The sequence below is a fragment of the Streptomyces sp. NPDC028910 genome (assembly GCF_055564955.1).
The window spans coordinates 339379-395804 of sequence record NZ_JBVHVF010000003.1 but is presented as its reverse complement, the minus strand read 5'-3'; the positions used below and the strand labels follow the sequence as shown (position 1 = coordinate 395804).

General features: G+C 72.6%; 48 protein-coding genes and 2 pseudogenes (1 of these 50 running past the window's edge). 23 read left to right on the top strand and 27 right to left on the bottom strand.

What is annotated here, in order from left to right:
- Nucleotides 1-401: 401 nt before the first annotated feature.
- Entirely contained in the window at nt 402-2465 is a 2064-nt protein-coding gene (locus ACZ4TV_RS06650; protein ID WP_468131364.1) for a PIG-L family deacetylase, read from the top strand.
- Nucleotides 2466-2523: 58 nt separating this feature from the next.
- On the opposite strand, the gene ACZ4TV_RS06645 is transcribed toward ACZ4TV_RS06650, so the two are convergent.
- Together ACZ4TV_RS06645 and ACZ4TV_RS06640 are read right to left on the bottom strand one after the other, a co-directional pair.
- Nucleotides 2524-3537: an SRA domain-containing endonuclease gene (locus tag ACZ4TV_RS06645; protein WP_468131362.1), complete on the bottom strand. Its 1014-nt coding sequence runs from the start codon at nt 3535-3537 to the stop codon at nt 2524-2526.
- A gap of 181 nt (nt 3538-3718) precedes the next feature.
- Nucleotides 3719-5080 (bottom strand): glutamine synthetase family protein, encoded by a 1362-nt coding sequence (locus ACZ4TV_RS06640; protein ID WP_365479648.1) that lies wholly within the window; start codon nt 5078-5080, stop codon nt 3719-3721.
- A gap of 172 nt (nt 5081-5252) precedes the next feature.
- On the opposite strand from ACZ4TV_RS06640, the gene ACZ4TV_RS06635 reads away from it, so the two are divergent.
- The 4 genes from ACZ4TV_RS06635 to ACZ4TV_RS06620 all read left to right on the top strand — a co-directional run bounded on the left by ACZ4TV_RS06635 (nt 5253) and on the right by ACZ4TV_RS06620 (nt 7765).
- Entirely contained in the window at nt 5253-5711 is a 459-nt protein-coding gene (locus ACZ4TV_RS06635; RefSeq protein WP_468131360.1) for a hypothetical protein, read from the top strand.
- A 53-nt stretch (nt 5712-5764) separates the two neighbouring features.
- On the top strand, nt 5765-6466 hold the full coding sequence (locus tag ACZ4TV_RS06630) for a DUF3105 domain-containing protein (protein WP_468131358.1): 702 nt from the start codon (nt 5765-5767) through the stop codon (nt 6464-6466).
- A complete protein-coding gene (locus ACZ4TV_RS06625; RefSeq protein WP_468131356.1) occupies nt 6463-7167 on the top strand; it encodes a DUF305 domain-containing protein in 705 nt (234 codons plus the stop codon). The genes ACZ4TV_RS06630 and ACZ4TV_RS06625 overlap by 4 nt, the downstream gene beginning before the upstream one ends.
- 178 nt (nt 7168-7345) lie before the next feature.
- Nucleotides 7346-7765, top strand: a complete 420-nt coding sequence (locus tag ACZ4TV_RS06620) for a CBS domain-containing protein (RefSeq protein ID WP_468131354.1) — start codon at nt 7346-7348, stop codon at nt 7763-7765.
- Here ACZ4TV_RS06620 and ACZ4TV_RS06615 read toward each other — a convergent pair.
- Complete coding sequence (locus ACZ4TV_RS06615) at nt 7750-8628, bottom strand: alpha/beta fold hydrolase (protein ID WP_468131471.1); 879 nt, start codon at nt 8626-8628, stop codon at nt 7750-7752. The genes ACZ4TV_RS06620 and ACZ4TV_RS06615 overlap by 16 nt on opposite strands.
- A gap of 68 nt (nt 8629-8696) precedes the next feature.
- Nucleotides 8697-9398, bottom strand: coding sequence for a DUF998 domain-containing protein (locus ACZ4TV_RS06610; RefSeq protein ID WP_468131352.1), 702 nt, complete (start codon nt 9396-9398; stop codon nt 8697-8699).
- A gap of 72 nt (nt 9399-9470) precedes the next feature.
- Between ACZ4TV_RS06610 and ACZ4TV_RS06605 the strand changes: the two genes are divergently transcribed.
- The 4 genes and pseudogenes from ACZ4TV_RS06605 (at nt 9471) to ACZ4TV_RS06590 (ending at nt 13562) form a co-directional block, all read left to right on the top strand.
- A complete protein-coding gene (locus tag ACZ4TV_RS06605; protein ID WP_468131350.1) occupies nt 9471-9926 on the top strand; it encodes a hypothetical protein in 456 nt (151 codons plus the stop codon).
- A 29-nt stretch (nt 9927-9955) separates the two neighbouring features.
- Nucleotides 9956-10273 (top strand): annotated as a pseudogene (locus ACZ4TV_RS06600) (multicopper oxidase domain-containing protein); the annotation flags it as partial.
- 152 nt (nt 10274-10425) lie between these two features.
- Complete coding sequence (locus ACZ4TV_RS06595) at nt 10426-11736, top strand: DUF4352 domain-containing protein (RefSeq protein ID WP_468131348.1); 1311 nt, start codon at nt 10426-10428, stop codon at nt 11734-11736.
- Nucleotides 11737-11807: 71 nt separating this feature from the next.
- Nucleotides 11808-13562 carry an NAD+ synthase gene (locus ACZ4TV_RS06590; RefSeq protein WP_468131346.1) on the top strand — a complete coding sequence of 585 codons (1755 nt, stop codon included), beginning with the start codon at nt 11808-11810 and terminating at the stop codon, nt 13560-13562.
- A gap of 31 nt (nt 13563-13593) precedes the next feature.
- Here ACZ4TV_RS06590 and ACZ4TV_RS06585 read toward each other — a convergent pair whose 3' ends face one another.
- Nucleotides 13594-14622, bottom strand: a complete 1029-nt coding sequence (locus ACZ4TV_RS06585; RefSeq protein WP_468131344.1) for an endonuclease/exonuclease/phosphatase family protein — start codon at nt 14620-14622, stop codon at nt 13594-13596.
- A 288-nt stretch (nt 14623-14910) separates the two neighbouring features.
- On the opposite strand from ACZ4TV_RS06585, the gene panB reads away from it, so the two are divergent.
- The 3 genes from panB (at nt 14911) to ACZ4TV_RS06570 (ending at nt 17773) form a co-directional block, all read left to right on the top strand.
- Entirely contained in the window at nt 14911-15789 is an 879-nt protein-coding gene (panB, locus tag ACZ4TV_RS06580) for a 3-methyl-2-oxobutanoate hydroxymethyltransferase (protein ID WP_468131342.1), read from the top strand.
- A 113-nt stretch (nt 15790-15902) separates the two neighbouring features.
- Complete coding sequence (locus ACZ4TV_RS06575) at nt 15903-16925, top strand: ATP-binding cassette domain-containing protein (protein ID WP_468131340.1); 1023 nt, start codon at nt 15903-15905, stop codon at nt 16923-16925.
- Nucleotides 16922-17773 (top strand): ABC transporter permease, encoded by an 852-nt coding sequence (locus ACZ4TV_RS06570; protein ID WP_468131338.1) that lies wholly within the window; start codon nt 16922-16924, stop codon nt 17771-17773. The genes ACZ4TV_RS06575 and ACZ4TV_RS06570 overlap by 4 nt, the downstream gene beginning before the upstream one ends.
- Nucleotides 17774-17830: 57 nt before the next feature.
- Here the strand turns inward: ACZ4TV_RS06570 and ACZ4TV_RS06565 are convergent, their stop codons facing one another.
- Nucleotides 17831-21253 (bottom strand): AfsR/SARP family transcriptional regulator, encoded by a 3423-nt coding sequence (locus tag ACZ4TV_RS06565; protein WP_468131336.1) that lies wholly within the window; start codon nt 21251-21253, stop codon nt 17831-17833.
- A gap of 73 nt (nt 21254-21326) precedes the next feature.
- On the opposite strand from ACZ4TV_RS06565, the gene ACZ4TV_RS06560 reads away from it, so the two are divergent.
- The gene (locus ACZ4TV_RS06560; protein WP_468131334.1) at nt 21327-22124 is read left to right on the top strand and encodes a site-2 protease family protein; all 798 of its coding nucleotides are present in this window, start codon (nt 21327-21329) and stop codon (nt 22122-22124) included.
- Here ACZ4TV_RS06560 and ACZ4TV_RS06555 read toward each other — a convergent pair whose 3' ends face one another.
- Both ACZ4TV_RS06555 and npdG read right to left on the bottom strand, forming a co-directional pair.
- Nucleotides 22125-22307: a hypothetical protein gene (locus ACZ4TV_RS06555; RefSeq protein ID WP_468131332.1), complete on the bottom strand. Its 183-nt coding sequence runs from the start codon at nt 22305-22307 to the stop codon at nt 22125-22127.
- Between the two features lie 108 nt (nt 22308-22415).
- Nucleotides 22416-23120 (bottom strand): NADPH-dependent F420 reductase, encoded by a 705-nt coding sequence (npdG, locus tag ACZ4TV_RS06550; RefSeq protein ID WP_468131330.1) that lies wholly within the window; start codon nt 23118-23120, stop codon nt 22416-22418.
- 108 nt (nt 23121-23228) lie between these two features.
- Here npdG and ACZ4TV_RS06545 point away from each other — a divergent pair, with 108 nt between their 5' ends.
- A complete protein-coding gene (locus tag ACZ4TV_RS06545; RefSeq protein WP_468131328.1) occupies nt 23229-23834 on the top strand; it encodes a hypothetical protein in 606 nt (201 codons plus the stop codon).
- 13 nt (nt 23835-23847) lie between these two features.
- On the opposite strand, the gene ACZ4TV_RS06540 is transcribed toward ACZ4TV_RS06545, so the two are convergent.
- The gene (locus ACZ4TV_RS06540) at nt 23848-24081 is read right to left on the bottom strand and encodes a hypothetical protein (RefSeq protein ID WP_468131326.1); all 234 of its coding nucleotides are present in this window, start codon (nt 24079-24081) and stop codon (nt 23848-23850) included.
- A gap of 72 nt (nt 24082-24153) precedes the next feature.
- Between ACZ4TV_RS06540 and map the strand changes: the two genes are divergently transcribed.
- Together map and ACZ4TV_RS06530 are read left to right on the top strand one after the other, a co-directional pair.
- Nucleotides 24154-25011, top strand: coding sequence for a type I methionyl aminopeptidase (map, locus tag ACZ4TV_RS06535; RefSeq protein ID WP_360897889.1), 858 nt, complete (start codon nt 24154-24156; stop codon nt 25009-25011).
- A gap of 116 nt (nt 25012-25127) precedes the next feature.
- Nucleotides 25128-25775, top strand: a complete 648-nt coding sequence (locus tag ACZ4TV_RS06530; RefSeq protein ID WP_468131323.1) for a biliverdin-producing heme oxygenase — start codon at nt 25128-25130, stop codon at nt 25773-25775.
- A gap of 336 nt (nt 25776-26111) precedes the next feature.
- Here ACZ4TV_RS06530 and ACZ4TV_RS06525 read toward each other — a convergent pair whose 3' ends face one another.
- Nucleotides 26112-27425: an MFS transporter gene (locus ACZ4TV_RS06525; RefSeq protein ID WP_468131321.1), complete on the bottom strand. Its 1314-nt coding sequence runs from the start codon at nt 27423-27425 to the stop codon at nt 26112-26114.
- On the bottom strand, nt 27422-28072 hold the full coding sequence (locus tag ACZ4TV_RS06520) for a GntR family transcriptional regulator (protein ID WP_468131319.1): 651 nt from the start codon (nt 28070-28072) through the stop codon (nt 27422-27424). The genes ACZ4TV_RS06525 and ACZ4TV_RS06520 overlap by 4 nt, the downstream gene beginning before the upstream one ends.
- A gap of 193 nt (nt 28073-28265) precedes the next feature.
- On the opposite strand from ACZ4TV_RS06520, the pseudogene ACZ4TV_RS06515 reads away from it, so the two are divergent.
- Nucleotides 28266-29458 (top strand): annotated as a pseudogene (locus tag ACZ4TV_RS06515) (DUF418 domain-containing protein).
- Here the strand turns inward: ACZ4TV_RS06515 and ACZ4TV_RS06510 are convergent.
- From ACZ4TV_RS06510 to ACZ4TV_RS06485, 6 genes are all read right to left on the bottom strand, one after another.
- Nucleotides 29442-29843 (bottom strand): hypothetical protein, encoded by a 402-nt coding sequence (locus ACZ4TV_RS06510; protein WP_468131317.1) that lies wholly within the window; start codon nt 29841-29843, stop codon nt 29442-29444. The pseudogene ACZ4TV_RS06515 and the gene ACZ4TV_RS06510 sit on opposite strands and share 17 nt — an antisense overlap.
- A 15-nt stretch (nt 29844-29858) precedes the next feature.
- Nucleotides 29859-31748: a C1 family peptidase gene (locus tag ACZ4TV_RS06505; RefSeq protein WP_468131315.1), complete on the bottom strand. Its 1890-nt coding sequence runs from the start codon at nt 31746-31748 to the stop codon at nt 29859-29861.
- A gap of 164 nt (nt 31749-31912) precedes the next feature.
- Nucleotides 31913-33154: an acyltransferase domain-containing protein gene (locus tag ACZ4TV_RS06500; protein ID WP_468131313.1), complete on the bottom strand. Its 1242-nt coding sequence runs from the start codon at nt 33152-33154 to the stop codon at nt 31913-31915.
- 32 nt (nt 33155-33186) lie between these two features.
- Nucleotides 33187-33957 (bottom strand): 3-oxoacyl-ACP reductase family protein, encoded by a 771-nt coding sequence (locus tag ACZ4TV_RS06495; protein WP_468131311.1) that lies wholly within the window; start codon nt 33955-33957, stop codon nt 33187-33189.
- On the bottom strand, nt 33954-34973 hold the full coding sequence (locus ACZ4TV_RS06490) for a 3-oxoacyl-ACP synthase III family protein (RefSeq protein WP_468131309.1): 1020 nt from the start codon (nt 34971-34973) through the stop codon (nt 33954-33956). Before ACZ4TV_RS06490 ends, ACZ4TV_RS06495 begins: the two co-directional genes overlap by 4 nt.
- Nucleotides 34970-35242 (bottom strand): phosphopantetheine-binding protein, encoded by a 273-nt coding sequence (locus ACZ4TV_RS06485; protein ID WP_468131307.1) that lies wholly within the window; start codon nt 35240-35242, stop codon nt 34970-34972. The genes ACZ4TV_RS06490 and ACZ4TV_RS06485 overlap by 4 nt, the downstream gene beginning before the upstream one ends.
- 249 nt (nt 35243-35491) lie before the next feature.
- Here ACZ4TV_RS06485 and ACZ4TV_RS06480 point away from each other — a divergent pair, with 249 nt between their 5' ends.
- Entirely contained in the window at nt 35492-37498 is a 2007-nt protein-coding gene (locus tag ACZ4TV_RS06480) for an AAA family ATPase (RefSeq protein ID WP_468131305.1), read from the top strand.
- Nucleotides 37499-40578: 3080 nt separating this feature from the next.
- Here the strand turns inward: ACZ4TV_RS06480 and ACZ4TV_RS06475 are convergent.
- The 10 genes from ACZ4TV_RS06475 to ACZ4TV_RS06430 form a co-directional block, all read right to left on the bottom strand.
- A complete protein-coding gene (locus ACZ4TV_RS06475; protein ID WP_468131303.1) occupies nt 40579-41295 on the bottom strand; it encodes a beta/alpha barrel domain-containing protein in 717 nt (238 codons plus the stop codon).
- On the bottom strand, nt 41295-42005 hold the full coding sequence (locus tag ACZ4TV_RS06470) for a phosphoribosylanthranilate isomerase (protein ID WP_468131301.1): 711 nt from the start codon (nt 42003-42005) through the stop codon (nt 41295-41297). The genes ACZ4TV_RS06475 and ACZ4TV_RS06470 overlap by 1 nt, the downstream gene beginning before the upstream one ends.
- Entirely contained in the window at nt 42002-43141 is a 1140-nt protein-coding gene (locus ACZ4TV_RS06465) for an acyl-CoA dehydrogenase family protein (protein ID WP_468131299.1), read from the bottom strand. The genes ACZ4TV_RS06470 and ACZ4TV_RS06465 overlap by 4 nt, the downstream gene beginning before the upstream one ends.
- An 11-nt stretch (nt 43142-43152) precedes the next feature.
- Nucleotides 43153-43527, bottom strand: coding sequence for an ectoine synthase (locus ACZ4TV_RS06460; RefSeq protein WP_468131297.1), 375 nt, complete (start codon nt 43525-43527; stop codon nt 43153-43155).
- A 45-nt stretch (nt 43528-43572) separates the two neighbouring features.
- Nucleotides 43573-44370, bottom strand: a complete 798-nt coding sequence (trpA, locus tag ACZ4TV_RS06455) for a tryptophan synthase subunit alpha (RefSeq protein WP_468131295.1) — start codon at nt 44368-44370, stop codon at nt 43573-43575.
- Nucleotides 44363-45412, bottom strand: a complete 1050-nt coding sequence (locus ACZ4TV_RS06450) for an anthranilate phosphoribosyltransferase (protein WP_468131293.1) — start codon at nt 45410-45412, stop codon at nt 44363-44365. Before ACZ4TV_RS06450 ends, trpA begins: the two co-directional genes overlap by 8 nt.
- 4 nt (nt 45413-45416) lie before the next feature.
- Entirely contained in the window at nt 45417-45677 is a 261-nt protein-coding gene (locus ACZ4TV_RS06445) for a phosphopantetheine-binding protein (protein WP_468131291.1), read from the bottom strand.
- On the bottom strand, nt 45674-47257 hold the full coding sequence (locus tag ACZ4TV_RS06440; RefSeq protein WP_468131289.1) for an AMP-binding protein: 1584 nt from the start codon (nt 47255-47257) through the stop codon (nt 45674-45676). Before ACZ4TV_RS06440 ends, ACZ4TV_RS06445 begins: the two co-directional genes overlap by 4 nt.
- Nucleotides 47258-47340: 83 nt before the next feature.
- Entirely contained in the window at nt 47341-47907 is a 567-nt protein-coding gene (locus ACZ4TV_RS06435) for an anthrone oxygenase family protein (RefSeq protein WP_468131287.1), read from the bottom strand.
- Between the two features lie 170 nt (nt 47908-48077).
- A complete protein-coding gene (locus ACZ4TV_RS06430; RefSeq protein WP_468131285.1) occupies nt 48078-48911 on the bottom strand; it encodes a Rossmann-fold NAD(P)-binding domain-containing protein in 834 nt (277 codons plus the stop codon).
- An 82-nt stretch (nt 48912-48993) separates the two neighbouring features.
- Here ACZ4TV_RS06430 and ACZ4TV_RS06425 point away from each other — a divergent pair, with 82 nt between their 5' ends.
- The 5 genes from ACZ4TV_RS06425 to ACZ4TV_RS06405 form a co-directional block, all read left to right on the top strand.
- Nucleotides 48994-49935: an AraC family transcriptional regulator gene (locus tag ACZ4TV_RS06425; protein WP_468131283.1), complete on the top strand. Its 942-nt coding sequence runs from the start codon at nt 48994-48996 to the stop codon at nt 49933-49935.
- A 112-nt stretch (nt 49936-50047) separates the two neighbouring features.
- Nucleotides 50048-51541 (top strand): FAD-binding protein, encoded by a 1494-nt coding sequence (locus tag ACZ4TV_RS06420; RefSeq protein WP_468131281.1) that lies wholly within the window; start codon nt 50048-50050, stop codon nt 51539-51541.
- A 43-nt stretch (nt 51542-51584) separates the two neighbouring features.
- A complete protein-coding gene (locus ACZ4TV_RS06415) occupies nt 51585-51959 on the top strand; it encodes a YybH family protein (RefSeq protein ID WP_468131279.1) in 375 nt (124 codons plus the stop codon).
- Entirely contained in the window at nt 51956-52444 is a 489-nt protein-coding gene (locus tag ACZ4TV_RS06410) for an acyl-CoA thioesterase (RefSeq protein WP_468131277.1), read from the top strand. Before ACZ4TV_RS06415 ends, ACZ4TV_RS06410 begins: the two co-directional genes overlap by 4 nt.
- Before the next feature lie 181 nt (nt 52445-52625).
- Nucleotides 52626-56426 carry the 5' portion of an amino acid adenylation domain-containing protein gene (locus ACZ4TV_RS06405; protein ID WP_468131275.1) on the top strand. 48 nt of this gene lie beyond the right edge of the window, so the window shows 3801 of its 3849 coding nt (coding positions 1-3801); the start codon lies at nt 52626-52628; its stop codon lies beyond the right edge, outside the window.

Below are 56426 nucleotides of genomic sequence, written 5' to 3'. Positions count from 1 at the left end.
CCTCCTGCGGTTGTCGCTGCCACTGCTGCTACTGCCTGCACTACTGCCACTACTGCCACTACTGGCGTGCCTGGGGTGAGCGTAGCCGGATCAGGCGTTCGACTCACCGACACGTACCACGGCGGGGCTTATCGGATGATCCGAATGCTGTGCGTGTGAGGGGGACCGCTCCCCGCCGACCGGACCCGCGCAACTCGGCTCCGTAGCAAGGCCCTTCCCGGGGACGTCGGTTGACCCGAGAGGCGGACGAACGGCGTCCAACAGCGCCCACACGCCCGGTTCTTTCGGAAAGCAGGAGTGAATCATCGGCGGAATCGGTGAACCGAGGTCCCGCATTCGGCCTCTCTCTGACTGCTCAGCGGTTTCTCCCGCCCGGAACGAACGAACCCAAGGCGTGACCGATGCCCGTGACCCGTCGCCGCTTCGCGGCTCTGCTCACCGTGCTGACAGCCGGCGCCACCGGCGTGCTTTCCGTGGCCACCGGCCGGCAGACCGCGGCCGAGGCCGGGGCCGGGGCCGGGGCCGCTCAGGAGAACAACGCGACCGTCCGCCCCGCGAGCGTCACCGCCGGGTCGGTCGTCCACGTCGTCGCGCACCCCGATGACGACCTGTTCTTCATGAACCCCGACCTCAGCCGATCGCTGCTGTCCGGCGCCCGGGTCACCACCGCGTACCTCACCTCCGGCGAGGCCGACGGCCGCAACGAGGCCCGCGGCGGCGCGGCCAGGGACCCCGAGCAGCCCGCCGACCACGCCCACTACGCGGAGGCCCGGCAGAACGGCATCCGCTCCGCGTACGCCCAGATAGCCACCGGGGACCGCACCAGCGCGTGGAAGCGCACGGTCATGGCCACCGCCGGCGGCGGCCGGGCCGAAGTCGACGTCCTGATGGCGAAGCCGCAGGTCAACCTGGTGTGGCTGATGCTGCGCGAGGCCCGCAGCACGGGCGCGGACACCCCCGAGAGCCTGCGCGGCCTGTGGAACGGCCGGATACCGGCGCTGGAGGCCCAGCTGACCTCCGGCACCCCGGTCAAGCAGCCGTTCACGTACACGAAGGACCAGCTGGTACAGGCCATAGCCGGGGTCCTGGAGCGGTACCGGCCGACGACGATACGGATGCAGGACCCGACCCCCGGCCGCTACGGGGACAACGGCAGGTACACCGACCACCAGGACCACATGTACGGCGCGCGCTTCGTGCAGGCGGCCACCGCCGCCTACGCCGCCCAGGTCCGCAGCCGCCCGCACTTCTCGGTCCAGAGCTACCTCGGCTACCACAACGGCACCCTCCCCCACTCGCTGGACCCGCAGACGGCCGAGACGAAGACCGGCTACCTGAGGACCTACGCCTGGCAGGACCACCGGGACTACTGCGGCAGCCCCTCGGGCTGCGGCGACCGGAAGGTCGCGGGCAACCCGACCGGGCGCAACTGGGCCCAGTCGCTGCGCTACACCCGCGCCGACAGCACCTCCTGGCTGACGGAGGGAACGCCCGGCCGCCTGTGGGCGTTCGCCACGCTGGACGGCCGGACCGCGTACTGGACGCGGAGCCCCGGCGGCGACTGGGCGGGCCCGGTCCTCCTCCCGGGCACGGGCATCGACCCGGGGGCGACGACCGCCCGCCTCCCCGGCGGCCGCGTCGCCGCCCTCACCACCCGCACCGTCTTCGGGCCCGCGCCCTGGGACTACCGGCGCGAGGTCGTGTACGCCGCCCAGTCGGCGCCCGACGGCCCGTTCGGCCCGTGGCAGTCGCTCGGCACCCCCGAGCAGGGCGACGAGGACGGCACCTCGGCGATCAGCGCCCCCGCGGCGGCCGTGGACGCGGAGGGCCGCCTCACCGTCTACCTGCGCGACTCCCGCCGCACCCTGCGCGCGACCACCCAGCAGCCGGACGGCGGGTTCTCCGCCTGGCAGCGGCTGGGCGGCGAGGACCTGCAGAGCGACCTGGTGACGGCGGTCGACGCCGCCGGGCGGCGCTACGTGTACGCCACGACCACGAAGTCGGTCCTGGCCTGGACCCAGTCCACCCCGGGCTCCCCGCTGCTCGGACCGTCCCCGACGGGCCTGCCCGCCACGACGGTCCCCCTCTCGGCGTCCCCGGACGGCGCGGGCGTCCGCCTGTACTTTCGCCGGCCGAACTCGGGGGTCGTCCGCACCGCCCTGGTCACGGCCGGCCGCACGGCCGGGCCCCGGGTCTCCAGCATCACGGAGGCGGGCGGCCGGGCCGGCTACGGCGCGGTCGGCGCGGCGGGCCGCGTCGTGGCGGGCCGCGCGCACAGCGGCACCATCAGCACGACGACCCTCGGCGGCCCACCCGCCTGGACGGAATCCCGCATGATCTTCACCGGCGCCCCATCAGCCACCCTCGACCCCACCGGCACCACCACAACAGTCCTAGGCCTAGACGCCAACCTCCACACAACCACCACCCCCACCCACCCCACCTGGCACCCCGCAGTCCACTGACCCGGCAGCACAACGGCGAAGGGGGCTGGACCACCACGAGGCCCAGTGCGAGCTGGTGCTAGATGGTGGCGGGCAGCGGAAAACCGTCGAATCCGTCCTCGGTCTGGTAGACCAAGGCAATCCGCTGAGCAGCGAGCAGGTCCCTGACGTCAGGCGTCGGCTCGCTCGGCAGGAGCACCGCAACGCGGAGCTTTTCGACGTTGCCGATGTGCCGGCGATAGTCCGCCAGCTGCCCAATTGCCATCCGTACGTTGTTACGGGTGGTCTGCCCCTTCGCCTCGTACAGCACGTGGTCGGTTTCGTCGTACACATCGGGGGTGAGAGCGCCCGGCTCGCCTTCGATGGTGATCTGGAAGCTCTTGAAGGAGTGACCAGCCCCTTCCAGGTAGGACTCGAAGGCCTTGACGAGCTGGCCTTCACGGCGGAGCACCTTGCGGGTGCCACCGGTTATGTTCGCGGTCGTCTCCGGTGTGCTGTGCTGCTCCGTCTTCTTGTCCTTCGTTCCAGACTGGGTCGGCAGCTTCGCGAGCTTCTGCTCCAGAGAAAGCTCAATGACGGTGGTCTGAGCAGCAGGCTTCAGCGCGTCCTGCTCCAGCAGCAACAGTTCGGCACCTTCAGCGGGCCGCAGCCTGAACACGATGATGCGGCGCAGCGTGCCGTCACCCACGGGGCTCCACCGGATCTCGTAGGGCTCTATCGGGTCGAGGACCACCTGTCCGACGTAACGCTGCAGGACTTCCTTCTTGCCAGGCACTCTGCTGTGAGCAACGAACAGGTGCACTTCTTGCCCGTTCGTCGCCGTCTCGAGCAGTGACTTGTTACCGCGAACGAATTCCTGGTCTCCTTCTCCCCCAGCCCCGGTGTACAGGTACAACGTTCCGAACTCGTCGTCCTCGGCTTGCCCATCGAAGGTGTAGCCGAACTTCTCACCGACGGCCGGATCGGAGTAGATGAACACCATCTTCGACTTCTTGGCCGGGACGATCCCACCGCTGTAGATCGAACCGCCGTAGGCCTCCACGATCTTCTCGCGGGTCGTGATCAGGCCGGGAACAAGATCAAGAATCGTCATGTCGTGAAGATAACCGGCCCCACTGACAAGCCGGAAGGGCGTGGACGGGCTGTACGAGGCCTCGGATTCTGCGTCGGACGGCCACCAGTCGGCCCAGGGTGGGTGAGACGGCTCCGGGCCGGCGGTCGGTGACCGGCGGCCCGGAGGGGTGGAGCGTGCGCGGTGAGACTTTGAACTGCGGTTACAGCACCGGGAGGTTCTTGCGGAGTTCGAAGGCCGTGACCTCGCTGCGGTATTCCTCCCACTCCTGCTTCTTGTTGCGCAGGAAGAAGTCGAAGACGTGTTCGCCGAGGGTTTCGGCGACCAGTTCGCTGCGTTCCATCAGGGAGATGGCCTCGCCGAGGTTTTGCGGGAGGGGTTCGATGCCCATCGCGCGGCGTTCGGCGTCGGAGAGGGCCCAGACGTCGTCGTCGGCGCCTGCCGGGAGTTCGTAGCCCTCCTCGATGCCCTTGAGGCCTGCCGCGAGGAGGACGGCGTAGGTGAGGTAGGGGTTGGCGCCGGAGTCGATCGAGCGGACCTCGACGCGGGAGGAGCCCGTCTTGCCCGGCTTGTACATCGGGACGCGGATCAGGGCCGAGCGGTTGTTGTGGCCCCAGCAGATGTACGAGGGGGCCTCGCCGCCGGAGCCAGCGGTGCGGGAGGAGCCGCCCCAGATGCGCTTGTAGGAGTTGACCCACTGGTTGGTCACGGCCGCGGTCTCGGCGGCGTGCTTGAGGAGGCCCGCGATGAAGGAGCGGCCGACCTTGGAGAGCTGGTACTCGGCGCCCGACTCGTAGAAGGCGTTGCGGTCGCCCTCGAAGAGGGAGAGGTGGGTGTGCATGCCCGAGCCCGGGTACTCCGAGAACGGCTTCGGCATGAACGTCGCCTGGACGCCCTGTTCCAGGGCGACCTGCTTCATCACCAGGCGGAAGGTCATGATGTTGTCGGCCGTGGAGAGCGCGTCGGCGTAGCGGAGGTCGATCTCCTGCTGACCCGGGGCGCCCTCGTGGTGGCTGAACTCCACCGAGATGCCCATCGATTCGAGCATGGTGATCGCCTGGCGGCGGAAGTCCATGCCCACGTTCTGCGGCGTGTGGTCGAAGTAGCCGGAGTTGTCGGCGGGGACCGGCCGGGTGCCGTCCAGCGGCTTGTCCTTCAGCAGGAAGAACTCGATCTCCGGGTGGGTGTAGAAGGTGAAGCCCAGGTCGGAGGTCTTGGCCAGGATGCGCTTGAGGACGTAGCGCGGGTCCGCGAAGGACGGGGAGCCGTCCGGCATCAGGATGTCGCAGAACATCCGGGCGGTCCCGGGGGCCTCGGCGCGCCACGGCAGTATCTGGAAGGTGCTCGGGTCCGGCTTGGCGATCATGTCGGACTCGTAGACCCGCGCGAAGCCCTCGATCGCGGAGCCGTCGAAACCGATGCCCTCGTCGAAGGCCTGTTCCAGCTCCGCGGGGGCGACCGCGACGGACTTGAGGAAGCCCAGTACGTCGGTGAACCACAGGCGCACGAAGCGGATGTCGCGCTCCTCAAGCGTCCGGAGGACGAATTCCTGCTGCTTGTCCATGCCTTCATCCTCGCAGTTCAGACGGCCTGTGCACCACCGCCTGGACGGTCGGGGCACAGTCGGGCCGACCTAGTATCGCCAGCGGTGGTTTCCGCCACATTACGCACCCGGGAAAGCTCGCGGCACCCCCGCACTGACCTCGGACGCGTCATGAGCATTACCATCTGCGCCCATGGGGGGCCGGCAGTACACGCAGCGGGGGCGTCGCGGACGCCGCGGGCTTCGGCGTGCCGTCCTCCTGACGGTCTTCGGGGTGCTGGCCGGCGTGGTGTTCCTCTGTGCGCGCGCCGGCGAGCCGCACGTCGCACCGGGCGTGTACGCGGGCGTGTACGCGGGCGCGCACGCCGGCCTGCGCCAGGGCGTACAGGCGGGCGCACAGGCAGGCGCGCAGGAGGGCGTAGAGGCGCACGGCGCCGCGCGCGCCGTCTGCGTGTCCCCGTACGACCTGCCCGGCTGCTCGCCCCTCCCGCACGTGACCCCGGGCGTGCTGCCCGTGCCGCCGCCCGCCGTGGCCGTGGCGGGCGGCGCCCCGTCGCCCGCCGCCGGGGCCGCCGGGGCGGGGCGGATACGGCCGCCCGAGCCGCTGGCGCGCGCCCCCGACCTGCATGCCCTCCAGGTGCTGCGGACCTGACAGCTCCTGTTTCGCGTTCCATCCACCCCCCTCAGCAGAAGGAACCAGGGCACATGGCCAGCAAGTCCGGCAGGACCCCCCAGAACACCGACCCGCACTCCCGCCAGGCGCGCATAGCCGAGATGCGCCGCGCCGAGAAGGCACGGGAGCGGCGCAACAAGGCCATCGCGATCACCACCTCCGCCGTCATCGTGACCGGCCTGGTCGGTTTCGGAGCCTGGGTGCTGATCGACCAGAAGCAGACCGAGCAGCGCAAGAAGGAGGCCGCCGAGCAGCTCCGCAGGGAGGCCGAGGAGATCCGCAAGAAGCCGGTCGACGGCGAGAAGCTCTGGGACGCGAAGAACCTGGGCCGCAATCACGTCGAGACCCCGGTGAAGTACGAGATGAACCCCCCGGTCGGCGGTGACCACCACCCCCGCTGGATGAACTGCAACGGCGACGTCTACAAGAACCCGGTGCCCGAGGTGAACGCCGTGCACTCGCTCGAGCACGGCGCCGTCTGGGTGACCTACAACGAGAAGGCCCCCGCGGCCGACGTGGACAAGCTCGCCGCGACCGTCGGCAAGACCCCGTACACGCTGATGAGCCCGGTCAAGGAACAGGCCGGCGCGATCATGCTCAGCGCCTGGGGCAAGCAGCTGACCGTGGACACGGCGGACGACCCCCGGGTGGCGCAGTTCTTCACCAAGTACGTGCAGGGCGAGCAGACGCCGGAGCCGGGCGCGGCCTGCACGAGCGGGCTGGCCGGCAAGTGAGCCGCCGTACCCCCCGTACGTACTGGGCCGCGGGCACGGCCGTCCTGCTGGCGCTGCTGTTCGCGGCGGCGGCCACGGTCGCCGCCGCGACCGGCGATTCCGGCACGCCGCCGCGGCCCCGTACGCCGGGGCTCCACTCCCCGGACGCGGGCTTCGCCCGGGACATGGCGGTGCATCACCAGCAGGCGGTCGAGATGTCCTTCGTCGTACGGGACCGCACCCAGGACGAGGCGGTGCGCACCCTCGCCTACGACATCGCCAACACCCAGGCCAACCAGCGCGGCATGCTGCTCGGCTGGCTGGACCTGTGGGGCCTGCCGAAGGTGGTGGCCGGCGAGCCCCCGATGTCCTGGATGGGATCCGCCGGCGGGAGCACGGGCCACGGCGGGGCCGCGGGGCACGGCGGGAGCGCGGGGCACGCCGGGCACGCCGCCAAGCCCGGCGCGCTGATGCCCGGCATGGCCACCAAGGAGGAGCTGGCCCAGCTGGGCTCCGCCGGGGGCCGGGACGCGGAGGTGCTCTTCCTCCAGCTGATGACCGACCACCACAAGGGCGGCGTCGCGATGGCCGAGGGCTGTGCGCGGCAGTGCGAGACCCCCGTCGAGCGGGCGCTGGCCCAGGGCATGGTCGACGCGCAGCTCTCGGAGCTCACTCTGATGGCGGACATGCTGAAGCAGCGCGGGGCCGCGCCGCGCGGTTGACCGGACACGCTCGTACGGTGGTGAGGGGCGCCCTCTCACCCGTACGGGCGTGTGCTCCGCCGTGTGGAGTCGTCCACCGTGTGGAGTCGCGTAACCCGGACGGCCGAATGACGATGGGGGCGCCGAGGCGGGCGCACCCGCGCCCTGCCGCAACGACGCGCGCTCAGGAGGTTACGCAATGACCACCGCCGCAGAGATCATGCACCCCGGGGCCCAGTGGATCCCCGCCACCGAGACCCTGGACCGGGCCGCCGAACTGATGGCCCGGCTCAATGTGGGCGCGCTGCCCATCAGCGACGCCAACGAACGGCTGTGCGGCATCATCACCGACCGTGACATCGTCGTGAAGTGCGTGGCCAAGGGGCACGACCCGTCGAAGGTCACGTGCGGCGACATGGCCGAGGGCACCCCGCGCTGGATCGACGCCAACGCCGACATCTCCGAGGTGCTGGAGGAAATGGGCAGCCACCAGATCAAGCGGCTGCCCGTGATCCAGGACAAGCAGCTGGTCGGCATGATCAGCGAGGCCGATGTGGCCCAGCACCTCTCCGAGGACCAGATCGCCACCTTCGTGGAGAAGGTCTACGCCCGGAACTGATCCTCCGACGCGGCGTCCAGGACCGCCCGGGCCACCTGGTCCGGGCGGTCCATCATGACCAGGTGTCCGGCGGGCTCGGCGACCTCGAAGCGGGCCCCGAGCAGGTCCGCGAGGTCCGCCTGGCGGCCCAGCCAGCGCAGTGCGCCGGAGCGCGCCGAGCCGTCGTGGCCGGCCAGAACGGTCGCGGGGGCGGCCAGCGGGTGCCCGGCCCCGGCCGCCCGCAGGGCGAGCAGCTCGGCGGCCATGTCCGGGTAGCGGGAGTTCTCCAGCAGGGCTCCGCGCCAGACGCGGCCGGTGCGGTAGCAGCGGCGTACGAGGTCCCGCGCGGCCGGGTCGGGGCCGCCGGCGCGGGAGGCCCGTACGGTGGCTCGCCGGGCCAGGGGCCCCAGCGCGGCCGGCAGGCCGGCGGCGGTCACCGCCCGGCCGAGGGCGCGGGCGGCGCCGGTGCGCAGCGCGGCGGGCAGCGCCGTACGGGGCGCCTCCTCGACGCTGCCGTCGACCAGGACCAGGGCGGCGGTGCGCTCCGGGTACAGGCGGGCGAAGGCCTCGGCGTGGAACCCGGCGATGGAGTGCCCGACGACGGTGACCGGACCGGTGAGCCCCAGCGCGTCCAGCAGGCCGGCGATCCGGTGGGCCTCCCCGGCGGTGGTCGGCGGCGCGGTGGCCGGGCCGCTGAGGCCGTGTCCCGGGCGGTCGAAGCGGACGACGGTGCGGCCCGCGGCGGCGAGCCGCACGGCGACCGGGTCCCAGTCGAACCAGGCCATGGCGAGCCCGGCGCTGAGCACGCACACGGGTCCCCGGCCCTCGACGACCACGTGCAGGGGGATCCCGTCGACCCGGACGAAGTGGTCGCGGCAGTCCATGGGGTCGATGCGGTCGATGCGGTCGATGCCGCACGCGTACGGCACCTGCGTCGGCGGCGTGCGCGGTGTCACGTACGGCCTTCCTTGTGGACGGAGTAGGCGAGCAGGCCCAGCCAGAGCGCGACGAACAGTACCTGGAGCCGCTGCCCGGCGCCGAGGGCCCAGGTCCCGCGCCCCGCCGTGAACATCGCGATGGCGGACAGGGTCCAGACGGTGGCGAGCAGTTCGAGGACGACGAGGGCGGGGCCGAAGCGGGCGAGCGGGGCGAACCAGCCGTACCGGCGGGCTGCCACGGTCAGGGCCACCACCCCCACGAGGGCCCCGGCCATGGCGAGGGTGCTGCTCACGGCATGCGCCTGATGGGTGGCGGGGACCAGCCCCGCGGTCTCCCGGGCGGCGCACTCGGGGTCCACGGTGGGCGTGCAGCTCAGCGGCAGCCAGGCGTCGGCGGCGGTGGCCGCGCCGAAGAGGGTGACCGCGGCCCAGCCGACGACCGCCCAGAGGCGGCGGGACTCGGCGTACTTCAGCAGCCGGACCAGCGCCAGCAGCCCTCCGGTGAAGGCGAGCAGACCAGCGGTGAAGTCGGTGGCCCGGAACAGGCCGCCGAGCGGCTGGCCCTGGGCGGCGAGCTCGCTGACGTACGTCTGGATGGGGTTGAGGCCCGTGGAGAGGACGACTTCGAGTACCCACGCGGTGTAGGCGGCGCCGGCGAGGCCGATCAGGGTGGCGACCGGCCAGGCGGTCCGCGGAGAGAGGCCATGTGGGGACATAGTGTGACTAATCCTAAGCACGCCCGGGGTCGGTCCTGTGATCGGATACCCACCCCGGGTAGGGTTCCGCTCATGACGCACGGTGTTCAGCGAGCCGCGCCGGGACCCCGGTCGCTGCTGCTCGCCGCGCTGTTGCTGGGCATCGTCACCATGCACACCTTGGGTCATCCGGCTGAGTCCCACGCCTTGGAAGACGCGCCCGCGGCCCACTCCGTTGCTTCGGCGGGGGCACCCGGCCCGCCCGCGCACGGTGGCACGCACCACACTCCGGCGCTCCCGGGGCAGGAACAGTCCCGGGCCGTCGTCGCGGCGACCGTGCCCGCGCCGGGGACCGGCATGGACCCCATGTCCGTCTGCCTCGCCGTGCTCACGGGGCTCGTCCTGCTCTTCCTCGGCGCCGGACCGGCCGGCTCCCGCCGCGCCGCGCCGCTCGGGGGCGCGGCCCGCGTACCGGGCCGGTCCGGCGGCGGCCCGGACCCGCCCTCACCCCGCGAACTCCTCACCCGGCTGGCGGTCCTGCGGATCTAGGGGTGCCCCGCCGTCGCCCCCGCATGCCCGCACTGGCCCCGCGCGAGCCGGACCGTACGGTGCGGATCCGGCTGACCGGTTCCGTGGCCACGTACGACTGGGCCTTCGACGGCAAGCCGTACACGCCGGACCAGCGGCACCCGGTGCACCTGCACGGGCACACCTTCGCCCTGGGCGGCCGGGCCGGCGGGGCCGCCGGGGCGCGCAAGGACACCGCGGTCGTCCTGCCGGGCGGGACACTGACGGCGGACTTCGACGCGGACAACCCCGGCCTGTGGATGATCCATTGCCGCAACGTCTACCACTCGGAATCCGGAATGATGACGGTGCTCGGCTACCGGCGGTAGGGGCGGGCGGGTCGTACGGTCCCGGGGCGGCTGCGCCCGAGGCCGCCCCGGGACCGGGCGGTGGGCACCGAAATTGAGGGTGGGCGCCGGCCGTTGGCATGGCACCCTTGCGGTGATCACGACAGCTGCGACAAAAGGACGACCCCGCCGGTATGAGCACCCCGCCGAACCCGCCCAGCACTCCCACCGGCCCACCGGCGGAGCCGACGGGCACCCCCGTCCCCGAGACGGCCTCCATACCGGCGTCGCCCGCGCAGCCGCTGTCGCTCGAAAAGACCCCGGCCGCGGCGACCCCCGCGATTCCCCCGGCGCCTGACGCTCCCTCGGACCCTGACGCTCCGTCGACCTCCGAGGCCCCGTCGGCTACGACGGCCCCAGACGCCCCGGCGGCTGCCGAAGCTCACGCAGTCCCGGCTACCCCCGACGCTCCGGCGGCCCCCGAGGCCCCCGAGGCCCCCGCAGCCTCCGGAACCCCCGCGGCCCCCGCTCCGGATCCGGCCGCCGCCCCGGCCCCCGGCACCTCGCAGTTCGCCCCGCCCGCCCCCACCCCGGCGCCGCAGGCGCAGCCGATCGGCGCACCCGGGGCTCCCCTCAACGCGTGGGCCCCGCCCGGCCCCGGCGTCGGCGGGGTCCCGTACGCCGCGAACCCGCAGGCCACCCCGACCACCAACGGCCTGGCCATCGCCGCCCTGATCGTCGCCTGCTTCTCCCTGCTCATCGGCATCGTCCCCTTCATGTTCTGGGCCGGTGCCCTGCTCGCCGCAGTCGCCGTCGGCCTGGGCATCGGCGCCCTCGTCCGCTGCTCCAACGGCGCCCCGCACAAGACGATGTCCATCGTGGGCACGGTCCTCGGCGTGGCGGGCCTCGGTGTCTCGGTCCTCGGCTTCTTCCTCACCGCCGACATCGCCGACCGCATGGGGCGCGAGATCGACCGGGAGCAGCAGGAGCAGCGGGAGGAACTGGCGGACGGGGAAAGCCTCTACCCCAGCGGTGAGCCCTGGCCCTCCAAGTCCGCGTCGCCCTCCAAGTCCCCGTCGCCCTCCCAGGTCCCGGGCCTGACCAGCGCGCTGCCGTTCGGCGAGACCTTCACGTACCCGAACGGCGTCAAGGTGAGCCTCTCGGCGCCGAAGAAGTACGAGCCGAAGGGCATCATCGCCCGCGAGCAGGTCGAGAACGCGATCCAGATCACGATCACCATCACCAACGGCTCGACCGCCCCGCACGAGGTGATCTACGCCGTGCCCAACGTCCGCGACGACCAGGGCATGACCGCCGAGATGGTCTTCGACAGCGGCGGCAGCGGCGGCGGCGTTCCGAAGATGGTCAGGGGCTCCATCCTGCCGGGCGAATCCGCCAGCGGGGTCGTGGCGTTCGAGGTCCCGAAGGGCACGAAGAGCATCAGCGCGGACATCGCCGCGGGGACCCTGCTCGACGACGTGAAGTACGCCGGCCCCATCGGCTGACACGGCGTTCCGGCATCGGGAACGGGCGGGGCCCAGGACATCGCGTCAGAAAGACGATTAGACTGGGCCCCGTGCCTCAACTTCGCCTCGCTCTGAATCAGATCGACTCGCACGTCGGCAATATCGCCGCCAACGCCGACTCGGTCGTCCACTGGACCCGGCACTCCGCCGAGCAGGGCGCCCACCTGGTGGCGTTCCCGGAGATGATGCTGACCGGGTACCCCGTCGAGGACCTCGCCCTGCGCGGTTCCTTCGTCGAGGCCTCCCGCAGCGCGCTGCGCGAGCTCGCGCGGCGGCTGGCGGCCGAGGGTCTCGGCGAACTGCCGGTCGTCGTCGGCTACCTCGACCGCACGGAGAAGGCCGCGCCCCGGCTCGGCCGCCCGGCCGGCTCCCCGGCGAACGCGGCCGCCGTGCTGCACCGCGGGCAGGTCGTGCTGCGCTTCGCCAAGCACCACCTCCCCAACTACGGCGTGTTCGACGAGTTCCGGTACTTCGTGCCGGGCGACACCCAGCCGGTGATCCGGGTGGGCGGCGTCGACGTGGCCCTGGCCATCTGCGAGGACCTGTGGCAGGAGGGCGGCCGGGTCCCGGCCACCCGAGCCGCCGGGGCCGGACTGCTGATCTCGATCAACGCCTCTCCGTACGAGCGCAACAAGGACGACCTGCGCCTCGAACTGGTGCAGAAGCGGGCCCAGGAGGCCGGCTGCACCCTCGCCTACCTGGCGATGATCGGCGGCCAGGACGAGCTGGTCTTCGACGGCGACTCGATCGTCGTCGACGCCGACGGCGAGGTCATCGCCCGCGCCCCGCAGTTCTCCGAGGGCTGCGTCCTGGTCGACCTCGACCTGCCCGCCGCGCGGGCCGACGCCCCCGAGGGCGTGGTGGACGACGGACTGCGCATCGACCGGGTGATCCTTTCCGAGGAGCCGGTGGCCCCGTACGAGCCGGTCGTCCCGGGCGGCTACGCCGACCGGCTGGACGACGACGAGGAGATCTACGACGCGCTGGTCGTGGGCCTGCGCGCGTACGTCAAGAAGAACGGCTTCCGCTCCGTCCTGATCGGGCTCTCCGGAGGCATCGACTCCGCGCTCGTCGCCGCCATCGCCTGCGACGCGATCGGCGCGCAGAACGTGTACGGCATCTCGATGCCCTCGAAGTACTCCTCGGAGCACTCCAGGGGTGACGCGGCCGACCTGGCCGAGCGCACCGGACTGAACTTCCGTACCGTGCCGATCGAGCCGATGTTCGACGCGTACATGGGTTCGCTGGGCCTGACCGGCCTGGCCGAGGAGAACCTGCAGTCCCGGCTGCGCGGCACCCTGTTGATGGCGGTCTCCAACCAGGAGGGCCACATCGTGCTGGCCCCGGGCAACAAGTCGGAGCTGGCCGTCGGCTACTCCACCCTGTACGGCGACTCGGTGGGCGCGTACGGCCCGATCAAGGACGTCTACAAGACGGACGTCTTCCGGCTCGCCACCTACCGCAACCGGGCCGCGGCCGAGCGCGGCGAGATCCCGCCGATCCCGGAGAACTCGATCGTGAAGCCGCCGAGCGCCGAGCTGCGCCCGGGCCAGGTGGACACGGACTCGCTGCCGGACTACCCGGTGCTCGACGCGATCCTGGCCCTGTACGTGGACCGCGACCAGGGCTTCGAGGCGATCGTCGAGGGCGGCTTCGACCGTGAGCTGGTCGCCAGGACCCTGCGGATGGTGGACGCGGCGGAGTACAAGCGCCGCCAGTACCCGCCGGGCACGAAGATCTCCGCGAAGGGCTTCGGCAAGGACCGCCGGCTGCCCATCACGAACGGCTGGCGCGAGCACACGTAGCGACCGGGGCCCCGGCGTGTGCCCGCGTCCCTCAGGGTTTGACGGTGACCCGGGCCGCGACCGGGAGGTGGTCGCTGCCCGTGCGGGGCAGGGTCCAGGAGGCCTCCGGCCGGATCCCGCGGACCATGATCTGGTCGATCCGGGCCATCGGGAACTGCGCCGGCCAGCTGAAGCCGAAGCCGTCGCCCGCCGCGCCCTGGGTGGAGCGCATCTGCGAGGTGACCTCCGACAGGGCGCGGTCGTTCATGGTGCCGTTGAGGTCGCCCAGCAGGATGACCTTCTTCAGCGGTTCGGCGGCGAGCGCGGCGCCCAGCGCGTCGGCGCTGTCGTCGCGCTGGTTCGCGGTGAAGCCGGCGTTCAGCTTGACCCGGACGGAGGGGAGGTGGGCGACGAAGGCGGCGACCTTCCCGTGCGGGGTGTCGACGGTGGCGCGCATGGCCCGGGTCCAGCCCATTCTGATGTCGACCGGCGCGCTGGCGCTCAGCGGGTACTTGCTCCACAGGCCGACCGTGCCCTCGACCGAGTGGTACTTGTACGTGCCCGCCAGGGCCTTCTCGTAGACGGGGACGGCGCTGCCCTTGAGCTCGGTCAGGGCCAGGACGTCGGCCCCGGACCCGGCGACCGATTCGGCGGTGCCGCGCGGGTCGGCGTTGTCGGCGTCGACGTTGTGCGTGGCGACCACGAGGTTGCCGCCGGAGCCGGACTTGTCGCTGACCAGGCCGCCGAAGAGGTTCGCCCAGACGGCGGCCGTCAGCAGTATCGCGATGAGCGCGGTCGCGGACTTGCGGAACACGGCGCCGGCCAGCAGGACCGGGACGGCCAGGCCCAGCCAGGGCAGGAAGGTCTCGGTGAGGCTGCCGAGGTTGCCCACGTCGTTGGGCAGCTCCGCGTGGAAGACCATGACCAGCGAGATGAGTACGGCGATCGCGGCCAGGACCCATCCGCGCCGCCAGATTCCGGGATCGCGGCCCAGTTCGGCCAGCCGGCGCCGGAAACGGGATGCGGAGGGCTCGGGGTCCGAGCCGCCGTTCCCCGACTCCGTCATGTACGCCTGTGCCATGCCACTGCCCTCACTGCCGTGCTCGCGCTCCGTCCCCGCCCCTTGACCCTAGGCGATGACCGGAGCCTTCCGTGCCGTACGTCACGACCGCCTGTCACGGTCGTACGTCCGGGAGGACGAACGGCCGTGCGCCAGGGGTTCCGCTTGTCACGAAACGCGCACATTGAATGCCGCGGGCCCGGCGCGCTCCTCGCAGCACTTCCGCCTCCGGCCACACGGATGCCACCATGGTGGGTGAGTCCGGGGACGCCGTGAGGGCGCCTCGAGATGACACAAGGAGCAGTTGCAATGACGCATGCCGTTTCGCCTGCCCGCGAACCCGCAGCAGCATCTCCGTCGGACCCCCGCACCCTGTACGGAGGCACGGGCACCCGGCGCATCACCGTCCGCGACCTCACCCTCGCCAAGGAACGCGGCGAGAAGTGGCCCATGCTCACCGCCTACGACGCGATGACCGCGTCCGTCTTCGACGAGGCCGGCATCCCGGTCATCCTCGTCGGCGACTCGATGGGCAATTGCCACCTCGGCTACGACTCCACCGTGCCGGTGACGATGGATCAGATGACCATGCTGTCGGCGGCCGTCGTGCGCGGTACGAGCCGCGCGCTGGTCATCGGTGACATGCCGTTCGGCTCGTACCAGGAAGGCGCCGTGCAGGCGCTGCGCAGCGCCACCCGCCTCGTCAAGGAGGCCGGGGTCGGAGCGGTGAAGCTGGAGGGCGGCGCGCGTTCGCTGCACCAGACCGAGCTGATCGTGCAGTCCGGCATCCCCGTCATGTCCCACCTGGGCCTGACCCCGCAGTCCGTCAACGCCATGGGGTACCGGGTGCAGGGCCGCGGCGACGAGGCCGCGCACCAGCTGCTGCGCGACGCGAAGGCGGCGCAGGACGCGGGCGCCTTCGCGGTGGTGCTGGAGCTCGTTCCGGCCGAGCTGGCCGCCGAGGTCACCCGGTCCCTGCACATCCCGACGGTCGGCATCGGCGCGGGCGCGCAGTGCGACGCGCAGGTTCTGGTGTGGACCGACATGATGGGCCTGACCGCCGGGAAGCTGCCGCGGTTCGTGAAGCAGTACGCGAAGCTGCGCGAGACCATGGGCGACGCGGCGAAGGCCTTCGCCGAGGACGTGGTCGGCGGAACGTTCCCGCAGGAAGAGCACGCCTTCCACTGATGGGGTGAGCGGCTGCGACGGCCCGCCGGCGACCCGTACGCCGGCGGGCCGTCGGCTGCCCGTCGGTCGGCTGTCGGCCGGCTGTCGGTGCTTTGTCAGTGGCGGCTGGTCCCATGGTGGACATGACGCGAAACGACAAGAGCCCCAACGCCGTGGAAGTACGGGGGCTGGTCAAGCACTACGGCGAGACCAAAGCCCTCGACGGTGTCGACCTCGAGGTCCGCGAGGGCACGGTCCTCGGGGTCCTGGGGCCCAACGGGGCCGGCAAGACGACGCTGGTCCGCTGCCTCTCCACCCTGATCGTCCCGGACGCCGGAACGGCGACCGTCGCGGGCTACGACGTGGTCCGCCAGCCGCGGCAGCTGCGCCGCACCATAGGCCTGACCGGCCAGTACGCCTCGGTCGACGAGAAGCTCTCCGGCTGGGAGAACCTCTACATGATCGGGCGGCTGCTCGACCTCTCCCGCAAGGACGCCCGCCGTCGCGCGGACGAGATGCTGGAGCGCTTCTCCCTGACCGAGGCGGCCAGGAAAGCCGCCATGAACTACTCCGGCGGCATGCGCCGCCGGCTCGACCTCGCCGCCTCGCTGGTCGGCAACCCGGCCGTGCTCTACCTCGACGAGCCGACGACCGGTCTCGACCCGCGCACCCGCAACGAGGTGTGGGACGAGGTCCAGCGGCTGGTCGCCGAGGGCGCCACCGTCCTGCTCACCACCCAGTACATGGAGGAGGCCGAGCAGCTCGCCAGCGAGCTGACGGTCATCGACCGCGGCAAGGTCATCGCCAAGGGCAAGGTCGACGAGCTGAAGGCCCGCGTCGGCGGCCGCACCCTGAAGATCCGCCCCGTGGCCTCCTCGGACCTGCCGGGCATGGCCCGTTCGCTGGCCGAGGCCGGACTGGACGGCGTGGCCGGCACCCAGGCCGTACCGGACGAGGGCGTGCTGCTGGTTCCGATCCTGAGCGACGAGCAGCTGACCGCCGTGGTCGGTCTGCTGGCCGCCCGCGGGTACGCCATCGCCGACCTCGGCACCTACCTGCCCAGCCTCGACGAGGTGTTCCTGTCCATCACCGGCCAGAAGCCGAGCCTCGTCGCGGACTCCGTCCCCACCGAGAAGACCGAGGAGGTCGCGGCATGAGCACCGTAACCACGACGAAGCCCGCTCCGGCCGTGCCTGGTCCGGCCTCGGTGGCCGGCCACCCCGACGAGGGCCGGATCGGCCTGCGGTCCAACCTGCGGCACATCGGCGCCCTGGTGCGCCGCAACGTCCTGCAGATCAAGCAGGACCCGGAGTCGATGTTCGACGTCCTGTTCATGCCGATCATCTTCACGCTGCTGTTCGTCTTCGTCTTCGGTGGCGCCATCTCCGGCAAGGGCAACCAGGGTGACTACGTCAACTACGTGGTCCCGGGCCTCATGGCCATGATGGGCATGAACATCGCGATGGGAGTGGGCACCGGGGTCAACGACGACTTCAAGAAGGGTGTGATGGACCGGTTCCGGTCCATGCCCATCGCCCGGTCCTCGGTCCTCATCGCCAAGATCGTCGTCGAGGTCGGCCGGATGATGGTCGCCATCGCGATCCTGCTCTGCGTGGGCTTCATGCTCGGCCTGTCGATCAAGGGCTCGGTGCTGGGGCTGTTCCTCGCCATCGGTCTGGCGGCCGTCTTCGGCGCCTCACTGATGTGGATCTTCGTGCTGCTCGGTCTCACCCTGAAGACCGCGCAGGCCGTCCAGGGCATGGCGATGATCGTCCTGATGCCGCTGCAGTTCGGCAGCTCGATCTTCGCCCCGCCGTCCACGATGCCCGGCTGGCTGCAGTCCTTCACCGACTACAACCCGCTGTCCAACTTGGCCGACGCCGCCCGCGCGCTGATCAACGGCACTCCGGTCGGCGACTCGGTGTGGATGACCCTGGCCTGGTCGCTCGTCCTCACGGCGGCCACCATGCCGCTCGCGGTCCGCAGGTTCCGCCAGAAGACCTGACCCGCGGACCGGTCCACTCCGGATCGCGTCCCGGACGGACACCGGCCGGGGGCCGGGTCAGATGAGGGCGGTGGCCCCCTCCTGGGTGAGCCCGCCGCCTTCGGCGTACGCCGTCTCGTAGGCGGCGTCACCGAGCGCCGCCCGCGCCAGCTTCTCGGCGTGGGCGGCATCCTCGCGTTCGGTGGTGATGGGGAAGTGCCCGGGCGGCAGGTGGGCCCGGTACGCGCCGAGCAGGCGGGCGGCGTCGTACGCCCCCCGCGGTCCGCCGCGCGAGACGAGGGAGACGGCGCCCGTCAGCAGGTACACGGCGGGCAGCTGCGGGGCGACCATCAGCACGAGCGGGTCCTGGACCCTGGCCCCGGCCTCGCGGACCCGCAGGAGCGCGTCCTCGTACTTGCCCTCCTGGTTGTCCAGCCAGGCCAACGTGGCGAGGAGGAACACGTCGAAGACGGCGTACGCACCGAGCGCGAAGTCCTCGCGCAGCGCCTGGAGCTGGACCCGGGCCTCGGCGGTCCGGCCGGTGCGGCCGAGGATGCCCGCGAGGAACAGCCGGGCGGCGGGCATGGCCTCGTTGCCGTACCGCCGCACCGTGGCGACGATCTCGCTGAGGATCGCCTCGGCCTCCTCGGCCTCCCCGTTCTCGACCAGGGTCCCGGCCATCCGTACGCGCAGCACGGTCACCTGGGCCTTGGCGCCCAGGCGTTCGGCGTGCTCGATCGCGGCGCGGAAGTCCTCGGCGGCCAGCGCGTACGTGCCGCGCTTCTCCCGGGACTCGGCGCGCGCCGACAGCGCCTCGGCGCAGCCCCAGTCGTCGCCGAGCTCGCGGAAGATGGCCAGGCTCTCCTCGGCGTCGCGGGAGGCGTCGCCGGCCCAGTCCGCGCGGTTGGCGAGGATGTTGGCCCGGATCTGGAGGGCGGAGGCGAGCTCCCAGCGGTAGCCGAACGCGCGGGAGGCCTCGACGGTCTCGTCCACGACGCGCTGGAGCAGCCGGGAATCGCCCGCGATCATGACGGCGTAGACCCAGAGGGCGGAGGGGGACCGGCAGGTCTGCGGGAGCCCGGGCCGGTAGGTGGCGAGCACGCCGTCGATCTGGGCGCGGACCTCCGGGGTGTCCCAGTTGTCGCTGTTCTGGTCGCGGGCGGCCAGCCGGATCAGCTGGACGCCGCGCCAGGCCTCGGTGAGCAGCTCGCCGGTGTAGGGCGGGGGCGTGTCGACGATCCGCTCGTACACGGGCTCGGCGGGGAGGAGGGGCGGCGCGAAGGGGTTGGGGCCCAGCGCCGCGGCCGCCTCCGACCAGTGGCGGGACTCGGTGGACAGGTCGTGCATGTGCCAGTACCAGCTCAAGGAGTGGACGAGGCAGAGCACTTCGCCGGCGTCGCGGGCGGCGACGGCGCGGCGCAGGGCGGTACGGAGGTTCTCGTACTCGGTGGCGAGCCGCTCGGTCGCGGCCCGCTGTCCGTGTCCGCGCAGCAGGGGCTCGGTGGTCCGGGCCAGTTCGCGGTAATGGACGAGGTGGCGGCGCTCGGTGCCCTCGCGGTCGCCGCCGGCCTCGGCGAGGCGCTCGGCGGCGTACTCGCCGACCGTCTCCAGGAGGCGGTAGCGCATGGCCGAGCCGTCGGGGCCGGGGGCGGCGACGACGAGGGATTTGTCGACGAGGGAGCCGAGCACGTCCGCGGCGTCGTAGGACGGGTCGGCGCAGACGGCCTCGGCGGCGGGAAGATCGCAGCCGCCGGCGAAGACGGAGAGGCGGCGCAGGACGGTGCGTTCGGGTTCGTCGAGCAGGTCCCAGGACCAGTCCACGACCGCGCGCAGGGTCTGCTGGCGGGGCAGGACCGTACGGGCGCCGCTGGTCAGGAGCCGGAAGCGGTCGTCGAGCCGGTCGGCGATCTGGCGCGGCGTCAGGAGCCGCAGCCGGGCGGCGGCCAGCTCGATGGCGAGGGGCAGGCCGTCGAGGCGGCGGCAGATCTCGGCGGCGGCGGCCGGGTCCTCGTCCACGGTGAACCCGGCGCGGGCGGCGGCCCCGCGGTCGCCGAGCAGCCGCAGCGCGATGGGGTCGGGCAGCGGTTCCACCGGGCGCAGGGACTCGCCCGGCACGCCGAGGGGTTCGCGGCTGGTGGCCAGGATCTGGACGCCGGGGCAGTGCGTGAGGAGGCGTTCGGCGAGCTCGGCGGCCGCGCCGATGACGTGCTCGCAGTTGTCGAGCAGCAGCAGGATCCGCCGCCGGGCGCAGTGCTCTGCGAGGCGGTCCAGGGGGTGGTCCCCGGTCCGGTCGGTCAGCGCCCGCAGTTCCTCGGCGGCGGCGCCGCGCAGCTTGGTCTCGCGGGCGCCGAGCGCGGCGAGGGTGGCCTCGGCGACGTCGTCCGGGTCGTCCACGGGAGCCAGCTCGACCAGCCACACCCCGTCGGGCCAGCCGCCGCGCGCCTGATGCGCCTCGGCGGCCTCCTGCGAGAGCCGCGTCTTACCGGCCCCACCGGGCCCGAGCAGCGTGACGAGCCGCGCCCCCGCGAGATCGTCCCCGATGACGCGAATATCGTCCTCGCGCCCGACAAAGGTGGTGAGCCGGGCCCGCAAATTCCCCTGCCCGCAAGCCGAATACGCGCCTTGCCCGGCCCCGCCGAGGGCACCGCCCGCGCCGGAGTGCGGGCCCGCGTGGGCCGGATGCCCGGCCGCGCCGGAGGCGGGCGGCCGGCCGGCTGTCCCGGACACCGCGCCGTGGGCACCGCTCAGGCCGTGCGGTTGCGGCCGGGGTGAGGTCGCCGGCTCGGCGCCGGGGGAGTTCAGGAGTTCGGCGTGGAGGGCGCGCAGGGTGGGGCCCGGGGCCGTGCCCAGGCGGGCGGCCAGGTCCCGGCGGACGGTGTCGTAGGCGGCCAGCGCCTGCGCGGGGCGGCCCGCGTCGCGCAGGGCCCGGATGCGCAGCGCCTGCAACGGCTCGTCCAGCGGCTGCCTCGCGCACAGCGCGGTCAGCTCCGGCAGCGACCGCTCCGCCTCGCCCAGGGCCAGGGCCGCCGCGAGCCGGCCCCGGCGCGCGTCCATCCGTACGGCCTCCCAGCGCGCGGCCTCCGCGGCCGGGTCCGGCAGGTCGGCGAGCGCCGGCCCGCGCCACAGGGCGAGGGCCTCGTCGTACAGGGCCGCGGCCTCGGCCGGATCCCGCGCCCCGTCCCCGGCCCGGGCCAGCCGCTCGAAGCGGTACAGGTCGACGTCCTCGCGCTCCGCGACCAGCTGGTAGCCGCCCTCCGCGGAGCGCACGGCCGCGTGCCCCAGCGCCCGCCGCAGCCGGGCGACCAGCGCCTGCAAGGCGGCCACGGCGTCGGCCGGCGGGTCGCCGTCCCACACCTCGGCGACCAGCAGCCGGGCCGGAACCACCCGCCCCGGCCGCAGCGCGAGCGCGGTCAGCAGCGCCCGCAGGCGCGCTCCGCCGACGGCGACGGGAGTCCCGTCGTCGTGGATGGCCTGGGCGGTGCCGAGAATCGCGTAACGCACCGGCCCATTGTCCCCGGACCCGGCCCCGGCCCCGAACTCATTTCCGGTGGACGCCCGGGATAGGTTTCCCCGCATGGGTCATCAGGGCAGCCGCGGCGAGCGGCGCATCAGTTCGGTATTCCTCGGCATCGTCGCCGTCATGGCCGTGACCGGCTGGGCCGTGTGGACGCAGTACGCGGCGAGCACCGGGCTCGCCGTGTTCCTCTTCGTGACGTCGGCGTGGATCGTCTCCCTCTGCCTGCACGAGTACGCGCACGCCCGCACCGCCCTGCACGGCGGCGACCTCACGGTCGGCGCCAAGGGATACCTGACGCTGAACCCGCTCAAGTACACGCACGCGCTGCTCAGCATCGTCCTGCCGGTGATCTTCGTGATCCTGGGCGGGATCGGCCTGCCCGGCGGCGCCGTCTACATCGAGCGCGACCGGATCCGGGGCCGCTGGAAGCACAGCCTCATCTCGGCGGCGGGCCCGCTCACCAACGTGGCCTTCGCCGTCGTCTGCACGGCCCCGTTCTGGCTGGACGCCCTCGACGGGGTGCCGATGCCCTTCCGCTACGCGCTCGCCTTCCTCGCGCTGCTCCAGGTCTCGGCGGCGATCCTGAACTTCCTGCCGGTGCCGGGCCTCGACGGCTACGGGGTCATCGAGCCCTGGCTGTCGTACCGGGTGCGCCGCGAGATGGAGCCGCTGGCGCCGTTCGGCCTGATCGCGGTCTTCGCACTGCTGTGGATCCCGGGGGTCAACGCGTTCTTCTTCGACGTCGTGCACGGCGTCCTGTCCGCACTCGGCGTGTCGGACCTGGAGCGGTACTGCGGCTACGACCTCTACCGCTTCTGGCAGGACGGCGACGGCCTCTGCTCGGAGACCCGCTAGCTAGCGGGTGGCGGCGGCCTTCTCGGCCTTCGCCTTACGCAGGTAGTACCAGGCCATGTTGGACGTCAGGCCCGCCAGCAGCACCCAGACGATCCCGAGGAAGCTGCCCTCCACGAAGGCGACGACGGCCGCGGCCACCGCAAGGACGCAGACGACAACGGCGAAGACGGCAAGGCGGGGCATGGGAAGAGCTCCTCGGGGACACTGAACGGGGTCGAGCCCCTCCAGTGTCCCCCATGCCCCGCAGTGCTGCCGTAAGGCCGGCGAGGACGCCGCCGCACGGTGTCCCGCTCAGACGTCCGTGAGGCGCAGGCCCGCGTGGGCCTTGTAGCGGCGGTTGGTGGAGATCAGGTTCGCGACCAGGGCCTCGACCTGGTGGGCGTTGCGCAGGCGGCCCGCGAAGACCCCGCGCATGCCGGGGATGCGGGCGGCCAGGGCCTGGACGATGTCCGTGTCGGCGCGGGATTCGCCGAGGACCATCACGTCGGTGTCGATCTCGTCGATCGACTCGTCCTGGAGCAGGACCGCCGAGAGGTGGTGGAAGGCCGCCGTGACGCGGGAGTCCGGGAGCAGGGCCGCGGCCTGCTGGGCGGCGCTCCCCTCTTCGACCTGGAGGGCGTACGCGCCCTGCTTGTCGAAGCCCAGCGGGTTGACGCAGTCCACGACGAGCTTGCCCGCGAGGTCCTCGCGCAGCGCTTCGAGGGTCCTGGCGTGGCCCTCCCACGGCACCGCGATGATGACGATGTCGCTGCGGCGGGCGCACTCGGCGTTGTCCGCGCCCTCCACGCCGAGGCCCAGTTCGTCGGCGGCGCTCCGCGCGCGCTCGGCGGCGCGGGAGCCGATGATCACCTTCTGTCCGGCCCGGGCGAGCCGGTAGGCGAGGCCCCGGCCCTGGTCGCCGGTGCCGCCGAGGACGCCGACGACGAGGCCGGACACGTCCGGCAGGTCCCAGGGGTCCTTGGCCGGCGGCTTCTGCGTGCTGTCTGAGGAAGTCATGGAGGCGAGCGTACTGCCGGGTAGTTCACAGTCGAAGGGCACTCGGAGGGCAGCCGAAGGGGAGGGAAGCGCTCCCCTCTATCCCATGCGTGGTGCAAGATGCCGAATATGGATGCCGTGAGGGTCGCGCTGCTGCGCGAGGTGCTCGCCGGTACGCAGTGGCCGGGCGCCGCGCGCCGCTTCGCCGGCTCGCTGCGCCGGTCCGTCGTTCCGGGCGGCGGGAATCTGCTGCTGGTGGGGACCGCGGGATACGAGCCCTGGCACCTGGCGGCGCACCTGGTGGACGAGGCCGCCTGGTCGGGTCTGCCGGAGCTGGCGCCGACGCTCGTACGCCACAACGTGCTGCCCGGTGAGCCGCCGCACCTGTCGGTGGGGCTGGGCAGGCTGGAGGCGGCCCGGCGCGGGCACACGCTGCTGGTGGTGGCGCCCGGGGAGCCCGGCGAGGGGCTGCTGGAGCGGGTCCACGACGCCCGGCGCGCGGGGGCGACCGTACTGTCCCTGGACGGCGGGGACCCGGATCTGGGCACCCTCGCGCACGAGGCGCTCTCGGTGCCGGACGGCGGCGCCGAACTGGATCTGGACACCGTGCAGCACCTGGTCAGCGCGGCGGCCGGGGAGAACAGCCTGCCGGTGCGGCGCGGACCCCGGCGGTTCCGGGACCGGCTGGCGCGGCTGGCCGATCAGCTGACCGCGCCGCCGCCCAGCCGCTGGTAGGAGCCCGACCCTCCTAAGGGGTGTCCGCCTCGTCCTCGCGGGTCTTGTCGTTCCACTTGGGGTCGTTCTGCCACTCCAGGTTGCGTTCCTGCGCCGTCTCCATGGCGCGGGTCGCCTCCTGCGGGGTCTCGTAAGGACCGAACCGGTCCTTGGCGGGGCACTCGGGGCCTTCCTCGACCTTCTTGTGGACCAGGCAGTAGTACCACTCGCCCGGTTTGCCCACCTGGCGCTTCTTGAACAGGGCCATCGTTGTCGGGCTCCTCTCGATACCGCTCTCTGCCGCCATGCTGCCCCATCCCCGCTGGATACACTCGCTTGCATGTCCGGCCAGTCGCTGCTCGTACCAGGCGAGCTCTCCCCCGTCCGTTCCGTTCCCGGAAACATCCGCCGGCCCGAGTACGTCGGCAAGCCCGCGCCCACTCCGTACACCGGACCGGAGGTGCAGTCGGCCGAGACCATCGAGGCCATGCGCATCGCCGGCCGGATCGCCGCCCAGGCGATGGAAGAGGCCGCCAAGCTGATCGCGCCGGGGGTGACCACCGACGAGCTCGACCGCGTCGCCCACGCGTACATGTGCGACCACGGCGCCTACCCCTCGACGCTCGGTTACCGGGGCTTCCCGAAGTCGCTGTGCGCCTCCGTGAACGAGGTCATCTGCCACGGCATCCCCGATTCCACCGTCCTGCGCGACGGCGACATCGTGAACCTCGACGTGACCGCGTACATCGGCGGGGTGCACGGCGACAACAACGCCACGTACCTGTGCGGGGAGGTGGACGAGGAGTCGCGGCTGCTGGTGGAGCGCACCCGTGAGGCGCTGAACCGGGCCATCAAGGCCGTCAAGCCGGGCCGCCAGATCAACGTGATCGGCCGGGTCATCGAGTCGTACGCGAAGCGCTTCGGCTACGGCGTGGTCCGTGACTTCACCGGCCACGGCATCAACTCCTCCTTCCACTCCGGCCTGATCATCCCGCACTACGACAGCCCGCACGCCACCACCGTCATCGAGCCCGGGATGACCTTCACCATCGAGCCGATGCTGACTTTGGGCACCCACGAGTACGACATGTGGGAGGACGGCTGGACGGTCGTCACGAAGGACCGCAAGCGGACCGCGCAGTTTGAGCACACACTGGTGGTGACCGACTCCGGAGCGGAGATCCTGACGCTTCCGTAGCCGGGTCTTTTTACCGACAACACGTCGGGAACACATTGACTTAGGCAAACCTAAGTAGGAACATCGGGTGTGGCGGCGCTGCCGCCACGCCTGTTTCCTCTTCCTGGAGGTCCGTCTTGGACGCCTTCTCTACGGTCATCCGCGTCGCGTCGCACGAGCAGCACACCGAGGCCGAGACGTCGACCTTCATGAGCGACCTGCTGGGCGGACGACTCGGCGTGGACGCGTACACGCGCTACACCGAGCAGCTGTGGTTCGTGTACCGGGCCCTGGAAGACGCGGCCGAGTGCCTCAAGGACGACCCGGTGGCCGGCCCGTTCATCCGGCCGGAGCTGATGCGCGTCGCCGAGATCGAGCGCGACCTCGCGCACCTGCTGGGCCCGGACTGGCGCCAGATGGTGGTGGCGCTGCCCGCGACGCAGGCGTACGCCGCCCGGGTGGCCGAGTGCGCGGCCGACTGGCCGGGCGGGTACGTCGCACACCACTACACCCGCTACCTGGGCGACCTCTCCGGCGGCCAGATCATCCGCGACAAGGCTGAGCGCACCTGGGGCTTCGAGCGCAAGGGCGACGGCGTGCGCTTCTACGTCTTCGCGGACATCTCCAACCCGGCGGCCTTCAAGCGGACCTACCGCGAGCTGCTGGACGCGATCGCCGCTGACGACCTGGAGAAGCAGCGCATCATCGACGAGTGCAAGCGCGCCTTCGACTTCAACGGCGCGGTCTTCCGCGAGCTGGGCGAGCAGTTCCCGCTCAGCGCGTAGCCCCTCCGGGGAGGTCTGCGGAAAGAGGGCCGGGGGGGGGGGGGGGGGGGGGGGGGGGGGGGGGGGGGGGGGGGGGGGGGGGGGGGGGGGGGGGGGGGGGGGGGGGGGGGGGGAGGGGGGGGGGGGGGGGGGGGGGGGGGGGGGGGGGGGGGGGGGGGGGGGGGGGGGTTGGGGGGGGGGGGGGGGGGGGGGGGGGGTGGTGTGGTTTGGTTTTGGTGGGTGTTGGGGGGGGGGGGGTCCCGGGGGCTGGCCCCCGGCGGCGGCGCCGCACAAACCCTGGGGCTCCGCCCCAGACCCCGCGCCTCAAACGCCGGCGAGGCTGGATTTTGCTGCGCCTCAAACGCCGGCGGGGCTGGATTTTGCGGGGCTGGGTGTGGCGAACGCCGGCGGGGCCGATACGCGTTCGCGGGCCAGCGCGTGTCGGCGTAGGCGGAGGATCTGGGTGGTGCCCAGGGCCTGTAGGAGGAACACCGTCGAGAAGGCGATGCGGTAGTCGTCGCCGGTGGCGTCCAGCAGGATGCCCACCGTCAGCAGCGTGGTCATCGACGCGATGAAGCCGCCCATGTTCGTGATGCCGGAGGCGGTGCCCTGGCGCTCCGCCGGGTTGGCCGGGCGGGCGAAGTCGAAGCCGATCATCGACGCCGGGCCGCAGCCGCCCAGGACCAGGCACAGGGTGGTCAGCAGCCACATCGGCGCCCGGTCGCCCGGGTGGATGAGGACCGCCGCCCAGAGGAGGGCGGTGAGGCCGACCGTACCCAGGGCGAGCGGGATCCGCGAGGACTGGCGGCGGCCCACGATCTGGCCGTAGACCAGCCCGAGCGCCATGTTCGAGGCGACCACCAGCGTCAGCAGCCCGCCCGCGGTGGTCCGCGACAGCCCCTGCGCCTCGACGAGGAACGGCATGCCCCACAGCAGCAGGAAGACCATCGCGGGGAACTGCGTGGTGAAGTGCACCCACAGGCCGAGCCGGGTGCCGGGTTCACTCCAGGATTCCCTGATCTGGCGGCGGACGAAGCCGCCGCCCGGGCTCCGCGCGACCGGCGGCGCCGCGTGCCCCTCCGGGTGGTCCCGCAGGAACAGCACCAGCGGGACCAGGACCACCAGCCCCGCCACCGCGCTCCCCGCGAAGGCCGCGGTCCAGCCGACCCCGTGCAGGACGGGGGCGAGGACGAGCGTGGAGACGAGGTTGCCCGCCATGCCGACCAGCCCGGCCAGCTGCGCCATCAGCGGCCCGCGGCGGGCCGGGAACCACCGGGTGCCGAGCCGCAGCACCGATATGAAGGTCATCGCGTCACCGCAGCCCAGCAGCGCCCGCGCGGCGAGCGCCATCCCGTAGGAGGGCGAGAGCGCGAAGCCGAGCTGGCCCACGGTGAAGAGCACCGCGCCCAGCGTCAGCACCTTCTTGGTGCCCAGCCGGTCGACCATCAGGCCCACCGGGATCTGCATGCCCGCGTAGACGAGCAGCTGGAGGAGGGAGAAGGTGGCCAGCGCCGAGGCGTTGACGTGGAAGCGGTCGGCGGCGTCGAGGCCGGCCACGCCCAGGCTGGTACGGAAGATCACCGCCACGAAGTAGACGGCGACGCCTATGCCCCAGACGGCGACGGCCCTGCGGCCGCCGGGAGGGTCCTCGACCGCCTGCCGGGCGGTCACCGGCCCGGCCCCCGCACCAGCGCCCCGACCCGCCCGATGTGCCCGCGGACCACGGCGGCCGCCGTGTCCGCGTCCCCGGCCCGCAGCGCGTCCAGGATCTCGGCGTGCTCGGCCAGCGTCCGCTCCAGCCGGTCGGGGTGGGCGTGCAGTACGGCCACGCCCATCCGCAGCTGCCGGTCGCGGAGTTGGTCGTAGAGCCGGCACAGGATCTGGTTCCCGGCGCTGCGCACGATCTCGGCGTGGAAGCACCGGTCGGCGGCCATCATCGCGGCGAGGTCGCCCTCGGCGGCGTGCCGGCGCTGCTCGTCGAGCAGTCCGGCGAGCCGGTCGAGCAGGCCGGGCGGCGCCGGCACGGCTCTGCGTACGGTGAACTCCTCGACCAGCAGCCGGGTTTCGAGCACATCGGTGATCTCCTGCGCGGAGACCGGCAGGACCAGCGCGCCCTTCTTCGGGTACAGCTTCAGCAGCCCCTCGGTCTCCAGGCGCAGCAGCGCCTCGCGGACCGGTGTCCGGGACACGCCGACGGCCCCGGCGAGTTCGCCCTCGGTGAGGAGGGTGCCGCCCTCGTAACGGCGGTCGAGGACCCCGTGCTTGACGTGCTGGTAGACGCGGTCGGCGGCGGTCGCGGTGCTGGCGGCGGCTGGCATGCGCACAGGATAGATACAACAGGGGTGCAAGCGGTGGCCCGTCCGGGATGTGGACCACGGGCGGGCGTGAGGGGAGGACCAGGGGCGGCCGTGAGGGGAGGAGCACGGCGCCCGCCCGCTGCATCGAAGGATGTACCGCGCGTTCGTCCACCGGCAGGACGTACGGGGCCCCGCCCGCCGGGACCCTGAAGTCATGGCCGACACACTCATCGCCCCGGTGAACCGTACGACCGCCCGGCTCCCCCTCCTCGACGTCCTGCGCGGCGCCGCCATCCTCGGCACGCTCATGACCAACGTCTGGATCTTCGCCTCCCCCGGCTCGGAGTGGGGCGTGCTCCAGGGCGGTCTCACCTCCCCCGACCCGATCACCGACCCCTCCGCCGCGAACCTCGCCGAGACCGTCTTCCGCTTCCTCGCCGACGGCAAGTTCCTGGCGCTGCTGACGGTCCTGTTCGGGGTGGGCCTGGCCATCCAGTACGACTCCGCCGCACGCCGCGGTGACCCCTGGCCCGGCCGCTACCCGCGGCGCGCCGCCTTCCTCTTCTTCGCGAGGGCACCGTCCACTTCGTCCTCGTCTTCGCCTGGGACGTGCTGATGGGGTACGCCGTGACCGCCCTCCTCGTCGCGTGGCTGCTGGCCCGCTCCGAGAAGGTGCGGCGCCGGGCCATGTGGACGGCCGGCGGGGTGCACCTGGCGCTGGTCGCCCTGCTCACCCTCGGCTCCCTCGCCGGGCCGGACGCCGCGCCGCAGGCGCCGCAGGGCCCGGACGCGGACGTCGTGGAGCTGTACGCCCACGGCGGCTACCCCGCCCAGGTCGCCTTCCGCCTGGAGCACTTCCTCGCGCTGCGGATCGAGCCCGTCTTCTCCTTCGGGCTGCTGGTCTTCCTCTTCCTCCTCGGAGTCCGGCTCCACCGCGCGGGCGCCTTCACCGCCACCGCCGAAGGCAGGCGCATCCGGGCCCGGCTGGCCGGCTGGGGCCTGGGCCTCGGGCTGCCGCTGAACGCCGCGACCACCCTCGGCGGCGACGCGTTCTTCTTCCTGGGCCGCTACGGCGTCGCGCCGCTGCTCGCCCTCGGCTACATCGGCCTGATCGGCATCGCCCTCGACCGGCGGTGGGTCCCGCAGCCGGTGACCACCGCGCTGGGCTCCGTCGGCCGCACCGCCCTGTCCTGCTACGTCACGCAGAACCTGCTCTGCGTGCTGCTCTGCTACGGCATCGGGCTGGGCCTCGCCGACCGGCTGGGCGGCAGCGGCCCCTGGTGGGTGATGGGGCTGTGGGCCGGCGTGAGCCTGGTCCTGGCGGCCGGGTCGTGGCTGTGGCTGCGCCGCTTCGACCGCGGCCCCCTGGAAGCCGTACAGCACGCGGTCCTCAGGCCGCGCCGGTGACCTCCACGTCCAGCACGAACTCGTCGTAGGGGGCCTCGTCCGGGTAGGGCGGCCGGATCTGCGCGAAGCGGATCCGGGCCCGGCCCCCGCCCGGGGGCCGGGCCCGCACGACGTAGGTCCGCTCCACCGGGGCCCCGGGCAGCGGGTTCCCCTCGGTGGCCGGGGCGCCCTCGGTGGCCGGGGCGCCCTCGGTGGCCGGGGCGCCCTCGGCGGTCGGCTCGCCCTCGGTGGCCGGGTTCCCCTCGGTGGTCGGCCCCGCCGCCACCGTCACCAGGTCCGCGTCCCCGGTGACCTGCCAGGTCCACACGTACCCGCGCGCCCCGCGCCCGGTGAGCCGCAGCTCATACGGCTCACCGGGGCTCAGCACGACGCTCCGTACCTCCACGTCCGCCAGGTCCTCTCAGACGGGGCCGATCACCGCCCCCTCGTGCCAGCCCGCGCCGTCCCGCCAGTAGTGCTGGAGGCGGTGGTCGGTGCGCAGGACGATGACTTCCAGGTTGAACCCGAAGCTGCCCTGGAGCATCCCGGTGACCGAGGCGACGTCGTGCCCGAAGACCGCGCTGCGGCGCCAGGCCGAGCCGGCCGCGTTGCCGCGCCACCAGTGCTCCACGCGCCCGCCGGCGACGGCCACGCACAGCTCGTAGTTCCCGGCGGTGTCCTCGTCCGCGGCCCCGTACTGCCCCTCGATCAGGCAGGGCGCGGAGGTGGCCGCCGTATCGCTGCCGAAGACCTCCCCGGCGCGCCACGCGAAGCCGTTCGGGTCGTCGCGCCACCACAGCTGCATACGGCCGTCCGTGCGGGCGGCGACGAGGTCGAGGTGGCGGGCGCGGGTCTGGACGAGGGCAGGCCCGTAGTGGGCGATGCCGGAGCCGAAGCGGCCGCCGTCGTTCCAGGTCCAGGGGGCGCCGTTGATGCGCCACCAGTGGTTCAGACGGCCGTCGGCGGTGCGGACGACCACCTCGAAGTTGCCCGGCTTGCCGTAGTCGCTCTGGATGAAGGCGGGGGTGGAGCCGACGGCCGCGTCGCCCGGCCCGAAGGCTCCGCCGTCGCGCCAGACGCCGGCGGACTGCTCGTAGTACCAGTGGCGCAGCCGGCCGCCGGTGGTCACGTGCAGGGACTCCATGTTCCGGTTGTAGGTGGTCCCGGTGAAGGCCGGCTGGCCGGAGGCGTCGTGCGCGAAGCTGCCCGCGCGGGCCCATGCGAAGGGGGCGTCGCCCTCGCGCCACCAGTGCTGGAGACGGCCGCCGGTGGTGGTCGCGAGGAGCTCGAAGTTGCGGTGCGCGCGGCCGTTGCCGCTCTCGTAGACGTTGCCCGTGTGCAGGCGGCGCTTGGTCCACGGGTCGATGTTGGTGCCGCGCAGGCCGCACTTGGCCCAGTGGTCGATGTTGACCTCGCCGTAGGCGATCCGGCCGTAGCCGCCGACGTGGTAGCCCGTCCCCCAGGAGTTCTTGAAGAGCCAGCAGCCGGCCGCGTCGTCGTAGCCGACGATCAGCACGCAGTGGCCGCCCGCGAGCCGGTCGCTGGTGCGGTGGTAGACCCCGGAGCCGAGGCCGAAGAAGTCGTCGTAGACGTCGAAGCAGGCGGTCAGCGGGCCGACCGTGTCCAGCCAGACCTTCTGCTGCTCGACGTCGCCGAGCCGGACGTAGTCGCTGATCCGGACGGTGCGGCCCGAGCGGTCCCAGCTGGGCGTGTACTCGGCGCGCCAGGCGTCGCGGCGAGCGGCGGGGAGGCCGTCGGGCGGGATGCTGTACGGCCAGCAGTCGGGGTCGGCGAGCCCGCCGTTCGTCTTGATCCAGTCCAGCGCGGTCTCCGGGTTGCTGCCCTGGCCGCAGCTGAAGCGCAGACCGTCGTGCACGTCCCCCTCGGAGCGCTCCGCCCAGACGTCGTGCTCGATGCGGGCCATGGACTCCACCAGACCGGCCGCGCCGAAGGCCCAGCAGGAACCGCACGGGTTCTGGTCCTTCACCTTGGTGATCCACGGCCGGCCCCAGCGGCTGCGCCAGTCCACGGCGGCGGGCCGGCCGCCGCTTCCCGCCGCGTCCGGCAACAGCCCGTTGGCGGCGCGGCGCCGCGTCAGGTGCGGATTGCCGCTCTCGTGCCCGATGATCCCCCGTAGATCGATCACGCCCGCGTCCTCGGCGGACGTCAGGTTCGCCCCCGGCTCCAGACCGAGCGAGGGCCGGGGCACCGGCTCCTCGTCGGCCAGGTGCTCCAGGACCGACCAGCGCGCTCCGTGCGCCACGAGCTGCGCCCGCAGCTCCCCCACCGACTGGACAGACTCCTCCGGCATAGCGGCCCCCCAGCTGCAACCGTGCGGATCCAAGACCGGGGAGCGTCCCCCGGCCGCCGGAGGCCGTCAAGGGGGTCCGCGCGGTCGCGCGGACGCACGAGGGGGCGTGTGGGCGACGGGCCGGGCGCCGCTTCCCGACGGGCCCCACCCGGTCGCCCTCCGGGCTAGGCCCGGCACTCCTCGTACGCCGTCTGGTCGGCGCGGTCGTGGAGCACGAGATCGTGGCCCTCGCACCACAGGGCTGCGGCGACCTCGAGAACCGCAGAACGGTCGGACCGCTCGCCCGGCAGCATGGACAGCACCGCGCTCCCCCCGGTGCGCACCGCGCGCTGCCGCAGGGCGAGGGAGGACAGGACGCGGCCCGGTCCGCACTCGACGAGCAGCCGGTCCCCGCCGTCGAGCAGCGCGGTCAGCGCGGGCCCGAAGTGGACGGTGTCGGCCATCTGACGGGCCCAGAACCGTGCGGAGCCCGCGTCCTGCGCCGTGAGCGGCTGCCCGGTGTAGCCGGACCGGACGGGGAACCGGGCCGGACGGGGCACTGCGTCGAACGCCAGCTCGGCCTCGGCGACGGCCGGTTCCATCGCCGGGCTGTGGAACGGGGTGGTGGCCGGGACCGGCCGTACGGTCACCCGGTCGTAGGCGAGGCGGGCCGCCACGACGGCCAGCTCGGCGCGCGGCCCGGCCAGCATCGTCCGCCGTTCGGCGTTGACGGCCGCCACGGCGACCTGCCCGGACAGGTACGGGCCGAGCTCCCCGACGGACGCGGCCACGGCGAGCATCCCGCCGGGCGGGATGCGTGTGGCGGCACGCACCCGGCCGCGTACCAGTGCTGCGGCCTCCGCGACGGTGAACACCCCGGCCAGGGTCGCCGCCACGACCTCGCCCGCGCTGTGCCCCAACGCCTCGGCCGGTATGACGCCCCAGCTCAGGAGCAGCCGGCCCAGCCCGTGGTCGACGGCGAAGAGCAGCGGCTGGGACCGGCGCCCGTCATCGATCGGGATACCGGCACCGGCGGGGGCGGCGAGCCAGTCGGCGCGGATCGCCTCGCCCTCGGCCCCCCACGCCGCCAGGACTTCATCGACGGCTGCCCGGAAGACGGGTTCGTCGCGGTACAGCCCGGTCGCCATCCCGTGGTACTGGGACCCTTGGCCGGGCAGCAGCAGGACGACCGGCCGGGGGCCGCCGGCCGGGATCTGCCGCACCGGGGCGGCCGCGACGTCGTCGAGCGCGCGGGCCGGTGTCGTGACCACCGCCCCGCGCACCCGCCCCGACAGCGGACGGGGCACCGGCGCCCCGGTGTGCAGCGCGTCCAGGACCCTGGCGCGTGCGGCACGTTCACCTGCCGGGTCCGCGCCCGCCCAGCGCAGCAGCCGGGCCGTACCGTGCGCGATGCCGGTGACCGTCATGTCGCTGTCCTCCCGTGCGGGGCGGGTGCGCCTCAGGTGAGGGAGATCCCACCGTCGACGCTGAGCACCTGCCCGGTGATGTAGTCGTTGTCCAGGAAGACGCCGATGGCGGGCGCGACCTCCTCGGGGGTGGTCAGCCGGGGCACCGGCAGGTTGGCGGCGAGGTTCTGGCGGAACTTCTCGGTGGCGTTCGCCGTCATCCGCGTCTCCATGAACCCGGGTGAGACGGCGTTCACCGTCACACCGCGCCGGCCGCACTCGGTGGCCAGGGTGCGGGTGAGCGCGATCACCCCGGACTTGGAGGCGGCGTAGGCCGTCTGACCGGGGGTGGCGACCAGGGCCGACGGCGACACCACGTTGATGATCCGCCCCCACCGCCGCTTGACCATGGACGGCAGCACGGCACGGCACACGTGGAAGGTGCCCATCAGGTTCGTCCGGACGACCTCGCCCCACACCTCGGGCGACTGACCCATCATCAACGCGTCCTTGCGGACGGCCGCGTTGCTGACGAGAATGTCGACCTCGCCCAGCTCCTCGACGACCCGGCGGTGGAGGGCGCTGACCGAGTCCCAGCTGCCCACGTCGGCCTGGACGACGATCGAATCGTTCGTGAGGCGCTCGCCGACCTCGCGGGCGCCGTCCTCGGCGCTGTTGTAGTGGAGGGCGACGCGACAGCCGAGCCGGTCGAGCTCGATGGCCACGGCGGCGCCGAAGCCCCCGGACGCGCCGGTCACGAGGGCGACCGGCTTCTCCGGGCGCTGGGCCGAGACGGGGCGGGCGCCCGCGGCGGGGGCGGTCATGAGCGCCACTCCGTCGGCTCGCCCGCGCCCCACTCGATCAGTGCGGTGAGCCAGACCATGCCGGCGCCGAAGGCCGCGAACATGACGCGGTCGCCGCGCTGGATGCGTCCGGCGTCGAGCGCCTCGGCGAGGGCGATCGGCATGGACGCCGCCCCGGTGTTGCCGTAGTACTCGATGTTGGTGATCAGGCGCTCCCGGGGCACGCGGCTGTGTTCGAGGATCGATTCGATGATGCGCATGTTCGCCTGGTGCGGCAGCAGGTGGTCGATGTCGTCGGCCTTGAGGTCCGCCGCCTCGAGCGTCTTCTTCACCGAACCCACCGTGAAGCGGACGGCGTTCAGGTAGATCTCGTTGCCCTTGATCTGCGCGTAGTGCAGCTTGTCGCGGAGCGTCTGCTCGCTCGTCGGCAGCCGGCTGCCACCGGCCGGGATCCTGAGGCTGTCGACCTTGCTGCCGTCGCTGCCCATGTCCCAGGCCCGCAGCCAGCTGCGGTCGTGGGGCGCCAGGACGACCGCCCCGGCCCCGTCGCCGATCAGCACGCCCAGGTCCCGGTCCTCCGGGTTGACGACGAGCGAGTGCGTGTCGGTCCCGATCAGGAGGATCGGACGCGGGTCGATCGCCATGAGCCCGGCCGCGACCACGAAGCCGTAGGCGAAGCTGGCGCATTCGGCGTTCACGTCGTGGGCGCCGCCCGCCGTGCCCAGTTCGCGCTGTACGAACGCGGACGTGGCCGGCGACAGCTGCTCGGGCGTGCCCGAGGCGAGGATGAGGTGCGAGATCTCGTCCGGCCGCACGCCGGCGTGCTCGAGCGCCCGCCGGCCGGCCTCGACGGCCAGCGAGGCGGTGGTCTCGCCCGGCCCGACGATCCGCCGCTCCCGGATGCCGGTGCGCTGCACGATCCAGTCCTCGTCGACGCCGAACCGCGTGGCGAGCTCGGCGTTGGTGAGCTTTCCCTCGGGCAGGTACGTGCCCCAGCCGATGATGCCGATGCCCGACACCCCTGCCTCCGCGGTCACTCGTCGCCGGTCGCGGAGGCGACCGGGACGGCGTGGGCGGCCAGCAACTGCTGGTGGATGCCCCGGAAGGTGACGGTGTCGTCGATGCTCTCGACGATCGTCTCGTCCACCCCGAGGTCCGGGTACCGCTCCTGCATGTCGTAGACCCACTCCATGAGGTCGAGCGAGTCGACCCCGGAGGTGGTCAGTGGTGTGTCGGGGTCGAAGGCCTCGACACGGCTCACGGCCATCAGTCGGTCGACGGACACCTCGAGCGTGGGAAGTTGCATGGCGCACTCCTGGTCATTGTGATCGGCCTACGGGCCGCACCGTACGAGTGCCGGTGCAAGCGTTTCGCAAGCCCACGAGCCGGGCAGTGATCACCACCGTGTGCGTGCAAACGGGCGCGCAAGCCTACGGCGCGGTGGTACCACCGCGGTCCCACGTGCCGGGGCCCGGCCCCGGCACCCCGCTGGTACCACCGCGCCGGACTCTGTTCCCCGGACAGGCACTTCCAGCCACCGGGGGAACGGGTTTTCATGGATGCCGAGATCGAGATATTGGGGCCGATGGCCGTGCGGTGCGGGGGCACCGTGCACCACCTCCAGAGCGCACAGGCCAGGGTGGCGTTCGCACGCCTCGTCCTGGCCGGGCCCGAGGGGGTGACGCGGGAGGAGCTGGCCGATGTCATCTGGCCGGGGGAACTCCCGCCCACCTGGGCATCGGCCCTGCGCACACTGCTCAGCCGACTGCGGACGTTCGTGGGTCCGCTGCAGGGCGAGACAACGGACCCGCTGGCCAAGCGGGGTGGGCGGTACGTGCTGGATCTGGACAAGGGCGTGCCGGTCGACGTGGTGGACGCGATCCGGTCGGTGGCCGCGGCTCACGAGGCGCTCAACTCCGGCGACGTCGCCGCCGCCGCCCGGCTGGCCACCCGGGCGGCGGACCGGCTGCGTTTCCCGTTCTTGTCCGAGCACGAGGGCGACTGGGTCGACGGGTGGCGAGAGCGCCTGGGCGAGCACCTGGTCTCGGCCCTCGAGATCGCCAGCCGGGCGGCGATGGGGTCGGGGGACCACGGTCAGGCCGCCCTCCTCGCCGAGGAGGCGACGGCCCGGGCCCCCGAGCGCGAGAGCGCCCACCGCTGCCTGATGGCGGTGCGCGAGGCCATGGGGAACCGGGGCGAGGCCCTGCGGGCGTACCAACGGCTGAGACGGTACCTGGCCGAGGAACTGGGCATCGACCCCTCGCCCGAGACCGAGGCCGCCTACCTGGCCCTGCTCGGCCCCTCGACGGCATCGGCCGGGCCCAGCGCCGGACCCAGCGCCGGAACCGCCGCCGGCCACCGTCCGGTCCCGTTCGTGGGGCGCGACCACGAGATGACGACGCTGGCCGGCGCCTGGGCCCGGGCCGCACGCGGCCGCCGTCAGTTCGTGCTGGTCACGGGCGAGTCGGGCATCGGCAAGACCCGCCTGCTGCGCGAGGCGGGGGCGATGATGGCTGCCGGGGGCGGGCTGCTGCTGGTCGGCCGGTGCGACGAGGGCGCGATGGTCCCGTACCAGCCCATCGTGGAGGCGCTGGACGCCTACGTCGCCGCCTCGCCCGGCGACCCGCTCGACGCCGTCTCCTCCGCCGCCCGGGGGCCGCTGCGCCGGCTGCTCCCCTCGCTCGGGGGGCCGTGCCCGCCCGGCGAACTGCCCGAGCAGCCGGTCCTGTTCGCGGCGCTGACCCAGCTGCTCCTGGCAGCGGCGAGCGAGCGGTCCTGCGCCATCCTGATCGACGACGCCCACGGGGCCGACCCGCAGACCGTGGAGCTGCTCCGGCACCTGCTGCACACCACGGCCCACGCCCGGCTGTGCATCGTCGTCGCCGCCAGGAACGACCTGCCGACATCCGCCCGACGCCAGGTACGGGCCGACCTGGACGGGGCGATGCTCCCGTTCGAGCACGCCGGCGACGGGACCGAGGTGGCCCTCGGCGGCCTCGACCTCGCCTCCACCCGGGCGCTCGTGCACGAGCTGGGGGCCGTCGCCGCCGCCGACAGCGCCGCCGACAGCGCCGCGGACGCCGGCCCGGTCCGCCGGGCACACGCCCGCAGCGGCGGAAACCCGTTCATGCTCCTGGAGATGCTGCGGCACCAGGCCGGTCCGGACGCGGTACCACCGGCCGTAGCCCGGCTGGTGGCCGCCAAACAGGCCGCCATCGGCCCGGACGCCGCCCGGCTGCTCAAGGCCGCGGCCGTCACCGGCCCGTCCGTCGCCTTCGACGCGGTGGCGGGCGCCGCAGGTCTGGACGTCCTGGCGGCCCTGGACGCGCTCGAGACGCTGCTGCAGGTCGGGATCCTCGCCGAGGTGACCGCTGCGGGCTCCCGGCACCCCGACCGGCCGGCGATCTACGAGTTCCGCCACGACGTCGTTCGCCAGGCGGTCGACGAACAGGTGAGCGACGCCCGGCGCCGTCACCTCACCTCCCGCCAGCGGACGGTGCCCGGGCCCCGCCACGACCCCGACCACCAGCTCTCACGCACCGGAGGTAAGCGGCCGCGATAGCTCCGTTTGCCCGCAATACGGGATCTTGCGCGATTGCGTAGGGTGACCTATCGACATCAGTTAGTGTGAACGCACAAGTCGACCACACGGGCATGACGTTGGGGGTCCCGGGGTCGGCGGTTCGGCTGGCATAAGAGGGGGACCGCCTCGGATGGCTCGCGCGCCTTTCGTCCCGCGTCAGCGGCTGGTGGAAGAGATCCTCAACGCGAGGCACTCGGTCCTCATCGAGGCGGGCGGGGGGTTCGGCAAGAGCGTCCTGATCGGGCAGGTCCGCGCCGGCGCCGGTGGCGGCCTCGAGGTGCGCCTGCCGCGCGACCACCCGGTCACGGTCGACGAACTGACGTCCGCGATCCTCGACGCGGCCGGCCGGCCCGCCGGCCGGCCGCTCACCCCGGCCACCGGCGCCGCCAGGCGGTTCGGCGAACTGCTGGCCGCGTCGACTGGGCCCGGCCTCCTGGTCGTCGACAACGCCGAGGCACTCACCGACGACGCCGCGGCCTGGCTGGCCGACCTGGCGCAGGACGGCATGCCGCACCCGCGCATCCTGGTCAGCAGCCGCCTGCTGCCGGCGCCGCTCGCGGCCATGGAGTTCCGGGGCACCGCCGAGCGCTTCAACACCCAGGACCTGCTCCTCACGCAGGAGGAGGCCACCGCCCTCGCCCGCATCGAGCTCGGCGACGAGGACGGCGAGCGGCTCGCCACCACCCTGCACGACCTGTCGGGCGGCTGGGTGGCTCTGCTACTCGTGATGCTGCGCCGGCTCGCCCGGGCGACCGACCGCATGGCGGCCGCCACGGTGCTGCTCCGGCACCCGGGCCTGATCCGCCAGCTGATGGACCACTACGCCGCCGACCTCGACCCGGCCGACCGCTACCTGCTGACCCAGGTGGCCGCGTTCCCGCTGGTCAACGACCGCCTCGTCGAGGGGCTGGGCGAGCCGGGGCTGCTGCGGCGCCTCATCCGGGCGGGCATCCCGTTCGCCGTCGGCGCCGACGGCTGGTCGCGGTTGTGCGGCGAGTCGAAGGAGACGCTGGCCGCGCTCGCACCGCTCGACCCGGCCATCGCCCAGCGGGCCGCCCCGCTGCTGATGTCCCAGGGCGCCGAGCTGGCCGCGGCGAGCCTGCTGGTCGACAGCGGCGACCCCGAGCAGGCGGCCACGCTCATCGCCAAGCTGCCCACCTCGCGCATCAACCAGCTCGACCCGGTCGAGTTCATCCACCTGATGGCCCGCCTCGGGCCCGCGGCCGAGGCCGCGCCCCAGGTGCTGCTGCACCTGGCCCGCACCCACCGCAACATCGGCCAGCTCGCCGAGGAGCGCGAGGTCATCGGCCGGGCCCTGCGCGTCGTGCGCGAACAGAACACCGACGACGATCTCGCCGTCGAGGTCGAGAGCGAGTGGCTGATCCAGCGGGCGCTGCTGCGCGATGCCGACGTGCTCGCCCAGGTCGAGCGGCTCCTCAAGGAGGCCGCCGAGGGCACCCGCGCCCAGGCCGGGCTGCTCGAGGCCCTGGGCGTGGCCCTGTCCGACCGCCCCGACGGGCCGAGCCTGCGCCGGGCCGAGAACGCCATGCGCCAGGCCGCCATCACGTGGGGCGAGCTGGGCGAGCCCGCCCGCGTCGCCGCCGTTCAGCGGGGCCTCGCCACCCAGGTCCTGTCCGCTCTGGGCAAGACCGGCGAGGGCGCCGTGCTGCTACGCCGGCTCGGCGCCACCAGCGACACGCAGTTCGACCGCATGCTGTGCCTGGTGATGGAGGCCCGGCTGCTGGCGCTCAGCGGCGAGGCCGAGCGGTCGCTCGCCATCCTCGACGACGCCATGCGGCTCGCCGAGCTGCTGCGCATCGACTGGGTGGCCGGCCACGCCGCATGGACCCGGATGATCGTGGCGGCCAACGACCACGACATGTCCGGGGTACTCGAACAGCTGGCCCGGGCCGAGGCCCACCTCGGCCAGATGGTGATCCACGACAGCGGCGGTCTGCTGTTCCTCTGCGAGGCCGCCGACGCCTGCGCCGTGGTCGGGGCGGACGCGGCTTCGGCCCGGCTGCTCGCCGCCGCCCGCGAGCACCGCGTCGAGGCCCCGGTGACCCTGGCGCTGACCGAGGCGTTCATCGGCGCTCGCCGGGGCGAGCCCGAGGCGGCCGACGTCCTGCAGCGCATGCTCGAGGACGGCGAGATCGCCCCCTGCCTGCGGTGGAAGGCCGAACTGCTGACGGGCTACGTGCGCCACGCCGCCGGCCACATCGACGCCGCCGACCAGTGCCTGCTGATCGCCCTCGACCGAGCGGCCAGCCTCGGCCACCCCGACCTGCTCGACCGCCGTGAGCGTCGCGTGGTCGGCGTCCTGCGGTCGGCCATACGGCTGCCCCCGGCGCTCGTGACCGGCGCCTTGACCAACGGCGGCTCCTACGAGGTGCGGGTGCTGGGCGGGTTCGAGATCCGCCAGGGCCACGCTGTGCTCCACGGGTCCGGCCGGGCCAGCCAACTGGTGAAGCACCTCGTTCTCGCCGGCGGGACCCTCCGGGTCGAGACCATGGTCGAGATGCTGTGGCCGGGCGAGATGCCGGGGGTCGGCCAGCGCCGCCTCAAGAACGTCCTGACCCGGGCCCGCGCCACCTACGGCTCGCTCGTCACCCGCAGGGGGCAGCTGCTGTGCCTGTCCTCGTGCAAGGTCGACCTGCACTCGTTCGAGAACCTGGCCCGGGCCGTCGCCGCCACGCAGGACAATGAGCGCATCTCCCGTGCCCGCGTCGCCGTCGCCGCCTTCGCCGGGCCGCTGCTGCCCGACGACCTCTACGACGACCGCATCGCCCAGCGCCGCGAGGTCGTCCGCCAGCGGGTGCTCGGCCTGATCGACGTCGTGCTGACCGCCGCTCTGGAGGCGGGCGGCATGGAGGAGGCGATGGACCGGCTCGAATTGGCCATGGAGCTCGACCCGTACGACCAGGAGCGACCCTTGCGGGTCGCCCGTGCCCTGGTCGCGGGTCGGCGGTACCTCGAGGCCAACGACCTCGCCGCCCGGGTGATCGCCGCCGCCAACGAGCTGGGTGTCCCCTTCGCCGTCGAGTGGGACGAGCTGTCGCTCAGTCCACTCGACGGGGCGCGGGCGACGCACGACGCAGGTCGTCCAGCTCCTCGCACCACGACTCGAGGCGGTTGGCCCGCAGCAGGTGGGTCCCGACCAGCAGTCCGGCGTAGCCGGCGTTGAGCAGCCCGGCGGCCACCCGCGGGTCGTCGATGCCGCTGGCGCTGACGGGGCACGGCGACCCCGTCAGCCGCACGGCCGGCAGCAGCTCGCGGCTGCGGCCGATGTCGGCGTCCCCGCGCTCGCGGAGGCGGATGTCCTTGTTGTTGACGGCCACCACGCACCCCTCGCAGGAGGGGAGGGCCTCGATCTCGGCCGGGTTGGCCACCTCGATGAACGGGGTGAGGCCGAGGGCGAGGGCGCGCTCGGCCAGCCGCGCCAGCGCGACCTTCGGCAGCAGCGCGGCCGTGAGCAGCACCGCGGAGGCGCCGAGGTCGCTGGCCGCCTGCAGCTGGCCGGGGTTGGTGATGAAGTCCTTCTGCAGGACGGGCAGCTCGGTGCACCGGACCACCTCGGCGAGCAGGCCGGCGTCGCCGCCGAACCAGCGGCCGGTGACGACCGACAGGCAGGGGGCGCCGGCGGCCTCGTAGCGGGCCACGATCTCGGCCGGTGACCGGTCGCGGAACAGGTCCTCGCCGTCGGCCGAGCGGGGCTTCAGCTCCATGATCACGGGACGGTGGGCGCTCCTCAGGGCGTCCATGAACGACGGCGCCATCAGGCGACCTCCTCGACGTCGGGGACGGCACGCCACTGGTGCCGGATGCCGGCGACGCTGTCGGCGCAGAACGCTCCCGTCGCGTCCCGTGCCGCCGTGTCGACGTCGACGCCGGCGAAGCGGGGGTGGGCGGCCACTTTCTCGTAGCGCTCGCGGTTGGCGGCCGAGATGCCCCCGGCGAGGAGGAACGGCCGCGCGGTCGCCTCGGCCAGGTCGATCACCACGTCGGAATCGAGCGACAGGCCGGTGCTCCCGACCCGCCCCTGGGCGCTGGTGGCGTCGAACAGGAACAGGTCGGTCCCCGCCCGCTCGTACGAGGCCAGCAGCGGCCGCTCGGCGCAGGCGTCGCCGGTGACGTGGAGGACCTTGACCACGGTGACCTCGGGCCAGCCCCGCTTGAGCGCCGCCACCACGGCCGGGGGCTGGTAGCCGTGCAGTTGCAGCCACCGCACGCCGGCGGCGCGGGCGGCGTGCAGGATGGCGGCCGGGTCCCGCAGGAACGTGACCAGCATCGGCTCCGGTGCCGGCCGCGCCGCGGTGACCTCCGTGGTGCGGCACGCCTCTGCCAGGGTGACGAGGCGGCGCAGGGGCAGGTCGGCGGGGCCGCCGGGGACCCCGTGCCACAGACCGATCAGGTCGGCGCCCGCCGCCCCGAGCAGGGCGATGTCGTCGCGGCTGGTGGCGCCGCACACCTTGAGCAGCACGGTCACAGCCCCAGCAGCGAGGAGATCCGGTTGTACTGGATCTCCGTGGTGCCCGAGTAGATGGTGCTGCCCACGGCGTTGGCCAGCTCGCGGTCGAGGCCGTACTCCGACATGTAGCCGTTGCCGCCGAAGACCTGGATGGCCGCCAGCCCCGAGGCCACGTTGGCCTCACTGGTCAGCAGCTTGCTGATCGCCACGTCCATCGTGACGTCCTCGCCCGCGACGAGGCGCTCGGCGGTGTCGTAGAGCCACCGGCGCGCCGTCTCCAGCCGGATGCGCATGTCGACGAGCTTGTGGGAGACCGCCTGGTACGAGCCGATCGGCTTGCCGAACTGCGTGCGCGTGCGGGCGTATTCGAGGCAACGTTCGAACCGGTGCTGCATCTCCCCGACGTTGATGACGAAGGAGCAGAGGATCTCCCACTTCATGACGTGGTCGAGCAGCATGTACCCCCGCCCCACGCCGCCGAGGACCCGGTCCGCGGGCACCCGCAGGTCGTCGAAGTACAGCTCGCTCATCGGCGAGGACGTGAGGCCCATCTTCTTGAGGGGCCGTCCGGCCGAGAAGCCGGGGGTGTCCGTGTCGATCAGGAAGGCGGTGATGCCGAGCGGGCCGCCCTCGGGCCGGGTGCGCGCGTAGACGACGACCACATCGGCGATGGGGCCGTTGGTCACGAAGCTCTTGCTGCCGCTGAGCACGAAGTGGTCGCCGTCGCGGACCGCGCTCGTCCGCATGCTCAGGGCGTCCGACCCCGTGTCGGGCTCGCTGATGGCGTGGGCGCCGATGAGGTCGCCCGAGCACACCCGGGGCAGGTAGCGGTCCTTCTGCTCGTCGGTCCCGAAGTGCTGGAGCGGGACGCCCGTGCTGCACATGGTGGTGGCGACGGAGAAGCTCAGCCCCCCGTCGCGGCACCCCTTGCCCAGGGCCTCCAGCACGAACATGGTGGTGAGCAGGTCGACGCCGGCCCCGCCCCGGGCGGGGTCGAACGGCAGGCCGAGTATGCCCGAGGAGCGGACCCGCTTCCACGCGTCCCACGGGAACCCGGCCTCGGCGGTGTCGTGCTCGGCGGTGGCCGCGAGTTCGCGGCACCACAGCTCCATGCCCTCGCGCAGTGCGAGTTGATCCTCGTCCCAGGTACGCATGTCCGTGTCCCTCAGTAGGCGGAGGCGCTGGAGGCGTCGAGGCTGTGCTGCTCGTCGCCCCGCAGGGCGGGCGAGAACACGCACACGAGGCGCAGGTCGGTGTCCGGGTCGGCGATGAGGTGGTGGGCGTCGTGCTGGTCGAGCGCGTAGAGCGTGCCCGGGGTGATGCGGTGCGTCGTGCCGTCGAGGGCGACGACCTCGCCGGAGCCCTCGATGCAGTAGCAGGCCTCCAGGTGGCGGCGGTACTCCAGGAGGGACTTCGTACCGGCGCGCACCGTGGTGTCGGTGACGGAGTAGCCGAGGCCGTCGGCCTCCAGCAGGAAGCGGCGGCTGAGGCCGTTGCCCCAGTCGACGGTGGTGACGTTGTCCAGGTTGCGCACGATCATCGGATCGCTCCTCTCAAGGGTGGGGAAAGGGGTCACAGGGACGGGTCACAGGGACCGGGGAAGGTGGTGGGGCCGGAGGCCGGTGACGAGGGCGGCGAGGTCGGCGACGACGTCGCCCCCGCCGGTCAGCGATGCCTCGGCGCAGGCGACGACGGTGCTGCCGACGACGGCGGCGTCGGCACCGGCCGCGTGTACCCGCTCGACGTCGGCCGCCGTGCGCACCCCGAAGCCGGCGGCGATGGGCGCGTCGGTCAGGGCCCGCAGGGCGTCGACGGGGGCGCGGAGCGCTCCCGGGTCGGGTGCCGGACCGGCGCCGCTGGCCCCGTAGTGCGTCACCAGGTACACGTAGGCCGAGGCGTGGGCCGCTGCCTCGGCCACGACCGCGGGGGGCGAGGACGCGTAGCACGTGGTGACGACGGGCAGCCCGGCGGCGCCGGCCAGGTCGTAGAACTCCGGGCGGACCCGGGGCGGTGCGCCGTGCAGGAGTGCCCCGGCCGCCCCGGATCCGGCGATGGCCGTGACGACCTGCGCCATCGAGCGGGGGCGTACGGTGTGCGCCCAGTCGGCGAGGACGACCACCCGGAGGTGGCGGTGCCTGCTGCGGGACCGCTCGACGAAGGCGAGGGCGTCCTCCAGCCCGGTCCCGGCCGCGAGTGCCCGGTCGGCGGACCGGCGGATCACCGGCCCGTCGCTGATCGAGTCGGGGAAGGGCACGCCCAGTTCCAGGACGTCGACCTCGTGCTCGTCCAGCATGTCGGCGACGTCGTCGAGCACGTCGAAGGGCGGGTCGCCGGCATTGAGGAACAGGGCCAGGCCCGGCGGGCGGGCGAACAGGTCACTCACCGGATGCCACCCCGCTCACCAGTGGTGACGGTACGGACCCACCGGCTCGTACGGCCTCGACCAGGTCGCGCACCGCGCCGTCCCGCATCGCCGCCGTCGCCGCGGCCATGGCGGGCCGCCACTGCGTCTCCCGCTCGGCCGCGATCACCAGGGCGGCGGCGTTGAGGGCGACGGTCTGGGTGGCCACCTCGCCCGCCCGCCCGGATATGACGTCCAGGAAGTGCTCGACGACCCGGGCGGGCTCGGGCACCGGTGCCAGGTCCGGCAGGGTGCCGTCGGCCGTGCCCAGGTGGTGACGGTTCAGCTGGAGTTCGCGCCTGCCGGCGCCGGGGTGCACGACGTTGTCGGCGAAGCTGACCAGCTCGTCGGCACCGATGTCGTTGGTGCACAGCCAGATGTCGCGGTCGTCGACCGCCGACGCCAGGGAACGGGCCAGCGGCAGGAGCGCGGGGCTCGACAGGCCCGTGAGCTGGCGCGTGCCCGGCAGCGCCGGCAGGAACGGGCCCAGCACGTTGAGCACCCGGCCGTAGGTCCGCATGGGCAGCGGCATGATGCGCCGGGCCAGCACGGTCAGCTCGACCGGGTACACGAAGTAGCCGGCGAAGGCGACGCCGTGGCGGGCCAGCGACGCCGCCGTCTCGTCGTACGACTTCGTGAGCGGGATGCCGAGCCGGTCGAGCAGATCGATCGAGCCGTACGTGCTGGCGTGGGCCCGCGACCCGGTCTTCACGATGCGCGCCCCGAGCGTGGCGGCGACGAAGGCGGCGGCGGTGGAGACGTTGAACGTCGATGCGCCGCCGCCCGTGCCGACCACGTTGACCGCCCCGGGGAAGGGGGTCACCGGCCCGGTGCGGCGCGCGTGCAGCGAACGCACCAGGTCGGTGAGCGTCCGGGGGGCGACCGTATCGAGGTCGAGGGCCGCCATGAGCGACGCCGGCTCGCCGGGGTCCAGCGTGTCGGCGCTCAGCTCGTCCCAGAACGACGACCACGTCGCGGTGTCGACCGGGCGACCGGCCCGCAGTGCGGCGAATGCGTCGTGCACGGGGTCAGCTCGCCTCGGCCGGGACCGACGCCCGCGCCACGAAGGCCTCGATGGCATCGACGGTGCGGAAGTTGTCCGGGTCCAGGGCCGCGTCGTCGACGGTGACCTCGAACTCGGCCTCGATCCAGGCGATGAGCTTGAGCAGCCCGAGGCTGTCGACGACACCGTTGGTGAGCAGGTCGTAGTCGGTGGCGAGCTCCGCCGCCTGGACGTCGGGGATGAACTCCTTGATCAGGAAGTCCTTGATGTGGTTCTCGTTCTTCATCGTGCCGTTTCCTTATCTGCGATGGTCGCCTCGGGGCGAGGGGACCTGAGGGTTTGGCTGAGGGACTGGCCGAGGGTCTGGCCTAGGGATTGGCCGAGGGACTGGCGGTCGACCTTGCCGGTGGACGTGCGGGGCAAGGGGTCCTCGGACAGGCGGAGGGTCGAGGGGATGGCTGCCGTGGGCAGGTGCTGCGCGCAGTGCTGGCGCAGGCCGAGCGTTCCCACGCTCGCCCCCGGCACCCGGCGCAGGACTGCGTGCAGCAGGTGGCCCGCGACGGGGTCGGGGACGGCGAGGACCGCGGCTTCGGCGACCTCTGCGTGGTCGAGCAACACCTGCTCGACGACCGCGGTGTTCACCCGGGTGCCGCGCACTTTGACCTGGTGGTCGTTGCGCCCGTCGAGGTGGAGGACGCCGTCGCCGTCGCGGCGCACGATGTCGCCGGTCCGGTAGAAGCGGGCGGCGGCGCCCGGCGGGAGGACGGCGGGGGCGTCCACGAACGGACCGGGCACCGCCGGGTCGGCGCCGAGGTACCCGGCGGACTGGAACGGCGTGGCGACGACCAGCTCGCCCCGTCCCGGCCCCGTGACCACGGCGCCCTCATCGTCGAGGACGACCGCCTCGACGCCGGGCAGCGGCGTGCCGAGCGGGACGCCGTCGGTGGGCAGCGCGTCCCGGTCCACCTCGTGCAGGAAGCTGTCGTTCGTCTCGGTGCAGCCGTAGAGGTTGTAGAAGCGGCTGTTGGGGAACACGGCGGGCAGCCGGGCCAGGCACCGGGCGGGCATGTGGTCGCCGGTGAACAGGGCGTGGCGGACCGAGGTGAGCTGCCGGGCCGGGTCGCCTGCGGCGTCGACGAGCAACTGATGGGCCATCGGCACGGCCTGCACGACCGTCACGGCGTTGTCGTCGATGGTGTCGAGCAGGTGGCGCCCGTTGGTGGCGGCGTCCGGGTCGACCAGGACGACCCGGCCGCCGTGGTGCAGCGTGGCCCAGACGTCGAGGAAGCAGAGGTCGAAGTTCAGCGGGGCGTAGTTGAGCGTGGAGGCCCCGGGGCCCAGGTCGAACCGTGCGGCGGCCCAGTCGGCGAAGCGCTCGACGGCGCCCGCGGTGAGCGGTACCAGTTTGGGCAGGCCCGTCGACCCCGACGTCGTGAGCACGAAGGCGACGTCGTCGGGGTCGTGGGGGGCCGGCGCGGCGACGGCCCGGGCGGGGGAACCGGGGGCCGGCGCCGCGTCGGCCCGGGCCGGGCCGGCCTCGTCGGCGTTGACGACGTGGCGGCATCCGGCCCGGTCCAGGAGGCGTTGCAGGGTGGCGGCGGGCAGCGTGGCCGAGGGAAGCACCACCGGGAGGCCCGCCCGCAGGCACGCCAGCACCAGGGCGATGGTCCGGGGTGTCTTCGTGGCGGGCACGCCGATCGGCTCGCCGCCGGTGGTGTCGAGCTGTTCGAGGCGGGCCGATGCTTCGGTCACGAGGTCGGCGAGCTCGCCGTAGGAGACGTGCCGTCCCCTCGCTACGAGGGCCGTGGCGTCGGGGCGGGCGTCGGCCTGCCGGGCGAACGATGTCCAGAGCCGGGTAAGTTTCATCACCGGCATCGTGCGTGCGCCCCCGCAACATCACCGCAAGGCCCGCTCCCGCCCCCCGTTCCCGCCCGGTGGCACGTTCCCGGTCAGGACGACGGGACGCGCTCGCGGAGTTCGGAGGCGGTGGAACGGGCCTGGGAGCGGCCGAGGAGGACCAGGGCCCAGGAGAAACTGACGAAGGACGCGACGTTGGCGAGGGCGCGCAGGATGTTCGCGGCGACCCATTTGTCTTCGACGGCGTCGCGGAGGGCGGCGAGGTCCTTGATGCGGTCGGGGTCGCCGGCCGCGGCCAGGTCGTAATTGAGCGGGACGTGGACGCCGGCGGTGATCCCGAACATCGCCAGATAGAAGGCGAGCCCGGCGAGGACCCAGGCGCGCAAGGACTTGTCGGTGGTGCGCCAGTGCTGGACCGTTGCCGCGATGCCGAAGGCCAGCCCGCCCAGGAAGCAGCTCATGAACACCGGGTTGAGGATCACCTCGTTGATGTTCTGCATGACCTCGACGAAGGTCCGGTCGTCGCTGCGGCCCAGCGCGGGCATCACCGCGTAGGAGACCGCTGCGAAGAGCCCCGCGGTCAGTCCCGAGGTGATGGTGGCGCCGACGAGAGTTCCCGTTCTCCAGGAGCTCACGCGTACGGCTGCGTTGTTCTGCATCATCTCTCCCGAGATGGTCGGGGCGCCAAGGGGCCGGATCGGGACGGTGTCGAGGGGGGTGCCGGTGGGACGGAGAGTGCACGGGCGAGGGAGTTCAGGTCCTGCGTCACGACAAGACCATGGGCTCCCTCGCCTCGTGCTCAGACCGGGCGTCCCTCGGAATTACTGATTCAGGCGGCGTCCCACACGCCGGTGCGGGCGACCTCGGCCACCCAGTCCGCGAAGTCGCGGGGCTTGCGCTTCAGGGCACGCTCGACGCCGTCGGCCAGCGAGCTGTTGCGGCCGTCGAAGAACTCGGAGATGAGCGTGGCCAGCGGTTCGGCGAAATCGCGCGGGGCGCCGTCCTCGACGATGGCGTCGGCGAACTGCTCCCGGGTGATGGGCTCGTAGCGCAGGGTGCGGCCCGTCGCCCGGGCGATCTCGGCGACGCCTTCGGCGAAGGTCCACAGGCGGGGGCCCGTCAGCTCGTAGCGCTGGCCCACGTGGCCGTCCTCGGTGAGGGCCGCCACCACGACGTCGGCGATGTCGTCGGCGTCGACGAACGGGTCGGCGTTGTCACCGGCGGGCAGGGCCAGCACGCCTTGGCGCAGCGGCTCCAGGAACACGCCCTCGTCGAAGTTCTGGTTGAACGAGGCCGGGGCGACGATGGTCCACTCGACCGGGAGGCCCGTCACGGCGTTCTCGCACCGCAGGGCCTCGTCCTGGTTGCGGGCGGACAGCAGGACCAGGCGCTGGACACCGGCGTCGACCGCCAGCCGGGCCACGGTGCCGATCGCGTCGCCGGCGCCGGGCCACTCGACCTCGGGGTAGTACATCAGGTAGGCCGACTGGACCCCGGCGAAGACGCCGGCCCAGGTCGAGGGGTCCTCCCAGTCGAACGGGGGCTCGCCGGTGCGGGAGCCGACCCGCACGTCCACGCCTCGTTCGATCAGCCTCTGGGTCACCCGGCGGCCGACCCGGCCGGTACCACCGAGAACCAACGTCGTGTGCTTGTTCGTTGTCATGCCTGAAGTCTGAACGCCACCAATCTGGACGGTCCATGGTTGAGATGCCACGATGCATAATCAATCGTCTAGCCTTGGCCGGGTGGACGCACTCTCAGGGCTACTCGAAGGGCCGCGGGCGAGCGGCGCGTTCCTCCTCCGCATCCTGCTGGACCCCCCGTGGTCGATCCGGGTCCAGGACAGGTCACCGCTGTGCCTCGCCGTCATGCTGGGCGGCGAAGCGCACGTCGAACCCGACCACGGCGAGCCGGTGCGGCTGCGCCCGGGCGACGTCGCCATCTTCCGCGGGCCGGACCCCTACGTGATGAGCGACGAGCCCGCGACCCCGCCCCAGGTCATCGTGCACCCGGGCCAGCAGTGCCTCACACCCGAGGGCGTCGAGCTGCGCGAGCGGATGTCGCTGGGCGTGCGCTCGTGGGGCAGCAACCCCAACGGGTCGGTCCAGATGGTGCTCGGCGTGTACGAGGAGGTCGGCGCCGTCGGCCAGCGCCTGCTCGACGTACTGCCGCCCCTGCTGGTCGTGTCCGACGACACCTGGGACTCGACCCTCGTCCCCATCCTGGCCGGCGAGGTCACCAAACAGGGGCCGGCCCAGGGCGTCGTACTCGACCGCCTGCTCGACCTGCTGCTCATCTCGGTGCTGCGGGTGTGGTTCGACCGACCCGAGACCGAGGCCCCGGCCTGGTACCGGGCCCACGCCCACCCCGTGGCCGGCGAGGCCCTGCGCCTGTTCCACGAAGACCCGGCGAAGGACTGGACGCTGACACGGGTCGCCGCCGAGGTCGGCGTGTCACGAGCGACGCTGGCCGAAAGCTTCCGCAACGCCGTCGGCACACCGGCGATGACCTACCTCACCGAGTGGCGCCTGGCCCTGGCCGCCGACCTCCTGCGCCAATCCGACGCCACACTGAACACTGTCGCCCGGCAGGTCGGCTACGGCAGCGGATTCGCCCTCAGCTCGGCGTTCAAACGGGTGTACGGCATCAGCCCACAGGAACACCGCGGCGCAGCGCCGGCACAGTGAGCGCGGGGGGCCGCCGCGGGGGCCACCGCAGGGGCCGCCGCAGGGGCCGCCGCAGGGGCCGCCGCGGGGCGGGCTTGCGGTCTCGTTGCGCTCCCGGGCGTACCAACGAGGCATGCATACCGAGCTCACACGCCGGAAGATCCTGTCCGGTCTGGTTGTCGGAGCGGGCGTGGCGATCGCGGGGTGGGACCCCAGCGCCCAAGCGTGGGCCGCCGCCCCCAGTTCGACGTCAGGCCTCCAGCAGGTTCCGGCCCTCGACGGCACACTCCTCCTCCCCGCCGACGCGTCGGCGTTCACCGAGGACTTCGGCCACCTGGTCACGCGCCAGCCCCAGGCCGTCCTCACTCCCGGCTCGGTGAACGACATCCAGAAGGTCGTCCGCTACGCCCGCAACAACCGGATCCCCGTGGCCGTCAACGGCCAGAGCGGGACCGGTGCCGAGGACCGCCATTCGCACTCGCACTACGGGCAGGCCCTGGTCGAGGGCGGCATCGCCATCGACCTCAAGCCGCTCGGCTCAATCCACAGCATCTCGCAGGGCATCGCCGACGTCGACGCCGGTGTCACCTGGTCGACGCTGGCGCTGCGGGCGCTCGACACCGGCCAGGCGCCGCCCGTCTACAACGACTTCGCCCACCTGTCGATCGGCGGCACGCTGAGCGTCGGCGGCCTCGGCGGCACCAGCCAGCGCTACGGCTCGCAGGCCGACAACGTCGAGTGGCTCCAGGTGGTCACGGGCACCGGCGAGCTGGTCACCTGCTCCCGGTACAACCGCCGCGCGCTGTTCGAGGCCGTCCTCGTCGGCGGCGGGCAGTTCGCCGTCATCGTGCGCGCCGGCATCAAGCTGATCGCGGCGGAGACGACCGCCCGCTCGCTGGAGTTCACCTACACCGACCGCGCGGCCTTCCTGCGGGACTCGCTGGCCATCATGCGGGCCGGCGTGGTCGACGACCAGAACGGCTACGCCGAGCCCGCGCCCGGTGGCGGCTGGACCTACCGGCTGGCGCTCGGCATCTTCTACTCGGCGCCCGCCCAGCCCGACGTCGCCGCCGTGCAGGCCGTGCTCTCGCCCCAGGCGACCGCCGGCCCGACGGCCGACCTGCCGTTCCGCGACTGGCTGCTCCGCTTCGACCCGAACTGGGCGGCCCTCAAGGCCGCCGGGTTCTGGGGCAGCCAGAAGCCGTGGCTCATGATGTTCGTCGGCGTCGACAACACCCCGGCCTACCTCGACACCGTGCTCGGCGAGCTGACGGCCACGCAGATGGGCCCCGGCCCCGTCCGGATCTCGCCGATGGACGCCGGGTCGCTCACTCGGCCCAGCTTCATGCTGCCCCGGTGCCGGACGAACGAGTTCTTCGAGGTCAGCCTTATCCGGATCCCGGCCCCCAACCACCCGGACGTCCCCGGCCTGCTCGCGCAGAACCGCCGCTTCTACGACCGGGCCGTCGGGCTCGGGGCCAAGCGCTACCTCGTCGGCTCGGTGCCCTCGATGACCCGCGCCGACTGGCGGGCCCACTACGGGTCTCGCTGGTCCTCGCTCGTCGACCTGAAGCTCCACTACGACCCGGCCGCGATCCTCACGCCGGGCCAGGGCATCTTCGGCTGACCCGCCGACTGCCCACCCCGTCCCTCCAGCAAGGAGACCTGCCGTGCCGGCACAACGCCCGGAAGACATCCCCGGCCTCATCGCCGAGGCCTTCAACACCAACAACCCGCAGGCCATGCTCGACATCTACGAGCCGGACGGCATCCTCGTCACGCCGCCGGACGGCACGCAGGAGGTGGGGCTCGAAGCCGTCGCCCGCGCCCTGAAGCCGATGTTCGCCGCCATCAAGACGGCCGACATCAAGATGACCAGCGTCCTGCGGTCCGGCGACATCGCCATGACGCACGCCGACTGGCACCTCGTGGGAGAGGACGAGGCCGGCCAGCCGATCGACCTCAGCGGCAAGGGCACCGTGGTGTCCCGCCGGCAGCCGGACGGCACCTGGCGGATCCTCTTCGACGATCCGGTCGGGGCATGAGGGCGGCCGGCATGCAGACCGGCATGGAGACCGGCAGGGAGACACCGTTCAGCGTCCGCATCCAAGCGCGGGCCTACGAGATCGACCGGCAGGGCCATGTCAACCAGGCCGTGTACATGCAGTACGCGGAGCACGCCCGCTGGCAGTTCCTGCAAGCCGCCGGCCTCACCCCGGACGTCCTGGGGGAGGCCGGCATCGGCCCGGTGCTGCTCAAGGCCGGCATCCGGTTCCAGCGCGAACTGCGGGCCGGCGACGAGGTCGACGTGGGCTGCGCCATCAGTGGCGGGCAGGGCAAGCTCGTCGAGCTCACGCAGCGCTTCCACACGCCCGACGGCATCTCGGTGGCCCGGGTCGAGTGCGTGATCGGGCTGCTCGACCTGGCCACGCGCCGCCTGCTCCCGGCCCCGCGCGCCACGCTGCGCGAGCTGGCCAAGCAGCCCGACGTCCTCGGCCTCGACACCGTGAGCGAGCCCGGCAAGGCCTGACGGCGACGTCAGGGGACAGACGTGGGGCACGGTCCCGGTGAACCACCCGTGACGGGGGTGTCCGCGACCGTGCTCCACGCTGTCGAGCGGCCGGCGCTCGGTGTGAGCCGTGCCGCCCTCGACCGGGTCGGCACACCCACGCGCGTAAGCACCACCACACACCTGTCGGGGGACAGCATCCATGACCGTTCAGCTGCCCATATCGCGTTCCCGCCTCAAGGGCGTGTCCCTGCGCGCCCTGCTCACCGAGCAGGCCCGCCAACGGCCTGACGCCATCGCCGTGACGCATCCCGGTGGGCACCTCACCTTCGCCCAGCTCGACGCCGCCGCCGTTCGACTCGGTGCCCACCTCATCGGCCTCGGCGTGACGCCGGACACCGCCGTCGGCCTGTACACCGAGCCGTCCGCGGAGCTGATGACCGGCGCGTGGGGCATCCTCAGCTCCGGCGCCGCCTACCTCCCGCTGTCCCCGGACTACCCGGACGAGCGGATCCGCTACATGGTGGAGGACTCCGGCACCAAGGTCATCGTCGCCCAAGGCCACCTCGGGGACCGGGCCCGGAGCCTGGTCCCCGACGGGGTCGCCGTCATCACCGCCGACGACATACCGGCGCCGGCCCCGCCGTCCGGTGCCTCCGCGGAGCAGTTCGGCACCGACCTCGCCTATGTCATCTACACCTCGGGCAGCACCGGCAGGCCCAAGGGCGTGATGATCGAACAGCACAGCATCGTGTCCCAGTTGCAGTGGCTGGCGAACTGCGGTCACCTCGGGCCGCGGGTGTCGATCCTGCAGAAGACGCCGATGAGCTTCGACGCCGCCCAGTGGGAGATCCTGGCCCCCGCCACCGGCGCCCGCACCGTCATGGCCACGCCCGGATCGTTCCGCGACCCCGAGGCGATCATCCGCCACATACGGGAGCACCAGGTCACCGCGCTGCAGGCCGTGCCCACCCTGATCCAGGCCCTCATCGACACCGAGCAGTTCGCCACCTGCGCCAGCCTGACCCGTGTGTTCTCCGGCGGCGAGGCGCTGACCCGCACCCTCGCCGAGGAGATCTTCCGCGCCGCGCCGAAGGTGTCCCTGGTCAACCTGTACGGGCCGACCGAGACCACCATCAACGCCACCTCGCACTGGGTCGACCCCGACGAGCTCGCGACCGCCCCGGCGATCGTCCCCGTCGGCATCCCCGCCGACAAGGTGACGTGTTACATCCTCGACGGGCAGATGCGGCCGGTCGACATCGGCGAGACCGGCGAGCTGTTCATCGGCGGCTCGCAGGTGGCCCGCGGCTACATCGGCCTGCCCGAGCAGACCGCCGAGCGGTTCGTGACCTCCCCGTTCAACCCGACGGGGCGCCTGTACCGAACCGGCGACCTCGCCCAGTGGAACCCGGACGGGACGATCCAGTTCACCGGCCGTACGGACAACCAGGTCAAGCTGCGCGGCTACCGCGTCGAACTGGAAGAGGTCGCCTCCCGCATCGAGGAGCACACGTGGGTGCGCCGGGCGGCGGCGATCGTCACCGACGACGCGCGCACCGGGAACAAGGTCCTGATCGCCGCGGTCGAGCTGAACGAGCGCACCGCCGCCGTCATGGACCAGGGCCGCGACGACGCCGCCCACCACCAGTCCAAGGAATCCAAACTCCAGGTCAAGGCGCAGCTGTCCAACCCCGGCCTGCGCGAGGCCCACGAGCTGGAAGGCCGGCCGGTGGTGCCGCTGCCGCACGGCCGCGCCACCGACGGGCAGCGCCGGCAGGCGTTCGCCCGCAAGACGTACCGGTTCTACGACGGCGGCCGCGTCACGCTCCAGGACGTCCTCGGCCTGTTCGCCCCCCGTCCGGCGTCCTCGTACGCCCGGCCTCTCACCGAGTTGGGCGTGGAGGAGTTCGGCGAGATCCTGCGCTGGTTCGGCCCGTTCCGCAGCGAGCACCGGCTTCTGCCGAAGTACGCCTACGCCTCCCCCGGCGCCCTGTACGCCACACAGATGTACCTGGAGGTCAGCGGCCTGTTCGGGCTGCCGTCCGGCGTGTACTACTTCCACCCGGCCGACCACACCCTCGTCCGCGTCGCCGACGTGTCCGACGGCTTCCCCGGACAGGGGCTGCGCGTGCACTTCCTCGGCAAGAAGCGCGCCATCGAGCCGGTGTACAAGAACAACATCGCCGAGGTGCTGGAGTTCGAGACCGGCCACATGCTGGGCGTGTTCGAGGAGGTCCTGCCCGCCTACGGTCTCCGGATCGGCGCCCACGGCTACACGCCCCAGGCGAAGGCCCGCCTCGATGTCGCCGACGAGGACCACTACCTCGGAACGTTCGAGATCTCCACCAACGAGGGCCGGACCCTCCCCGACGAGGTGGAGCTGTTCGTACAGGCACACGAGGACAGGGTCGACGGCCTCGAGGCGGGCCTGTACCGGTACACCTCGGGCACGCTGACGCGGCTCGGCAACGGCGTGGTGGAGAAGCGCCACGTCATCGCCATCAACCAGAGCGTGTACGAGCAGGCCTCGTTGGGCATCTCCGCCGTCGCCCGCACCGGTGAGGAGTGGCTGCGGTACATCCTCCTCGGCCGTAAGCTGCACCAGCTCCAGCGCGTCGAGGGCATGGGCTTCATGTCGTCCGGCTACTCGTCCAAGACGGGCAACCCGCTCCCGGCATCCGTACGCCTGGACGACCTGCTCACCGCCGCCGGCATCGACAAGGCCCCCGCCTCGTACTTCTTCACCGGTGGCCGCATCAGCGACGAGCAGGCCGCGCACGAGGGCATGAACGAGGACGCCGTCCACACCAAGGGCCCGGCGGAAATGATCCGCGACGACCTCGCCCGGTTCCTTCCGGACTACATGATCCCCGCCCGCGTTCTGGTGGTGAACGAGCTCCCGCTCACCGCGAACGGCAAGATCGACACGAAGGCCACCGCCGCCCTCCCGGAGATCACGGCCGCGCAGACCTCCGCCGTCCACCTGGCCCCCGCCACGCCGACGGAGCAGTGGCTGGCCAAGGCGTGGGGACGGCTGCTGAAGTACGACGACGTGTCCACGCAGGACGAGTTCTTCGCCTCCGGCGGGAACTCCCTGCACGCCGTCGCTCTTGTCGGCACGGTGAACCGCCGGTTCGGGATCAGCCTGCCGCTGCAGGTCGTCTTCGAGTCGCCGAAGCTCCAAGACCTCGCCGCCCGCATCGAGGGCGGCGCCCCGGCACGCTCCTCGCGCCTCGTACCGCTGCACACCGAAGGTTTCCTGCCCCCGGTGTTCTGCTGGCCCGGCCTGGGCGGCTACCCGATGAACCTGCGCCGCCTCGGCCGGCGCGTCGACCTGGACCGGCCGTTCTACGGCATCCAGGCCCACGGCATCAACCCCGGCGAAGCCCCGTATGCCACGATCCGCGAGACGGCCATGGCCGACGTCGCGGAGATCCGCCGCGCCCAGCCCACCGGCCCCTACACCCTGTGGGGCTACTCGTTCGGGGCGCGCGTGGCGTTCGAGGCCGCCTGGCAGTTGGAGCAGCACGGGGAGAAGGTCGAGAACCTGATCCTGATCTGCCCCGGCAACCCGAAGGTCCGCGCCGAGGACGGCAGGCAGTGGGGCAGGGAAGCCTCCTGGTCCAACCCGACTTACGTGACGATCCTGTTCTCCGTGTTCGCCGGAACCATCCACGGCACGGCCGTCACGGCGTGCCTGGAGCAGGCGCGGGACGAGGACTCGTTCGTCCGGTTCGTCCACGGCCTGATGCCGCAGCTGGACACCGGCACGATCCGCCGCATCACCCGCATCGTCGGCGAGACGTACGAGTTCGAGTACAGCTTCCGCGAGCTGACCGAACGCACCGTCCAGGCCACCATCACGATCTTCAAGGCCGAGGGGGACGACTACTCGTTCCTGGAGGGCGCCTGCGGCTACTCCGCCGAACCGCCCACCGTGATCGGCCTGGACGGCGACCACTACAGCGTCCTCCAGCAGCACGGCATCACAGAGCTGATC

Bases quoted from the DNA above. Each gene is read 5' to 3' on its own strand.
- ACZ4TV_RS06650 (WP_468131364.1), top strand. From the start codon at position 402: ATGCCCGTGACCCGTCGCCGCTTCGCGGCTCTGCTCACCGTGCTGACA.
- ACZ4TV_RS06645 (WP_468131362.1), bottom strand. From the start codon at position 3,537: ATGACGATTCTTGATCTTGTTCCCGGCCTGATCACGACCCGCGAGAAG.
- ACZ4TV_RS06640 (WP_365479648.1), bottom strand. From the start codon at position 5,080: ATGGACAAGCAGCAGGAATTCGTCCTCCGGACGCTTGAGGAGCGCGAC.
- ACZ4TV_RS06635 (WP_468131360.1), top strand. From the start codon at position 5,253: ATGGGGGGCCGGCAGTACACGCAGCGGGGGCGTCGCGGACGCCGCGGG.
- ACZ4TV_RS06630 (WP_468131358.1), top strand. From the start codon at position 5,765: ATGGCCAGCAAGTCCGGCAGGACCCCCCAGAACACCGACCCGCACTCC.
- ACZ4TV_RS06620 (WP_468131354.1), top strand. From the start codon at position 7,346: ATGACCACCGCCGCAGAGATCATGCACCCCGGGGCCCAGTGGATCCCC.
- ACZ4TV_RS06615 (WP_468131471.1), bottom strand. From the start codon at position 8,628: ATGGACTGCCGCGACCACTTCGTCCGGGTCGACGGGATCCCCCTGCAC.
- ACZ4TV_RS06610 (WP_468131352.1), bottom strand. From the start codon at position 9,398: ATGTCCCCACATGGCCTCTCTCCGCGGACCGCCTGGCCGGTCGCCACC.
- ACZ4TV_RS06605 (WP_468131350.1), top strand. From the start codon at position 9,471: ATGACGCACGGTGTTCAGCGAGCCGCGCCGGGACCCCGGTCGCTGCTG.
- ACZ4TV_RS06595 (WP_468131348.1), top strand. From the start codon at position 10,426: ATGAGCACCCCGCCGAACCCGCCCAGCACTCCCACCGGCCCACCGGCG.
- ACZ4TV_RS06585 (WP_468131344.1), bottom strand. From the start codon at position 14,622: ATGGCACAGGCGTACATGACGGAGTCGGGGAACGGCGGCTCGGACCCC.
- panB (WP_468131342.1), top strand. From the start codon at position 14,911: ATGACGCATGCCGTTTCGCCTGCCCGCGAACCCGCAGCAGCATCTCCG.
- ACZ4TV_RS06575 (WP_468131340.1), top strand. From the start codon at position 15,903: ATGGTGGACATGACGCGAAACGACAAGAGCCCCAACGCCGTGGAAGTA.
- ACZ4TV_RS06570 (WP_468131338.1), top strand. From the start codon at position 16,922: ATGAGCACCGTAACCACGACGAAGCCCGCTCCGGCCGTGCCTGGTCCG.
- ACZ4TV_RS06560 (WP_468131334.1), top strand. From the start codon at position 21,327: ATGGGTCATCAGGGCAGCCGCGGCGAGCGGCGCATCAGTTCGGTATTC.
- ACZ4TV_RS06555 (WP_468131332.1), bottom strand. From the start codon at position 22,307: ATGCCCCGCCTTGCCGTCTTCGCCGTTGTCGTCTGCGTCCTTGCGGTG.
- npdG (WP_468131330.1), bottom strand. From the start codon at position 23,120: ATGACTTCCTCAGACAGCACGCAGAAGCCGCCGGCCAAGGACCCCTGG.
- ACZ4TV_RS06545 (WP_468131328.1), top strand. From the start codon at position 23,229: ATGGATGCCGTGAGGGTCGCGCTGCTGCGCGAGGTGCTCGCCGGTACG.
- ACZ4TV_RS06540 (WP_468131326.1), bottom strand. From the start codon at position 24,081: ATGGCCCTGTTCAAGAAGCGCCAGGTGGGCAAACCGGGCGAGTGGTAC.
- map (WP_360897889.1), top strand. From the start codon at position 24,154: ATGTCCGGCCAGTCGCTGCTCGTACCAGGCGAGCTCTCCCCCGTCCGT.
- ACZ4TV_RS06520 (WP_468131319.1), bottom strand. From the start codon at position 28,072: ATGCCAGCCGCCGCCAGCACCGCGACCGCCGCCGACCGCGTCTACCAG.
- ACZ4TV_RS06505 (WP_468131315.1), bottom strand. From the start codon at position 31,748: ATGCCGGAGGAGTCTGTCCAGTCGGTGGGGGAGCTGCGGGCGCAGCTC.
- ACZ4TV_RS06500 (WP_468131313.1), bottom strand. From the start codon at position 33,154: ATGACGGTCACCGGCATCGCGCACGGTACGGCCCGGCTGCTGCGCTGG.
- ACZ4TV_RS06495 (WP_468131311.1), bottom strand. From the start codon at position 33,957: ATGACCGCCCCCGCCGCGGGCGCCCGCCCCGTCTCGGCCCAGCGCCCG.
- ACZ4TV_RS06485 (WP_468131307.1), bottom strand. From the start codon at position 35,242: ATGCAACTTCCCACGCTCGAGGTGTCCGTCGACCGACTGATGGCCGTG.
- ACZ4TV_RS06480 (WP_468131305.1), top strand. From the start codon at position 35,492: ATGGATGCCGAGATCGAGATATTGGGGCCGATGGCCGTGCGGTGCGGG.
- ACZ4TV_RS06475 (WP_468131303.1), bottom strand. From the start codon at position 41,295: ATGGCGCCGTCGTTCATGGACGCCCTGAGGAGCGCCCACCGTCCCGTG.
- ACZ4TV_RS06465 (WP_468131299.1), bottom strand. From the start codon at position 43,141: ATGCGTACCTGGGACGAGGATCAACTCGCACTGCGCGAGGGCATGGAG.
- ACZ4TV_RS06460 (WP_468131297.1), bottom strand. From the start codon at position 43,527: ATGATCGTGCGCAACCTGGACAACGTCACCACCGTCGACTGGGGCAAC.
- ACZ4TV_RS06445 (WP_468131291.1), bottom strand. From the start codon at position 45,677: ATGAAGAACGAGAACCACATCAAGGACTTCCTGATCAAGGAGTTCATC.
- ACZ4TV_RS06440 (WP_468131289.1), bottom strand. From the start codon at position 47,257: ATGAAACTTACCCGGCTCTGGACATCGTTCGCCCGGCAGGCCGACGCC.
- ACZ4TV_RS06435 (WP_468131287.1), bottom strand. From the start codon at position 47,907: ATGCAGAACAACGCAGCCGTACGCGTGAGCTCCTGGAGAACGGGAACT.
- ACZ4TV_RS06430 (WP_468131285.1), bottom strand. From the start codon at position 48,911: ATGACAACGAACAAGCACACGACGTTGGTTCTCGGTGGTACCGGCCGG.
- ACZ4TV_RS06420 (WP_468131281.1), top strand. From the start codon at position 50,048: ATGCATACCGAGCTCACACGCCGGAAGATCCTGTCCGGTCTGGTTGTC.
- ACZ4TV_RS06410 (WP_468131277.1), top strand. From the start codon at position 51,956: ATGAGGGCGGCCGGCATGCAGACCGGCATGGAGACCGGCAGGGAGACA.